Raw genomic sequence first — 57188 nt, 5'->3', positions numbered from 1 at the left:
GCAAGTCCGAAGTTGTGATGCCACATACCATACTTGTGATGGACATAGTGAACAGGCATTTTCATCCAAAAGCACTTCCTGGGGTTTTCGTGCTGCAATTGATGGGCATAGGCGGAGAAAGCAGCATAAACCAATCCTCCCAATAACCAACCGATTCCTGCTTCCCAGGAGTAGAAAAACATTAAGCCCATGACTATCAGGCTGCCTCTAACGTAGTCACGAAACTCCCATAGCACCCCCTGTCCTTCATTGCGACGGTGATGATCGCGGTGGCGATCGCCAATTCGCTGATTGACGTGCATTAAGCGGTGTAGCCAGTACTCAACCAAACTCGCCAACACAAAAGCTACGACAAAACAGGTGAATCCAACAACAGCGTCTTCTAAAACGGTCATCGCCTCTCTTTTCCTCAACACCAAGTTGTAATTTAAATATTAAGGGAGTCTAGCGTCTTCAGTCTGAAGTTAGGGGTGCTGAACGTTAAGCTGTAGATCTCCCTCTCCTCTGTTTCCTTGACTCTGCGCCTAGTGCGGTGTTTTACAACGGGTTTAATTAATGCCGTACCCAATGGATAATTTGAAACGCATAGTTATGGCGCGAGGAGTCGGTATAAGCTGCTCTAGACGGGTTTTGTCCCTCCTTGAAAGCGAGGAACATCCGATCGCCAGTCCTGATCAATTGGTGCTATCTGAACAAATCTGCTTTAATCGACAGCTATTGCTGAGTTGTGAGGGTGAGAGGCTTTAATGGCAAATTTTTTGCTACCAGTTTTGACAGCGATCGCACTTGCTGCCAAGGTAAATTTTGTAAGAAAAACGCATCAAACGGCGGCGGTGCAAGAGCGGTTTTTGCTCGACTTGTTGCGAGTGCAGCAAGATACGGAACTGGGGCAAAAGTATGGACTGAGGGAAATTAAAACCGTCGATCAATTTCGCGATCGCGTCCCTGTCCTCCCCTACAGTAGCTACGAACCCCTAACTGAGCAAATTTTCCAGGGCGAACCGAACGTTCTTACCGCTGATCCGGTGGTCTTCATCAACCTCACTAGCGGTTCAACGGGAGTGCGAAAGCTGATTCCCGTCACCAAACGCTTTCAGAACTCCTTAAAACGAGCCAACCTCACCAGTGTCGGCTTTCTAGCCTCAGCTTTAAAAGCGAGAAACCTCAAGTTTGGCAAATTGCTCGTCACCAACTCCGTGCAGTTGGTGGGACGCACTAAGAACGGGATTAATTACGGTCAAGCAAGTGTCGGCGTTCTCCGCATGGGTAAGTTCCTCTACCAGCAAGTGTTTGCCAATCCCTTTGAGACACTACTACCTAGTAATAGCCTCACACGTCACTACGTTTGCCTACTGTTTGCCTTGCGCGATCGCTCTACGCGGGGAATGACTGCCAACTTTCCTATGCTCCTGTTGCGAACTTGCAACTATTTAGAACATTACGCCGAAGATCTAATCCAGGATATCGACAAAGGCACAATCGCTAGTTGGCTAGAATTAGAACCGGAAGTCCGCACCCAGCTAGAAAAACAGTGGTCAGCTGACCCCAAGCGCGCTCACGAACTCCGCGAGATTGTTCAGTCCCATGGACGCCTCACCCCCAAACTTGCTTGGCAAGACTTATCTTTCGTTGCTGCTGCACGGGGAGGAACGTCTGACTTTTACTTCGAGCGCTTTCCCCTCTATTTTGGCGATACACCGATCTTTGGTGCTGTTTACTCCTCTGCCGAAGCCACCTTTAGTATTTACCCGGATGTCGATACCGATGGTAGCGTTTTGGCGGTTGAAAGTGGCTTCTTTGAATTTGTCCCCTGTGATCAATGGGATGCAGAACAGCCCAAAACCCTTCTGGCAACAGAAGTGAAGGTTGGGGAACGCTACCGATTGTTGACGACGAACTACAGCGGCTTCTACCGCTACGATATTGGCGATGTTGTGGAAGTTGTTGGGTTTTACAACACCGCACCCTTAATTGTTTTCCGCTATCGTTCGGGAGGGACGCTATCCGCTACGACGGAAAAGACAACGGAATACCACGCCACGCAAGTAATGCAATCCTTGCAGCAAGAATATGGGGGGCTGCTGGAGGATTTCTGTATCACCCTTTCTGAAAGTATTACTTCACCTTGCTACTTAATCAATATTGAGTTACTTCCAGGGAAAACATTGGAGAATCCCCAGGTATTTTTGGAGAGTTGCGATCGCCAACTCTGCCAAGCCAACGCCTCCTATGCCTTGAAGCGACCCAGCAAGTACGTTCCCGACCCCCGCCTCCGCATTCTTGCTCCCGGTAGCTTTGCCGTTCTCCGCCAACGCTATCTAGAAAAGGGAATTCCCGATTCTCAGCTAAAATTTCCTCATATCAGCCAAGATCGAGAGTTTTTAGCGGGTTTAAAAGTAGAGCAAGAAATTCACTTTCCTGATTGAAGTGTATCCTCCAATAGAGTGCGATCGCCTTCTGGCATAAGTAGTAACATCAAAATTTCCGAGTAGGTGGGGTTGAACAGCGTGAACCCAACACAGATAACAGGTATGGTGGGGTGTGAGATTTAGCGATCGCCAAATTCCACTCCTCGATCAATCAAGCGGATGTAGGACTTTTGTCAGTCAGTCGGAGGTTTATCCTTTATCTTCTGATCAACTGGATCAGGGGATAAAAACGCTGTCAAAACTTCGCAAGGTTCATCCTCTATCTCTTCGTAAGTTGAAGCGATAGTTGGCTGAGGCACGTTTCCATGCTCTTCTGTGCTGGCTTCTGTTCCAAGAGGTGCAAGTGAAGGAGCCGCAGCAATCAGTGTCTCAACCTGCCGACTCAGCCCCCTCACTTTCTCCTCTAGTAGTTTAAACTGCCATAACGGTACGCACTCTAATTCACCGTCAGTCTGAAAATACTCTCGCAGAATTGCTTCTACCGCCGTTGAAGTTGATTTAATCTCGTGTCCGTCTTGGTACTGCTGCAAATTATCTCGAATCTCCTGCGGAATGCAGACACTCACAAACAATTTTTCTGTTTCCATGATTCTCCTACTGCCATGATTTGTGGAGGTAGAGCCGATGAGGATGACCTAAGTAAGTAGGCGGGAATAAATCAAACTTTGTTTTACAAGGTAATATTTCTTTAAATGTTTCTTAGTCAGGGCTTAAGCGCCATTGTGAGGAATTTAACCCTCACGACAAACCTCTAATTACTTACATGTCCTACTTATTCAGATTCAAGTTGTTGAACTACCTAGTCCCTAATTCCCGGATTGTAGGGTGAGTAGTCAATAAAATCCCAACGCAAAGATGTTGCACTTGAAACTTCTAAAACTTGATGGACATCAAACCGGACAACACGCTCTGCTCCTACAAATCCTTTCCTTGCTTCTGCATCCCAAAGAATCTGCGCCTCCCCGGTTAATTGCAAGGTTTTACCCTGTTTAAAGTCAAGAAAAAGTATTCCTGTGCGCGGGTTGAGATGAATATTGCCCAGCGTATTAAACATATTGTTGCCCGCATAGTCTGGAAAAATCAGAGTCTGAGAATCTAATACCTGAACGAATCCTGGAAAACCACCCCGATGAGAGGCATCGGCACAAGCTGATTCAGGATGAAGACTGGTAATAAAGAAGGTGTCAGCTTGATTAATCCATTGAATCTGCACGGAGGTGAGGGCTTCAGCGGCTGTTGTTACAGGTGCTTGTGGTTTAGCCCCAGAAGTTTTGATGGAGCGTCTCTGAATATACTGAGGACAATTAAAATACACTTGCCGCAGGTCTAACACGATGCTGTTGTCAGGTGTCTGAACTGCATTCCCATTCAGCCGCAAACGGACACGAGAGGCTAAATCAATGACTATCACACCGCAGGGAGTTCCTTCCTTTAATGCGGCACTCAGGGGCGAATCTGGAATCGGGGTGGCATTGATCTGAACTCGCCGCTCTGTCGATGCTTGCAAAAAACCAGGGGAACCTGTGAGTAGTGAAGCCCAAACCTGACCAATTCCATCGACGGTACCCACCACTGCTAAACTTTGGGATTCCAGAAAACGTTTAGGAGCAAGCGTGAGCGTCGGGCGAACCATCCCATTGAGTTGCTCAGCTTCAAACTGCCTTCTGGCACGTAACTGAACAGCCTTCTCTCCGTCATGATATCCAGATGACATATTAATTTAACCGATGATGGTCTATCCCTCCAGTGCCTTGTTAGGCGATGACTGCCTCACCTTCTACTCGCTGCTCCTGAGTCAACAGCATTTGAGCATCCCAAAAAGCCATCCACAAATCACAGTAGCGATCGCAAAGAGCTGTTACTCTTTCATATTCAGTGGGCAAAAGAGACTGCATGAGAACATACCAAAGATCATCTTCATGGGTATCATCATCTGCTTTTGCTTGCATGTCGTCACTCGCGCCGTGATTGAGGTAATAGCCCTCTCCAGTTTCTACTCCAACAGCTTTAGCATTTTCTCGCAATGGAGCGCTAAAGAGAACAACTACCCGCTCACCAACAGCAAGCAACGCAACAACTGAATTAAAATCGCCGTAGGCATCTTCCAAGAACGTTCGGACACTATCCGCCTGCGGGCTTGGAGTATAAGCTGCTCGTTGATTAATACTGACCCCCAGACTATCGAGAACCCTTTCATATAAAGGATAATGGGCTTCTAGAGGATTGCCTCGATAGTAACCGCTTTGGTCTGTTCCAGGTTTAAATCCCACCTCATCTAGAGTGTTGAGGGTGAGCAGAAATCGAGCATACATCTTAGTTCCTGATGCTAATCTCTGTTCTACTTGCCGACTCTGTACTTGCGCCATCAGCAGGGCATCTGTAAAAATTTGCACAATGGCGTGGCGATAATCTAAGTGGATCTTCCGCATGGCATCTAGCCCAAAGGAAGCTTGATTTAATGCTTGAATCGCGGGGTGGTGAGTAATGGGATGTTGCTGTAAGCGATCGCGAAAGCGGACAACGAACTGTTGATTGTCTCTCCATAAATCGCTGGATACAGAGTCTTTGAGTAGATCTCTGGCAATTTGACGAGGATTGTTCAATTGAATCGCCATAACTTCTCCTAAAGATTCAAAAATCGGATTTCAACAATTTTCAAATTATTAAGTGGCTAATGAGGACGCTAAGATGCTGAATATTTGGAGCCAATTCAGCAATGGGTTCTATAGCGTAATCAATTGACTTAAAGATTGCTGTAATCCCAATGAACTGTGAAGTAGATTGCACAAGTACAGATCTGTCTTCTATCCGTCTTAACTGAGAAAGTCGCCTTGCAACATGGACGCAAACGATACCCAGACGTTAACGTAATTGAAATTACCAGCCAGTATGCAGGGCAAGGAATAACCTCAGGCTAAGAATCAATCTCTCTTTTGCGGACAGCACAAACATAATAGGACAGATCTGTATTGTCGTCAACTGATTAGAATCAGAGGTATAAATCAGACTTTCCCCGACAAAAACAATAATTTGTTAGAACAGAGCTGTATTTCAACTAACTCTTGTTGAGTCCACAAGTAGTATTAACATTCCCCTAGAATTTAGAGAATTGATATGGCAAAGCAGTCTCGTGAACATCTTGTCAATGTATCGCTCCAGCTATTTCACCAGTATGGTTTTCACGCTACGGGCATTGACAAAATCTTAGCTGAATCGGGTGTCGCTAAAAATACTCTTTACAGGCATTTCAGGTCAAAAGATGAACTTATTCTTGCGGGTCTGCGAAAGCATGATGAGAACTTTCGTAACTGGCTCATGCGGGAAGTCGATCGCTATGAGAGTCCTATTGAGCGTCTATTTGCCGTATTTGATATGTATGAGCAATGGTCTAGAAGTCCTGTTTTTTTTGGCTGTATTTTTATTAATGCTTCGGCTGAGTTTTCCGATCCCTACTCACCAATTCATGCTTTGTGTGCGGAACATAAACGCTTAGTAAAAATATATCTCCGGGACTTGGCAATAGCTGCGGATGTTGTAGATCCAGATAACCTAGCTGTCCAATGGATGATTCTCCTCGATGGTGCAACGACTTCTACTCAAGTGACGAATAACTCCTTAGCATTTCAACAAGCGAAGGCAGTGGCAAAGAATCTATTAGAGCCAATCAATGTTATTGCCTAAAAAAAGCTGCGGATACAGCGGTTTAGGAGGTTTTAAGTACTACCAAAAAATCACGGAACCGCTGTACAGCAGACTAACGGCAAAACTTCTCTACACAACGCACAAACATCTCTACCCCCATTCCCAACGCCGTTTCATCAAAATCAAAACGTGGATGGTGATGAGGATACGCCAAATCCTTCTGGGGATTAGCCGAACCCAAAAAGAAATAACACCCTGGTATTGCTTGCAGGAAAAATGCCATATCTTCTCCACCCATCGTTTGACATTCTGGCACCACTCCGGCAGGCGTTTCTACCACATCTACCGCTACCGAACGGACTAACTCCGCCATATTCCCATCATTAATGACAGGTGGATAAAGCCGCCAATAATCCAACTCATAACTAGCCCCTTGACTTTGACAAACACCAGCAATAATTTGCTCAATCCGCTTGCCAAAATAGCCTTCAAAATCGGGATTAAAATAGCGCACCGTGCCACTCATCCGGGCAGTATCGGCAATCACATTCAAAGCAGTTCCTGCTTGCAATTCCCCTACCGTGACTACCGCTGACTGAATCGGGTCAACATTGCGCCCAACAATGGTTTGCAAAGCATTGATCACCTGAGCACTGACAACAATCGAATCAACCGTTTGATGAGGCATTGCACCGTGTCCGCCTTTCCCTAAGATGGTGCAGCGGAAACACTCAACCGCGGCCATCAATGCCCCACTACGAACGCCGACAGTGCCAAGGGGGAGATTATTCCACAAGTGCAACCCAATGATTGCATCCACGTCCGGGTTTTTCAGTACCTCCTCGTCAATCATCGGCTGGGCACCCCCTGGCCCTTCTTCTGCCGGTTGGAAGATAATCTTTACTGTGCCAGCAAAGTCGCTGCGGTGTTGGTTGAGGTAGTAGGTCGTAGCAAGGGCGATCGCCGTATGCCCGTCATGACCACAAGCGTGCATCATCCCGTCATGCTGGGAACGATAAGGGACATCATTTTCTTCTTGAATCGGCAGGGCGTCCATATCGGCACGAATCGCTAATACAGGGCCAACGGTGTCGCCTTTAATCGTGGCAACAATCCCCGTCTTAGCAATTCCCGTTTGATGTTCGATGCCCCACTGAGTTAACTTTTGGGCAACAAACTCAGACGTTAGCAGTTCCTTAAATCCTAGTTCCGGGTGTTGATGGAGATGCCTGCGCCATTCGATAATTTGAGGCTGCAAGGTGCGAATTTCTGCTCTAATCTGTGTTAGGTCAACAGAAGATTGGTTGGGGACGGTAGAAACCATTTTTTTCTTTAATGGGGAATGAATATATGGGGGCAGATTTTATTGAAAAATTCGTCTACTGAAATTGAGCGGCTAAACCCATCCCTACTAGTCCTTCGAGATCTAAATCGGATGCAACTTGCGCGAGTTTAGCCACATCAGTCGGGTCGATCAGATGAGGGATAACCCCTAAAACCGGAACATGGGTTAATGATTGAATCAACTCAATCGGTGCCCAATTGGCAATGTCCTGATCCGGACAAGCATTAACGCAATTGAGGACAATCCCTTTTAGGTTAACTTTAGACTGGCGTGCCAGGGCAACATTCGCCACAGCTTGCCCGATCGCTCCTAACTTTACCGCCACCACCAAGACTGTTGGCAACTGCCAATCTCTAGCTAAATCTGCCACCGTTAGCTCTTGCGTTATAGGCGAACCCAAACCCCCCAAGGCTTCTACTAAAACAAAGTCTCGTTGCTGTTGTAAGGTATTGTAGGCTTGCCAGATTTTGGCTAAATCTACAACACGCCCCTCTTGTTGAGCCGCCAAAGGTGGTGCTAGCGGTGCGGCAAAGTAGAGTGGGGTGATCTCCTCTGGAGATTGATCAAGGGAAAATAGCTGCCCGTACAATTCGCGATCGCCAACTCCTGACTGAATCGGTTTCATCATCCCCAAACTTTGGCGGGAACGGTAAGTTTGCCAATAGGCGGCTAGAGCAGAGGTTAAAACCGTTTTGCCCGTTTCTGTATCGGTGCCAGTAATGAGTAGTACGTTCACTGGTTTGGTGGAATGGTATTGGTTGGACTTTGGACGCTAATAGCCATCGTAAAGTTTGTGCGGTCTTTGGCGATCACATCAATAAAATACTGACCGCTATCTAAGGGCAAGGGGCCTACAGAGGTAAGACCAGAAAGATCTTGCACAATCTGACCATTACCGGAGCGAAGATCGAAGGTGACATCCCCCTGTTGTACCGTAGCCATTAATTGCTCTCCCTCCCGAATATTCACAACGTAGCGCTTGATCCGCTGAGGGCCTGTTGCCCCCCTCGCTACCACCTGCCCACCAGCGGCTGACAATCTCAGCACTTCTGTATCAAAGGTTTGTGCTGGAGTTTCATCCGGTGTCGGTTCTGGTGTTGGTTCTGGTGGGTCAGTTAGGGTAAGATTCAGCCGATAGTCGCTCTCCGGTAATCCTCGGACAGTACGTAACTGAACGGTATAGTCCCCGCTAAAGGGAAGTGTACCTTCCCAGCGTTGCGCTCGTACCGCCTGTTCATCAACGGGATTTTGATCCGGCCCTAAGACAGTCATCAAGACGCCTTCTCCCCTCAATCCAGCACTGAGTCGTTGACCTTGTTCGCCACTAATGATGTAGTTGGCGGTGGTGTTGGCTCTCAGATTGCCCTCTTCCGTAACGGTAGTGCCAGGAAAGAGATTCAGTTGGCGACTGAAAGTCTGGGGCTGGGGACTGGGGGTGACTGTGGGGGTGGCGCTAGGAGTAATGGTAGGAGTTGTAGGAGTAGGAGAAGAGATGGGCGACGGTACAGCTTGCTGTCGAGCATTCATGATCGCACTGACCACTGCCCAAGAGCAAAGCCCTGCTAAGAGTGTCAAAACCAAACCCGCTCCGATTACTGCCCAGGGACTGTCCCAAATTGATGCAGTAGATGGTTCGCGAATCACGGGATCAGCTCGATTGGGGCTTCTAGAACCCGCAGCGACAGGTTCTGGGCGGTGTCCCACGGCTAGCGTTGGTAAGCTGGAGTTGGTGTCTGCTGGTCGTTGAACCGAGTCCGGCTTGGGAGTATTAGGAGTATTAGTATTAACCAGCGATTCAATGGCTTGAGTCGCTGCCCTTGCCGATTGGAAGCGATCGCCTGGTCGGTAGCTCAACATCTGATTTAAGATCCTGGCAAAGCGATCGCTGACATTTGCATAGTTGCGCCATTGCCAGAGCAACTGGGTATCATCAAATAAATCTTTCGGCTCTTGACCTGTCAGCAACACTAAAGCCGTCACGGCTAGGGCATACAAGTCACTACTGGCATAAGCCCGACCGCTTTGGATTTGTTCGCTCGGCGCATACCCCGGCTTTCCCACCGTCGTGACAGGAGTTACCGCATCCGGCTGCTGAAACCGAGTGGCTAATTCCTTCACCACCCCAAAATCGATCAGCACGGGCAAGCCATCTTTCTCTCGGACAATAATATTGTCCGGGGAAATATCGCGGTGAATAATGCCCTGAGTGTGAATGTGATCGAGTACGGGCAAAAGCTGCAACAAAAACTGTCGAACTTCGATTTCTGAGAAGAACTGACCTTGGAGTTTGCGCTGGTTGAGGATGTCCCGCAGAGTCTTTCCCTCCACATAGTCCTGCACCAAAAACAGCCGCCCATTTTCCTCAAAGGTCGCTCGAAACTGCGGCACTTGCGGATGCTGAATCTGATATAGGGTCGTTGCCTCGCGTTGAAACAGCTCCCTAGACTTCTCCACGGCGTAAGGAGTATTTTGTGCCGGAATTAGTTCCTTAAGCGCACAAAGCTCGTTAAAACGCCCCTGGTCTTCTGCCAGATAAGTACGAGCAAACCCGCCTTGACCTAAAATATTCAGCAAGCGGTAGCGATTCTGCAAAATAGTTCCAGAGGCGATCGGTGGTTGCATAGACTTGAGAAGCAACGTTGAGGAAAACGATAAAAAACGCCTTACCTAAATTTGATTCCTAGGGAATCCGTGGAAGACGCTGTTACTTCCTAAGCCTATCGTGAATGAAACAAAGCCGCCAACTCTCTACGTTTGGGGCAGTTAAGACGATTTATTTTTCGGAAAATGTGCAGGGTTTGCCATCCCGGAAACTTATCTTGTTGTTTTTTAACAGCAATATTTAGTTGCGCTCAGATAGATTTACTTCCTTAGATAGGGGAATTTTTTATTAAATATTATAGCAATATTATGGAGCAGGAGAGAGTTATTAATCCTCAATAATTCTCAGCAAAATCAGTGATATTGAGGATATCTCAGAGCTGTGCTAGCTATTCTTAGTTAGGCAGATGGATTAGATAGTTATTGCCTGATGTCTGATGAATACTAAGACAAAAGGCGGGGATTTTTCAAGAAAAGAAAAATTCTCTATTTCCTGTCTGCTGCAAGTCTGGCAGACCAGTGACAACAAGAACTCAGGCTTCTTGTTGTGCGGCGTTCTGGTTTGATGAGAGAAAGAGAAAGTGGCGATCGCCTCTCAAACAAAATTTACCGTTCCCAGGAAATTTACAGGGTTTCAATGGAGACACGGATAATGCACCTAATCCACCTCAATCGGCATAGAAAATCTTAATAAGCAGGGGGATACTGTCTGATGTTGTTGCTTTGGAATGACTTCCGCTGTTACCCTACCCCCGGCATAACTAACTCTCTGCTGAGAGCTACTCAGCAATATTACTTAGGCATTTCTTCCTTGTTAATTATGAAAATATTAAATTTAGGGTCGAGCGCCCACATCGACAACGCCGTTTTTTCAGCATCAGAACAATGAAATTGGTTTTGTCTCAGCCATTGTTTTCGTCAAAATGACAACCGCTGAAACTCACCTATAGCTATGACTATCAGTTTTATTCGTTCTCGCCGCTTAGTAAAAATACTGAGGTCGAAGTAGCAAGTTGATTTCATCAGTCAATGAATTCCCTGCTATCAGCACCAGCAATTGATAGACATATTGGCACTGCTTCAGAAGAGATTTCAAGCAACTTTATAACTACTAATGGTAAGATTGCGGTGAAACCAGCTTCGAGGGTCTGCCGTGATCCGTTCTGCAACGTTAACGCTTCAGCCAATACTGCCGCCAATTGCGGATAATAATCGTCTCCGACTATTTTCGGGTTCTGCTAACATTCCCCTTGCTCAAGAAGTAGCTCGCTACCTGGGCATGGACTTGGGACCAATGGTTCGCAAGCGGTTTGCCGATGGAGAACTTTATATCCAAATCCAAGAATCGATTCGGGGTTGTGATGTTTACCTCATTCAACCAACGTGTCAGCCCGTAAACGATCATTTGATGGAATTACTCATCATGATTGATGCCTGTCATCGGGCCTCCGCTCGTCAAATTACGGCAGTAATTCCATACTATGGCTATGCCAGAGCAGACCGGAAAACTGCTGGACGAGAGTCAATTACAGCCAAATTGGTTGCTAATTTAGTCACGGGAGCAGGGGCAAATCGTGTCATTGCAATGGATTTGCACTCCGCTCAAATTCAGGGATACTTTGATATCCCCTTTGACCATGTTTATGGTTCTCCTGTCTTACTAGACTACCTAGCAAGTAAGCAACTTTCTGACGTGGTGGTGGTTTCACCAGATGTGGGTGGAGTTGCCAGAGCCAGAGCCTTTGCCAAAAAGCTAGATGATGCGCCTTTGGCAATCATTGACAAACGTCGGCAAGCTCACAACGTCGCCGAAGTCATGAACGTTATTGGCGATGTCGCTGGTAAAACAGCGGTGTTAGTCGATGACATGATTGATACGGCGGGTACGATTGTAGAAGCCGCCAGAATTTTGCGGGAAGAAGGCGCACGGCAAGTTTACGCCTGCGCTACCCATGCGGTTTTCTCACCCCCAGCAATTGAGCGCTTATCCAGTGGATTATTTGAAGAAGTGATTGTCACCAACTCAATTCCCGTTCCCAAGGATGGCCACTTCCAGCAATTGACTGTGCTATCGGTGGCGAATTTATTGGGTGAAACAATCTGGCGTGTTCACGAAGATAGTTCTGTGAGCAGTATGTTCCGTTAGAACTGAATTTACTCAGGATCGAGGGGTACGCAAAGATGCGTGCCCTTTTTTTGTGGCTACCCTCCAACGACTAAACCTTGTGTTAAGGCTTTGCTTTGTCACTGAAATTAATTTGCAGGTTCACTTCTGGGGCTAGGGAACTGATGTAGTACAACAAGCCATAGATAAAGACAACAATACCTAGCATTTCTAACGCTTCTTCTACTGTGGTTGAAAGCGCATAGGCTAAACTCAGCCTGCCATAAGTTTCCCACACATACCCACCGATCATTTCCATTCCCAACGCCCCACCCAAGTAAAAGAGTGTTGCCATCAAAAATAGTCTTTGTACCTTTTTGGGGAGGTGCCAGAAAAATTTTAGGTAAGAATACAAGAAAATCAAGACAAGAATTCCTCCTACAATTACCCAGGTCTGATAAAAAATAGAAGGAATATTTAAAGACTCTCTTAGCGAGGGAATAATCAAGAGTTCATGAAGGCTAAAAGCTTCATCTAACGCTAGAAAAAAGAAGATATTGGCAAGAATTTTCCAGTAAGATGCGTAGCGATCGCGTGCAGTTTTCTTGATCTGTGTAATGGCTCGTAAAATTAGAGAGCAAAACAACAAGGTAAACGACGAGTACCAAGCCGGAAGATTTAATTCAGCATCCAAGTCAAATAATTCAACAAACCACTCTGAGGAGCCAAATGGATAGTTAAGGAAAATAAAGATTTCGGCAATAATTCCTGTAGTAGTGAAAAATAAGAGCAAAAAACTTAAAAATTTAGCCACTTTATACGGAGAGGCAGAAATTATAATCCTCATATTTTTATTTTTTAAAGTAGCAAATTAATTTCAAGGATATAATAACTTCCCTTCAAAAGGTACTAAATAAATGTGAGAAATGTTTCTGGAACAACTCTTAGCTCTCCCGATTTACAGCGAGGGATATCTACCCAAAGCGCGGGTTTTTCACGATCGCCTTCAATAAAGATCAATTCATCAAGCTGATAAAAATTTTGGTCGGCAAAGTCACATTGATAGAGCTGAATAATCTCATGATAAGGTTTGCCGTTGAAGGTAAATATACTCTCTAGGCAACTGAGATATTTGATATTAGTGAGTTCTGCTTGTATTTCTTCTTGAAACTCCCGCTTAAGGGCGTCGTAGCTGGTTTCTCCAAAGTCAACTCCGCCCCCCATGGCGCGATAAAAGGTTTGTTGTTTAACGAGGTCGTATCCTTGAGAAAGAAAGAGGCGATCGCCATCTGCGATCAGCCCTAGTGCTAGTATGCGGATTCGATTGGCTTTACCCATCTATGTATATGCGATCGCCTGATTTGAGCAAAAATTAACTCGGTTCAAAAAAGCGACTAAAAATCACTCAGCATCATAGAAGAGATACCGATTCTCATCGCCAACGGGCCAGTCTTCGTTTTCACCACCAATAACCAATTGCTCAATGTTCACATACTCTTTGGAGAGTTGCCTAAGAGCATTAATTAAAACATCAAGAGCGATCGCGTCGCTAGTTCCCAAGTCAAACCAACAACGTCCCCAAGTCCCTTCATACTCAAACTCGTGCTTGTTGTGCATCAACGCCATCAGGCTGTTTTCGGCAACTCTCTCGTCATAATCCATATAGTTGATATCTAACCCAATCTCTTGCACCTGGAGGTTTTCGGCATCAAATCCTCCCAACTTGCCCAAGAAAAACCAGGAGTTGAAAACTTCCTCAACGTATTCCTTCTCCATCACAGAAGGGACAGTGTTGAACTCTAGCCAAATCCATAAATCAAAAGGGTTGAACTCACGGAATACTACGCGCATTGCTGAATCGGTTCTCCAAGGGTCGCAATTATTTTATCGAAAACAGGAAAGTCCTGGCGTGCTTTTAGGACTGTCGATGCCGTGGTAAGGCAAGCTGATTGTACTCCCCGCTTGCTTGTATATCAGACTACAGATCCGCTAAGAAACAAAAGTTCTAATTAAGCGAGATTTGAGAAGGAGTTTTTAATGGCGATCGCCGCGATTACTGAGAAGCTTTTGGCTGCCAAAAAACAAAAGGGCATCACCTTTGCTGACTTAGAACAAACTGTCGGACGGGATGAGGTATGGATTGCTTCCGTGATTTACCGTCAAGCAAGTGCTTCCCCAGATGAGGCAAGTAAAATTGTCTCAGCCTTGGGGTTAGGGGAGGAATTTGCTGAACTTTTGACAGAATGCCCGCTAAAAGGTTCTTTAGACCCTGTAATTCCAACCGATCCCTTGATTTATCGGTTTTATGAAATCATGCAGGTTTACGGAATGCCAATGAAAGCGGTGATTCATGACAAATTTGGCGACGGGATTATGAGTGCAATTGACTTCACCCTAGATGTAGAGAAGGAAGAAGACCCCAAAGGCGATCGCGTTAAGGTCATTATGTGTGGTAAGTTCTTGCCCTATAAGAAATGGTAAATGAAGGATGAAGTGTGAAGTATGAAGGGTGAAGTATGTTCGGCGAAGCCGTTGCCGGAGGCGCTTGGTGAAGTATGAAGGGTGAAGTATGAAGTATGAAGGGTAAGAGGTTCTCCCCTGCTCCCCTGCTCCTCCGCTTCCCCACTGGCTGCTGCAAACTGATCAATCCTGCGACTCAGCCGAACGACGCTGATAGTCAGCGATCGCGCTGAATTCTTCTACTAAGTTGGCGTACAGACGTTTGTAAATGGGGAATAAATCGCCATAAGTCTTGCAGAGGCTGGCATCCGGTTGATGGCGTTGGGTGATGTGAATCATGTCCTCGACCTCCGTTAATTCTTTTATCGCCCCCACCGCATACATTGCCAGTATTGCTGCCCCAAAACTACTGGCTTCGTAGACTTCTGGAAGCAAAACTTCCTGTTCAAACACATCTGCCATCATTTGCCGCCACAACTCAGAACGGGCAAATCCGCCAGAAACTAAAATAGATTCGGTTTCGCCTGCTAGCTCTCGGAGGGCAGCATAAATGTTGTACATGCTGAAGACGATACCTTCTAAGACAGCGCGAATAAAATGCGATCGCGTGTGATGTTGCCCGATGCCAAAAAACACTCCTCGCGCATTCGCATCCCAATAGGGTGCCCGTTCGCCTGACAAAAACGGCAGACAAATCAAGCCTTCCGCTCCTGCTGACACCTGTGATGCCTCTCGAATCATCACCTCATAAGGGTCTAACCCCTCAAGTTTTGCTTGCTCAATTTCGCGATCGCTAAATCTATCGCGAAACCACCGCAGGACAATCCCACCATTATTACTCGCTCCCCCAATTGCCCAATACTTCTCTGTTAGAGGGTAGCAAAACGTCCGTCCTTGCGGATCAGTTAAGGGTGCATCAACAAGGCTGCGAATTGCTCCACTTGTCCCCACTGTGACAGCCACCTGATGGGGTTTTATTGCCCCGACACCCAAATTAGCAAGCACACCATCACTAGCACCAATTACAATCGGCGTGTCTGCGTTCAGTCCCATTGCTGCGGCATATTCAGACTTCATCCCCCGCAGAATATGGGTAGTTGGGACTAATTCGCTAAGTTGCTCGCGGCGAATTCCCGCCGTCGCTAGTGCTTTGGCATCCCAGTTGAGCTGTCTTAAATTAAACAGCCCTGTCACTGAGGCCATGGAATAGTCTACGACGTAGCGCTCAAACAACTGATAGAAAATGTATTCTTTAATCGAAATTAACTTTGCCGCTTTGTTCAGCATTTCCGGCTCATGTTCCCGTAACCACATCAGTTTGGTCAAAGGAGACATCGGATGGATGGGAGTCCCCGAACGTTGGTAAAGCTCCTGTCCGGTATTATCTTTTTTGAGCTGCTGGGCTTGCTCAATACTGCGATTGTCTGCCCAGATGATGGCATTCGTCAGCGCCTCTCCTTTCCCATCAACCGCTAGCAAGCTGTGCATGGCAGCACTAAAACCCACCGCCGCAATTTCCTGACTGGATACCCCGGCTTTTTCAATAGCATCACATACGGCAGCCAGAACAGCACCAAAGATTTTTTTGGGGTCTTGTTCTGCCCAAGAGGGCTTAGGCGAAATAATGTCATAGCCTTTATTTCCAATTCCCTTGGCTTCACCCTCTACGGAGAAAACGATCGCTTTAGTAGTAGTGGTGCCAACATCGACACCCATAAAGTAAGTTTTATTCATAGTTCATAATTCGTAACTAATCGTCTCTCCCTATCCCCCATCTCCTCAAATAGTACAAAGTGCGACGCCTAAAATCGCCATTATAATTAAGGCAATTTCGAGAGCGATCGCCTCAAAAGATTTTTCTCAGGTTCATAAATACTGGTCAAAAGCCATCTGCCCCCAATTCCTAACTGAACTGGAGGTAATGTATTTGAGCAAAAACCGCTCTAACGACTAATAACTCACCACTAAGGAGAATTCTCCCACTCGGAACTCAATTCACGATAATTAAACTGCACTGCACCAGGGTGACAACTTACACAGCTACCAACCTTTGTTGTTTGTGGGACGTCAACGCGGGGATGCAGAGCTTTGAAAAAGCGAGATTCACTCATTCGATAAGGAACAGATTCATTTTCCTTACCGGGACGAGAGAATGTTCGTAAGTAGTCCCACATCACTAAAAGAGATGGGCCAGTTAGAGGCTTAAGCTGCTTACCGTAGTGCTGATTTTGCTCTTGCAGTAACCGACGCCAAGTCTCAGTGGGAAACACTTCCGGTGGGATAGCAACGTGACAGCTTGCACAATTTTCCAGATAAAGTTCTTTACCAAGTTGGTAGCGACTGGGAACCACATCAATTGTGCCAATCGTTGTTGACGGAACTTGAGCAAATAGTCCTGAGTCAGATTCAGGAGATAAATTTTGGTTTAAGTAAGTCTGGTTTTTCTTGGGTTCTATTTCCAAGGACTCAGCAGCACTAAAAGCCCCCTCAGCAAAACTGTCTTCCCACTCAGAACTCAAAACTGGTAACTCCGGACTTCCTTTGGGTGCATCTAGGCTCAATGCCAAACCACATCCCAAGCAAAGACTCCACAGCAAAATGAATAGCAGCAAAACCATAGGGGATTTCCCGCGTTTTTGCCGCCGAACTCTTGACCTCACACGCTTTGACATACTTAACTGAAAACTCTAAGGAATTGGCACCGAGCGTAGTAGTCGCTCAACAATTGTTTTGGCACGACGCCCGCCTGTGGGAATTAGACGATGGCAAAGGACATGAGGTGCCAGAAACTTGACATCATCAGGAATTGTATACTCACGACCCTCCAAAAAGGCTAGTGCTTGAGCACTCCGTTGCAAAGCAACGGCACCGCGAGGGCTGACTCCTAACGTTACTTCTTCATCAGCACGAGAAGCTCGCACTAAGTTGAGGATGTATTGTTGCAAAGCCGTTTCTACCTTGACCTGAGCGCAAAGACGGCGCAGTTCCAATACGTCTTCTAAAGATATACAAGGACTCAACTCCTCAAACATCATGCCACTTTGATGTCGTTGCAGCATCTGGAGTTCTTCTGTTTCTGTGGGATAACCCAAACTCAAGGACAGCATGAATCTATCCATCTGCGCTTCCGGCAAGGGAAATGTCCCCTGATACTCGATGGGGTTTTGCGTGGCAATGACAAAAAATGGGAAGGGTACGCGGCGAGGGGTGCCATCTACCGTTACCTGATGTTCCTCCATCACTTCCAGCAAGGCAGACTGAGTGCGGGGAGTGGCACGGTTGATTTCGTCTGTCAGCAGGATATTAGCAAAGACGGGGCCAGGGAGAAATTCAAACTCGCGGCTGTTGGGATTCCAAATGTTGGTACCTGTGATATCTGAAGGTAACAAATCCGGGGTGCATTGGATGCGCTGATATCGCCCATCAATCGAGCGCGCCAAGGATTTTGCCAAAAGGGTTTTACCAACGCCAGGGACATCTTCTAATAAGGCGTGTCCACCGGATAGCAGTGCCACAATCACTAGGCGGATAGCATCAGCTTTACCGACAATCGCCTGACCTAAATTTTCGGTCAGTTGCTCAATTCGTTGTCTCATTTTAGATTAGCCCCCAGTCTCTAAAATAACTCTTGCCGTGTCGCAATCTGCCTGAATTTGGGCTTTAAGTTCGTCTAGGGAAGCAAATTTTTGTTCCGGTCGCAAAAACTTTTCCAAGCTCACTGTTAAGGTCTGTCCATATAGATCGCCTGACCAATCTAACAAGTGAACCTCTATCGTGTAACCGACTCCATTGATGGTTGGACGTTGTCCAATGTTCATCACAGCCGGATGAGCGGCAGATAAGGTCAAGCTAGAAGAGGCTTCCACGGCGTAAACGCCTTGTCTGGGAAGAAATTTTTCTGGAGGTAGTTGTAAGTTAGCCGTGGGAAATCCAATCGTTCTACCTAGTTGCTGTCCGGAACTAACAGTTCCCGTTAGGGTGTAGGGGCGACCCAGCAAGCGATTGGCATCCTCTACTTTGCCTTCTTGGAGGGCGGTGCGAATATCGGAACTGCTGATGCGATCGCCTTGACAGGTTTCCAGCCCCACAATCGTTACATCAATACCATAAGCCGCCGCGATCGCCTGCAAATCTTCTGACGTTCCGGCTCGTCTTCGCCCAAAGCAAAAATCCTTCCCGACGCTCACCCGCGTTGCCCGTAGCTGCTCTACTAAAATATTCACTACAAACTGCTGGGGACTCAACTCTGCTAATTCCCGGTCAAAGGGCAACAACACTAACTGCTCGACCCCTAAAACTTCTAGCTGCTTTACCTTCTCTGCCAAAGGCGTCAGGACTAACTGCCGTTGACCAGAAAAGAACTCACGGGGATGAGGATTAAACGTGACAACTGTTGAATAACTAGATTCTGTTTCCCCAGCCGTTGTCTTGACAAAATCTGGCGATTTGTTGGGCAACCCTAACTCTGGGGAGGGTGAAGGTGTAGCGATCGTCTGCGAAACTCCACGGCTCTTTAAGATAGGCTGAATTACCTGTTGATGCCCGCGATGAATACCATCAAAATTTCCTAGGGCAACAGCAGTTGGAGTTAAAGCAGTGGCTGGAGAAGAAGTAACCCACACGCTTTACATTTTTACATAATTTGGCAATTTGTCATGGGTCAGTTGTTAGGGATTCCTGGCTAATGGTTAAGCTCATCAATCCCCAAGTCACCTTTACGCAAACGCCTCGGCAATGGTGGCGGCTTCAGATGTAGCGACTGAAGCGGGTACTAACTGAATTGATAAACCTTCCCGCGCCATGATCGTGTCAGTAAACTCCTGTGCGGCTTGTTCTCCAATGTGATCTAGAAAGTCATCATTATGGAGTGGGTCGTGATGGAAAATCACCAATTTTTTCACCTTGGCAGCTTTTGCCACCTTAACGGCTTCTTGCCAGGTGGAATGACCCCAACCCTTCTTACTTGATGCGGGAGAGTGGTACTCCTCATCGGTGTAGGTAGCATCGTAAATCAGCACATCTGCTCTATCAGCTAAACGCAGGACATTTTCATCTAGCCTATCTGAGAAATGTTCTGTATCGGTAATGTAGGCGGCAGCAGCGTCTTGCCAGCTCACCCGGTAACCTACAGCTTCACCGGGATGGTTTAGCAAGGCGTTTTCAATCGTTACATCGCCAAATTGGACTTTTTCTCCGATTTCTAGGTCGTTAAACTGCAAATCTGCTCCCATAACTTGTAGCGGCACAGGAAAATTTGGATGCAGCATTTGGTCATTTAATCGTTGCTTGACCGTGGCACCATTAGGAGCAACAGTGCCATAGATATGAAAACAATTCCCTTTTATAAAGGCAGGGACAAAGAACGGAAAGCCTTGAATGTGGTCCCAATGAGAGTGGGTGAAAAACATATAAGCTTCTACTGGCATTTGTGACAGTAGAGATTGCCCTAAGACTCTCAAACCTGTTCCACCATCAAAGATGAGGCGTTTGCCACCAACTCGCATTTCTACACAAGGTGTATTTCCTCCGTAGCGGACAGTTTCTGGCCCCGGACAGGCGATACTACCTCGAACGCCCCAAAAATGAATTGTGAATAGGTTTTGCTTGCTAGACATGAGTCTTCCCCGCAGACTTTCTTGAATAGTCCATCAGTAAAGTTTTCGGTGGGCGTTGATGTCGGCTTTATTTTCTGCGCTCAAGAAAAAATTCATCAGTAGTAATTCGGTAGATGAAGCGGCAGTTAGAACCACCGTCTTGAGCTTTTTACCCACTGTAGACGAAAGTTGAACAAACTGACTAACTCCCCAGAAAAAATGATAGAAAAGATAACCAGCCGCTCCTAACTGCACATTACCCATATTTACAGATTTATTAACTTTCAGCAGATAGTAAAAAGGAAGCAGCACTTCTTTTAGGAATGCCTTCCTTAATCAAAATTACTTCCTCTAGCCTGCATTTGGCGACAAGGACTTTTGGGGAAGCCGATTGGCTAAAAATATCAGTAAAGCTCTTTAAAATCAGTTACTTGGCACAACATAAGAGTGTGATTTCGCTCACAGCTAAGTGGATAAGCCGATGAAGGGGAAGTAGAGAAGCACAATCGAGATCAGCAGTGTGGGGGTGATCGGGAGTTGGGAAGAGAAAAATCACCCGTACAAACTTGCTATTAGTAGATAACAACTGATCCGTAACTAATTACGTTGACGTTCTAAAATCAAAGAAACATTACTTAATAATTTTGACCTATGCAACCTAATGTTGAGATATATACCTGGAGTCGCTGCCCTTTCTGTGTCCGTGCAAAGGCGCTACTGAAGCAAAAGCAGGTGGAATTTACCGAATACTGTATTGACGGCGATGAGACAGCACGAGCTGAAATGGCCCAACGGGCACATGGAGGTCGCTCACTACCGCAAATCTTTATTGATGACTATCATGTCGGCGGATGCGATGACCTTCATGACTTGGAGGCGAGGGGGAAGTTAGACAACCTGCTGCAAGGTGAAGCTGCCCATTAATACTGTTAATATTCAGGTGCTGGTATGCTGAACGACGGCAAGAAAGAATTTCTCTTTCCAAGCGCGATCGCTACTCCCGTCTGAAACCGTTCAATTCAGCGAAACTTTCTTCTTGCGTTCAATTGCGTGACTTATAAGGAATTCCAGCGTGAAATTTGCTTTTATTATTGACCCAATATCAAAGCTCGATCCTGGTCACGATACAAGTGTAGCGTTGATGGAAGCTGCCCAAGCACTGGGTCATGAAGTTTGGACGACTCAAGTTGAGGAGTTAAGTGTTGTCAACAGTCAAGCCTGGGCGCTTCTAGAGCCAGTGCAGTTGCAGCCAGCAGAATTGGTAGACGGACGTTGGGTGGTATCCCAGCAGTGGTATAGCATCTCTCAAGCTGCCTTTCGTCCCTTAGAAGACATGGACGCCGTCTTCATGCGGACTGACCCGCCCGTGACGATTCCTTACCTCTACGCCACCTACATCCTGGACTACATCAACCCGGAAAAGACACTGGTAGTTAACACTCCTTCCGGGTTACGGATGGCGAATGAGAAGATGTACGCCCTGCAATTTCAGGACGTGATTCCGGAAACGATCGTTAGCCGGGATAAGGCAGTCATCAAAAAATTCGTAGAAAAGCAGGGAGCCGCCGTTCTCAAGCCCTTGGGAGGGAAAGCGGGAGAGGGAATTTTGTTTTTAGAAGCAGGCGATCGCAACTTTAATTCTCTCATCGAAGTTAGCACCCAACGTGGTCGCGAACCTGTAATGATTCAGACCTACCTCCCCGCTGCCAAAGAAGGTGATAAGCGCATCATCCTGCTCAATGGAGAAGCAATTGGAGCCGTCAATCGCATTCCCACAGGCAGCGAGTTTCGCGGCAACATGGCAGTAGGTGGCAGAGTCGCCCCAACCGAAATTACCGAACAAGACCGGAAAATATGCGATCGCCTCGCCTCCCAACTCAGAAAAGATGGCTTGTACTTCGTCGGCATTGATGTCATCGGCGGCTACCTGACAGAAGTAAATGTCACTAGTCCTACAGGCATCCGTGAAATTGACCGTCTGAGTAACATCCGCGTGGGTAAGCAGGTCATTGAATGGGTGGAGAGGAAGGAGGAAGTATGAAGGGTGAAGTATGAAGGCTTCGGCCGTGAGCTCAGCCGAACGGGTGAAGTATGAAGGGTGAAGTTATCCGCTGCTTTCCTGCTCCTCTGCTCCTCTGCTCCCCTGCTCCCCTGCTCCCCTGCTCCCCTGCTCCCCTGCTCCCCTGCTCCCCTGCTCTCCCTGCTCTCCCTGCTTCCAATCTCCTGCGCCCGCATCTCCTCACCTCTCCTACTCAGGACTTAGGACTTTCTTAAAACGATAGAATAGGGAAGTTAACGTTACTTAACATTGACCGTAACTATGCAGGTAACTTCAACTGCCGCGACTGCCCCTATCCCCGGTACTTATTGGCAGTGGCGGGGTCAATCTATTTATTACGTAAAAGCAGGCGATCGCACCCCGGAACGCCCACCCTTGTTATTGATTCACGGCTTTGGCGCATCCACAGACCACTGGCGTAAAAACATCGCCGAACTTCAGAATGAGTTTGAAGTATGGGCAATTGACTTATTGGGATTTGGGCGTTCTGCTAAACCCGACTGGCAGTATGGCGGTGACCTATGGCGCGACCAGTTGTACGACTTCATCACGGAAGTAATTGGTCAGCCGACTGTGCTAGCGGGCAACTCCCTAGGAGGTTACTCCGCCTTATGCGTAGCTGCCCAGCGTCCTGATGCGGTGGCTGGCTTAGTCTTGCTCAACAGTGCGGGACCCTTTACCGATGCAAAGGTGCCAAATCAACAGCCCAATCCTCTACAAAAACTTGTCAGTGACCTCAGCCGTTCAATTTTGCTGCAACCTTGGGCAAGCTTTTTGTTGTTTCAGTATCTGCGGCAACGCTGGGTGATTCGGAATACCCTTGAGAAGGTTTATTTCGACCAACGCGCCATCACTGACCAACTAGTAGAAGAAATCTATCTTCCTTCTTGTGATGCGGGTGCTGCAACAGTATTTGCCTCCGTTTTCAAAACGCCTCAAGGTGAAAAAATTGATGTCTTGCTAAAGAAACTGACTTGTCCCCTACTGCTACTTTGGGGAGAAGCTGACCCTTGGATGAATGCCAAAGAACGCGGGGCAAAGTTTCGTCAGTACTATCCTCAACTAACAGAACATTATCTCCAGGCGGGTCATTGTCCTCACGATGAGGTGCCAGAACAGGTAAATGCTGCTCTCCGGGAGTGGGTGTTAAAGGAAGTGCTGAGTCCTAATTAAGGGTACTGAGGTTAGGGAAATGGGGAGAACCAATAACCTCTTCATGCTTATTCTCATCAGAATGTCCTATGGGCTTGAAAAGAAATTCGGAATAATTTAAAGAGTGAGCTGAGTTGAAGGTAAATCTTCAACGAACGCAGTGATGGGGGGTACAGGCTTTTATTTGTCCTCTATTAGTCATTGCCTGAGCTTTAAACTCTAACCTAAGGCACAGAAGGTAAGAGCTAACGAGTGATTGCTCAGAACCGAATCTTCTGTTAAAAAGAGTTAAGAAAGTTCGGTGGATTTACAACTTTATGTTAGGTGGCTTTACAAGTTTGAAAGAAAATCCCGGTACGGATTGGGGCGAACGGATGCTCAATACCGTTGCCAGCCAAACCATTCGCCACCTGTTCACCCGGAGCGATTCAGTGGATGTGGTTGTTCGCTGCTACCCTTCTAGCAAGTTGTTGCAAGGCAGTATCGACAGCTTCAAAGTCAGTGGCACTGGCTTGGTGATTCGTCGGGAGTTCAGGGCGGAGGAAATGTCCTTTGAAACTGATGCTGTCTCCATCGATTTTAGTTCTGTTTTGAAGGGTAAGATTCGTCTCAAGCAGCCAACTCAGGCGATCGCGCAAGTCACCCTTACAGAAAATGATATCAACGACGCCTTCAAAGCAGAGTTGGTGAGAAAACGCCTAGAAAATCTCTCCAATCCTGAGTTAACTGAACTTTCTGGCGGGGAGCCGATTTCCTTTACAGACGTGCATGTCAACCTGCTACCCAACAACCAGGTTAAGATGCAAGCCAAAGCCGAGCTTCCCGAACAGGGTTTGGTGCCCCTGAGTATGACTTGCACTCTAGACGTTGAGCGTCGGCGGCGGATACGGTTTAACAACCCCCAGTTTCAGCCTGAGGAAATTCCCGAATCTGTGCAAGCCGTTTCTCGAACTTTGACGACGGCGCTAGCTGAAATTTTGGATAATATGGTCGATCTGGATCGCTTTAATCTAGATGGTGTCACCCTACGGATTAATCGCCTGGAAACCCAAGGAGAAAAGTTAATCTTTAGTGGTTATGCCCAGATTGAACGCATTCCAGAAAATCCATAAGCCAACTTTCCCCTTATGTCACTCAGGGAATTCCTGTCTTTGGGTGGAGTGGTCATGTGGCCACTGTTCGGGTTTTCACTAATCGCGATCGCCCTAATTTTAGAGCGCAGCTTCTTTTGGCTGCAACTCATCCGCCGCCAAGACCCTATGGTGCGAGAAACCCTCGCCCTCTATCGCCACGACCCCAATGCTGCCTTTGTGAAACTTGAGCAGAACGCTGACTTACCAATGGCACGGATTTTTCTTGCCGCCCTAGAGCAGCCGAAGGCAACACCAGAGGATTTTCGTCTTGCCTTAGAAAGTGCCGCTCAATCCGAGCTACCTTTTTTGCGGCGCTTCAACACAATATTTGAAACTATCATCAGCACTTCCCCCCTATTAGGACTTTTAGGAACAATTTTGGGATTAATTAACACCTTTGCTGCCCTGAGACTGGGAGATATCGGCGGTACCAACACCGTAGGTGTCACGGGCGGCATTAGTGAAGCCTTAATCTCCACTGCCGCAGGCTTATGCGTTGCGATCGCCACCCTGCTCTTTGCCAACACCTTTCGGGGACTATATCGGCATCAACTGGCACTCATTCAAAGGTATGGCGGTCAGTTAGAACTCCTCTATCGCTATCACTACGAGCGAGGCGGACTGCCTCTATGGGATCAAGCACAAGGTTAAACAAAGTTTATTAGTGCAGCGGAGCGAAGCCCAGGGTGAAGGGTGAAATTAACAAAGGGGATGAGAGAAATAGCGAGTCCTCCTCATCTCTCCTACTCCCCTGTTCCTAACACCCGATCAAGGACGCCGAATAGTGGCAGAAACACCTTGTTGTTTCAGTTGGTTCACTAATGTTTGAGCTTCCGACTCCCTGAGGAACGCACCCATCTGAATTTTGGTTCCTCCGGAGAAGTTCCGCACGTAGGCATCAGGAACAACTGTCCTTGCCTGCTGCAACGAAGGAACACCGCTATAGTTGACTAGCACGTAATAGAGTTTGTCTCCTGGCTCTGGAGGGCTTTCTGGCACAATTGACGATTCAGGAGGGGGAGCTGGAGCAGTTTGTTGTGGCTGTACAGGAGAGGGATTTATAGCTTGACGTGGTGGAGCGGCACCAGGGTTTGGGACTGGGATAACGCTGGGTACAGCAACTGGCGGAGCAAGTTGTGGCTGTAGGGACGGTGGTAACAGTGCTGAAGTTAGGCTATCCAAGGGCCCGGTAGTCGCCGCTCCAGGAGCTTGAGAAGGAGCAAGGGAGGTGGCGGGAGGGCTGGTAAGCGTGGAATTGTTCTGTAATGGTGGTGTACTAGGGCTAGCTTCCAGACTGCTGAGGTTATTCAAATTCAAATCTACAAATTCCTCAGACGCCAAATTTGGCCCTTCTATGGGGACACTACTCCCCGTAGCTTCACTGGCGGTTTCTGAGTTAGAGCCTCGATTGAAACCCAAGTAACTGAGATTGGACGGATCGAGCAAGATGTAGCCGAGGGTAGCACTAGATAAGAGCAATAGCAGCATTGAGCCAACCCCCAAAGGAGTCAGCAGATTGTCAATAAAGCTACTTTGGGGGCGGGAAGCCGCTTCTTCTTCTGCCAGACTGCGTAGGAGTTCTTCTGATGACTCCAGGTAGTCCTCTGGCTGCTCCGGGGTAGCACTAGGATAAACTAACTCGCCACCCAGGTTTTCTTGCTCTGGAGGTGATGTGAGTGGTTCTGTGCTTTCGGTCTTGACGACGGTGTTGTCCAGTTCAGGCAGATTTAAGGATGAGTGAGAGTGAGCCTGATTAGAGGGAAGGCTTGGTTCTATAGTCCTGGGAGAAGTTTCTGTCTCTGGTGTTTGATTCACCCTTGCTTGCGCTGAAGCCAGTAACTCCTCAGCCTCTGCTCTCCCCAAAGGTATTGGTGGGGGAGCTGCCTTTTCTCCCTGATTTAGCGCCATCAGTTCAATTGAGTGACGAGCTGGCTGACGCCCGAAGTCGCGATTAGCCATGGTTGGGCGTCCGGCTCGTTGCCGTCGGTATCGCACTAGCTCGTCTTCCAAGTTCACATCTAGACTGCTGAGAGCAGCCTGTAAGGTGGGGTGAATTGATGGAGTTTCCAAGGAGCGAGTTAAAGACTCACCAGAGGCACTTTTAGTCATGACTGGACTCAATATGTGAGTTTTTCGATTCTAATGCTATAGGAGAAATTTAACTAGCTGTTTTACAGAGAGTTTAGCAGTATGGATAGGGATAGATGTTGGTTGTTGTATGTCTTTTAATTCTCTCAATCATGTTTTAGGTGCGATTGAAAATCAGGCTGGGTGGGAGCAAACTCGACAGTTTCGACATCTACAACAATGTTGGGCTGATGTAGTTGGACTACCCGTGGCACAACATACTCGCGTGCAATCAATGTCGCGCGGCGTGTTATGGGTGGCGACTTCAAGCTCAGTCTGGGTTAGCAATCTGACGTTACAACGTCATTTGATTTTGAAGAAGTTGAATGCCCGATTAACTACTCCGCTGACTGATGTTCGCTTTTCTACGGCTCAGTGGCATAAGGACACTGGCAAAACGGCTGCTTTTATGTCGCCGCTTGCAGGGGTGGGGCAAGATCATCCCAGCTATGTGGTAACGCCATCTTCTGGGGCTTCAACCCCACCCATATCAAAGCTAAAAGATCCAGGAGCGGCTTTTCGGCATTGGGCGGAAGAACTCCAGAAGCGATCGCATTCCTTACCCCTTTGTCCGCAGTGTCAATGCCCAACTCCTTCAGGAGAACTAGCTCGCTGGGATGTGTGCGCCCTCTGTGCAACTAAACGCTGGAAAAACTAAAAATGATTTTTTCAACTAACTTGATTTTTTTTAACTAAAGCGAGAGTTAGCACTTTCATCTCCATTAAGTAGACAAAATTTTGTATCTAGCGCTACAAGTTGGCTTAGCGTTTCTCTTGATCCCCGTTCAGTTTGACCAAAAAGCCGCTTATTTCCTGAGAAGGGCAGATGTTATGTATTTTTTCTTTACACAAAATGTATCTGTGCATAACGCAAAAATAAAGACAATCTAAAGAATGCTTTGTGCCGGGGATCGCTATAACCTATACAGGCTATTTGATTGCTAGCTTTAAGGGCCAGAAATGGTAGGGAGGAGAATTAGAAGGAAGATTAAAAAACAAATTGTTCCTGAATAAAACTCCGATGAAAACATCAAATTTTCTCACCTCTGCCTGCCGCTTGTGCCGTTATTACAAGCCAGAGGGACGACGTGGAGGTATGTGCCAACAACTTGGTGCGCCAGTTCGGGGCAGTTGGAATGCTTGTAAGTTGGCGCTCCCAGCCTTTGCACCGTCTTGGGAAACAATTGAAGAAGTTTTGGTTTGGCAAAATGAAAAGTTGAAGTTAAGCAAAACATTTACGACAACCGATTTAGATAGATCCCATGTAGAGCGTGTAGTTAGAAAGAATTCTTTGACCACTGAAAATCAGTCGGCTGATGCAATATTGGTGTAAATTTCTAGCTAATGACTGGCTCGTTGGACTTTCAGGTTTCATCCTGGTCTACCTGACTAAATGTATGAAGTCATCCCGTGAGTGAATAGATCTCCGCTTCCAGTCAAGTTTGGCGATCGCCAGCAAGAGAAATTAGTGTCTATAGCACTTTGGTTTTTATTCAGTAAGGTCTGAGCTTTAAGAAAAGAACGATTCCCCAGACTGTTGGATTAATGACCTAATATAATTGCCAATCGCATCTTTCTTAGGAAGATGCGATTTTTAAATGGGGACTATTTAGGAGGCATAGCGTTAAGGGAGCCAGGGGTACTGACGAAAATCAGGCGATCGCTTTTCTAAAAACGCCTGCTTCCCTTCCGCGCCTTCCTCCGTCATGTAGTAAAGCAACGTGGCATTTCCAGCTAGTTCCTGCAAACCCGCTTGTCCGTCACAATCAGCATTAAAGGCAGCTTTTAAGCAACGAATGGCGATCGGGCTTTTTTCCAGGATTTCCCTTGCCCATTGAACGCCCTCGGCTTCTAGCTGTTCGACAGGGACAACACAGTTCACTAGCCCCATCGCCTCTGCTTGCGCTGCCGTGTATTGGCGGCAGAGGAACCAGATTTCCCGCGCCTTTTTTTGACCGACAACCCGCGCCAAGTAGCTAGCACCAAAACCACCATCGAAGCTGCCCACTTTCGGCCCCGTCTGACCGAAGATAGCATTGTCAGCCGCGATCGTTAGGTCACACAGCAGGTGCAGAACATGTCCTCCACCAATCGCGTATCCAGCAACGAGGGCAATCACCACCTTTGGCATTGAGCGAATCAGGCGCTGTAAGTCCAAGACATTCAATCGAGGAACGCCATCATCTCCGACGTATCCTGCCTTACCGCGCACACTTTGGTCGCCACCTGAACAAAATGCGTATTTCCCATCTGTATGAGGGCCAACCCCTGTAAATAGGATGACGCCGATGCTTTGGTCTTCGCGAGCATCGCAGAAGGCATCGTAGAGTTCAAAAACCGTTTTAGGGCGGAAGGCATTGCGCTTATGGGGGCGGTTGATAGCAATCTTCGCGATGCCGTCGTTTTTGTGATACAGGATGTCTTCGTAGGTCTTGGCAGTTTGCCATTCAACTTCCATGAGGGTAACGAGTCCGAATTATGCTTTGTACATTGGTCTTTAGCCTTAAAAATCCTAACCTTTTGTCTGTGGTTCCTGGTTCCTATTCCCTAGCTATAACGAATCACTATCTTGGGAAGCGGGAAGAGAGTTCAAAGCTCGAAGTAATAAACCTCTGGAGAGGCGAACCGCTGTTTTCCCCTAAATAGATGTATAGCAGTCGCCATACAAGTTATGACACTCCTGATTGCCCAAAGGTAAGTGAGTGCTGAATCTTCAACTCACCGACTCAGCACTTTGCTATACCTTCCTCAATTGAATCCGGCTCCCCTGCCCCCACCTTCACTAATCCCCAATCCCAACTGATACGCTGAAAACATCAACAAGATTATTTGGTTAAGTAAGAAGCGTGTTTTTCAGCGTTGTCATTCCGACTTACAATCGCCTGCCGATTCTGCAAAAGTGTCTAAGAGCCTTAGAACGCCAGCACCTCACTGATGACAAAGTGAGTGGCTACGAAGTTGTCTTAGTGGATGATGGCTCTACCGATGGCACTTTGGAATGGCTAGAGTCCCACAAAAGCGAGTTTCCCCATGTGCGATCGCATTCTCAAGACCACAAAGGGCCAGCCGCTGCCCGGAATCTTGGTGTTGAACGGGCACAGGGCGACACAATTATTTTTATCGATAGCGATCTGATTGTCACCGAGCAGTTTCTCCAGTCCCATGGGGATGTGTTGGTGAAGGGAGAAAAGGAACTCTCTTGCGATCGCCTCTTTACCTATGGGCGCGTCATCAATACCTGCAACTTCGATCACCCAACCACTGAACCCTACAAAGTAACAGACTTTTCCGCTGCCTACTTTGCGACCGGGAATGTAGCGATCGCGCGAAAATGGCTCCTAAAAGCCGGACTCTTCGACACCCGCTTTCAACTCTACGGCTGGGAAGACTTAGAACTTGGCGTCCGCCTCAAACAACTAGGCTTAACCTTGATAAAATGCCCGGATGCTGTCGGCTACCATTGGCATCCACCCTTTACCTTAGAGCAGATCCCCAAGCTCATTGATCAAGAAATTCAACGGGGACGTATGGGCGTCTTGTTCTATCAAAAACATCCCACCTTCGACGTGCGGATGATGATTCAGATGACCTTACTGCACCGCCTCCTCTGGGGTATCCTGTCCGGTGGCGGACGCCTCAACGAGCGCACTATGGCTCCCCTCTTACAGTGGCTGATTAATCAAGGTAAGCCTCAGCTAGCGTTAGAAATTGCCCGCATCTTCCTCAACTGGTACAACGTCCAAGGCGTTTATGCGGCCTATGCTGAAGCCAAACAGAAAATCTAGAATTTAGTCAGGGGAACTATCAATAGCAATTGGAATTTCAATGTGAAACTCTGTTCCTTTTCCGGGTTCTGACAGACAGCGGAGAATTCCGCCGTGCTTTTCTACTACAATTTGGTGGCTGATAGAGAGTCCCAAACCTGTTCCTTTACCAATGGACTTGGTTGTAAAGAATGGGTCAAATACCTGATTATAGATAGCCTCTGGAATACCATCCCCGTTATCGACAATTTTTATACAGACATGAGGGGAATCAGGGGTGTCTGTTTGAACAACATCCGTTTGAATCCGAATCATCAATTTTTTATCTGTCGTTTTTCCAGCAACGGCTAAATCTTCTAACGCATCAATGCCGTTGCTCAAAATATTCATAAAAACTTGATTAAGTTGTCCAGGGAAGCATTCGACAGTAGGGATATCGCCATAGTCTTTGATCAGCTCTATCTCTACTGGGCGCTCGTTGGTTGCCTTAAGCCGATGCTGCAAAATGAGGATGGTGCTATCGATGCCTTTGTGGATATCGACAGGTTTCTTTTCCGCTTCATCTAATCGGGAAAAGTTCCGCAGTGAGAGGACAATTTGATGGATGCGGTCAGTTCCCACTTTCATGGAATTAAGGATTTTGGGCAAGTCTTTAATGAGGAAATCTAGTTCGATAGCTTCGGCTTGCCGTTGGATGGGAATAGCAGGTGGGGAGTAATGTTGTTGATATAAAGAGAGGACGCTGAGTAATTCTTCAACATAGCGGCTGATGTAGGGAAGGTTGCCGTGGATAAAGTTGACAGGGTTGTTGATTTCATGGGCAACTCCTGCGACTAGTTGCCCTAAACCAGACATTTTTTCAGTTTGGACGAGTTGGGCTTGAGTTTGCTGCAACTCCTTTAGAGTCTGGCGAAGCTGCTCATTTTTCTGGTGTAGTGTCTGTTGGATCTTCCGACGTACGTTAGCAGTGCTTTGTAACTTTGCCACATATAGGCGGAGTTCTAGCTGGCTGACCACCTGGCGGCTGAGAGCCTCTAGGGCTTTGATCTGGTCGGGTCTAAGTTGGCGAGGAATATGGTCAATCGTGCAGAGAGTTCCCAGCGCTAGACCATCCGGCGTTACCAGGGGCGCACCAGCATAAAAGCGGATGCTGGGGTTAGCCGTTACTAAGGGATTTTTGGCAAAGCGCTCGTCTTCTAGAGTATTGGGGACAACTAGAGGTGTATCGGGTTGCAAAATTGCATGGGCGCAAAACGCTAAATCTCTGGGAGTTTCTGAAGCATCTAAGCCAATTTTTGACTTAAACCACTGGCGATGATCATCCACCAGGCTGATTAAAGCAATAGGAGTGCCACAGATGTGCGCTGCCAGGGCGGTTAAGTCGTCGAAGGCTTTTTCAGCCTCAGTATCGAGGATTTGGTACTGTTCTAGGGCTTTCAGCCTGTCTGCCTCATTAGGCGGCAAGGGTGGGATTTTCAAGGCATTTGTCTACGTAACTTTAATCATTATCGCTCTAGCATGGGCTGAGCTGAGGGCAGGGTCAATGTTTTATAGCTATGTTTTATAGCTATTTATATATTTAGGAGCAAATTGCAGTTCAGGCGTCGGTGAGTGCTTACCTATACTCTTAAGAATTGGGGAGGAGAGTAGTGCATGATTCGTTTTGAGGCTGGATTGGTCTACCTCAAAAAAGCTAATTAGGTGAAACTAAAAGTAAGCATAGCTAACAGGACTCACCAACTCAGTACTAGTAGACTTTCAAAACAGTTGTGCAGCAGTTAATCATAAGCGAGGCAAGATATTGAAAGTTTTAGAACAAGCTACTGTTGCGGCACGACAAGGAAATTGGTCATTGCTCAATCAGTGCCTGCAACAATTACCTTTAGGGAATGCGGCGGTCTCACCTCTAACGGACAGCGATCTAGAGCAGGCGCTAAATTTGGCGTTGAGCGTGCTGGATGCTGGGGATTTTCAGGAGCGTTGGGATGTGGCGAAGGTGTTTCCCAAGCTGGGAAAGGTAGCGATCGCTCCCTTGATCGAATTGTTGGAAGATGAAGAGGCAGAGTTGGAAGCTCGCTGGTTTGCGGGTCGTATCTTAGGCAATTTTGACGATGCTAGCGTTGTGACGCGGTTGGTGAATGTACTGCATACCTCAACAGATAGCGAATTAACCGCTATGGCAGCTACAGCCCTAGCTAACTTTGGCACCCGTGCGATTGAGGGATTAACGCCGCTTTTGGAAAAACCAGAATCCAGAGTGTTAGCGGTGCGATCGCTTTCTCAAATTCGCCACTCCCAAACCATCCCCCCCTTACTGGGTGTCGTGGATGATCCAGATATTACCGTGCGGCTAACGGCGATTGAATCCTTGAGCAGCTTCCATGACTCCCGGATTCCCCCCTTACTTCTCAAGGCTCTCAAAGACTCCTCCGCCGCCGTGCGAAAGGAAGCTGTAACAGGGTTGGGATTACGCGCCGATTTGCAAGAGGAACTAGACTTGCTCAACGGCATCAAACCACTGCTGTACGACTTCAATGCTGAAGTTTGTGCCGCCGCTGCGATCGCCTTGGGACGTCTAGGCACATCAGAAGCGACAGCGGCGCTGTTTGCCGTGCTGAAGTCCCCCGCCACACCGATGCCCTTACAGATCGCCTTTATTCGCGCCTTAGCCTGGGTAGAAACTGCCCAAACATTAGAGTATCTGCAACAAGTCCTCTCCTGGTCATTGGAAGAACCTGCTTTAGAAATTATTGGGGTTTTGGGACGCCTAGACTCACCTACCCTCAAGCCCAAAGCAGCTCAAATTCTCATCGACTTTTTTAACTCCCAACACCCTATTGCCAAACTCACAGCGGTTAAACAAGCCTTGGCGCTGGCGTGGGGAGAACTGGGAGAATTAGAGGCGACTAATGCCTTGATTACACAGTTGGCAGAACCAACCACTAGTGTAAGACTGCACGCGATCGCTGCCTTGAAAAAGTTAGACGCCTATCCAAAACTCCAGCAACTTGCCTCCGACAACAACCTAGCACCGGAACTCAAACAAGGTGTAGCGATCGCCCTGGCTGAATGGTCAGTCAAATGAGTATTCAGCTAACCCCAAAGCTAAGTATAAATCTGTAAGATTATTTATTTAAAAGCTGATCATTTAGAGATTGCAACGGTAGCGTTACCGTAAATGTTGTACCGACTCCTAGCTCGCTTTCTACAGTAATATTGCCACCGTGGAGTTCTACTGACTGTTTAACAACCGCTAACCCTAATCCTGTTCCCTGGATATTCTTGGCATTGCTAGCGCGATAGAAGGCTTCAAACAGTGATGCTTGAGCTTCTAGGGGGATACCTATACCGCGATCGCGAATTTGAAAGACAGCATTGGCATCCTGATAGCTCACTTCAAAATCAATGGTACTAGATTGCGGAGAATATTTGACCGCATTGGATAATAGATTGGTGATAATGTGCCGCAGTATCTTTTTATCTAATTGAGGCAGTTTATCTGGCTCACCGGGAATCATATATTCACAGTGATTGACAAAGGTAAACTTGTGCTTTTCTCCCATACTCAGTTGTATTTCTGCTACTAATTCTTTACAAAAGCTAGCAATATCAATAGGGACAGGATTAAGACCAACTTTGCCAAACTCTGCCTTACCAATGAGCAGCACATCATTTAATAACTCTGTCATTTTTCTCACCGCTTCTTTGATGCGAGAGTAAAATTCAGCTCTTTTCTGATTTGACCATTGATCACTGTAACGCTCAAGGATTTGCGTGGATGCTAAAATCACATTCAACGGCGTCCTAATCTCATGGGAAACCATGGAAACAAAACGAGATTTGAGTTCAATCAGTTCTCTTTCTTTTTTGAGATTAGTGATAACTTCTACTTCAGCTTGTTTGCGCTTGTTGATATCTCGTAAGTTAACAACAACTTCGCTAAATCCGTGATCGACAAAGTTACTCTTGGACTCTAGGTAAAGCCAATTTCCATCTTTGTGACGAAACCGATACTCTGAAATTTGCGTATTTCCGGGTTCAGTAAAGCCTATTTGAAACGCATTCAAAGCAGCTTCTAGGTCGCTCGGATGTACAAAATCAAAGTGATTTTTTCCTTTTATGTCTTCAGGATTAAAGCCTAAAATTTGTTGAACTGAGGGGCTGGTGTAGCGAATCTTTCCATCTTTTTCTAAGAGTGCAATGATGTCAGAAGAGTTTTGGATTAGCGAAGTTAATCGAGCTTCGCTTTTAGTCAGTGCTGATTCAGTTCGCTGGCGTTCAGCAATTTCGCTTTGTAGTTGTCCATTGGTGGCTTGGAGTTGGAGAGATAACTGACGCGATCGCAACAAAATTTCCACCCGCGCCTGCAACTCCACTTTCTCAATCGGAGTGGTAATCAACTCATCAATGCTTTGCCACAAGTGCCGAGATACCATCCCCACCTCCTGGCTAGAAGTCACCAGCAGAAACGGCAGCAGCACGGGTTGTTCCGCCTGCTTTCTACTTTGCACCCACTGCCACAGTCGGTCAAGGGTAGGGCCATCCAAAATGCACAAATCAAAACCTTTGTCAAATTGTTGCTGAATTTTTCCGGTAAAGATTTTCTCCACTGGCTCTACAGCCGTGCCAGACTGCGGGAAAAATACCTCATAGTGAATGGACAACCATTCCGACAGCAAACGGCAGTTCTCTCTGTGAGATAGCAAAATTAAGATGCGTTTCATCCTTGCTCATCGTCTTTCCGAGAGGTATCTATCCACTCTGGAGTACCCTTGAGAATACCTCGCAACCTTGTCAGTGGCTGACCTACTTTCACTCCATAGCGGGTAATATCCATTTCTCGCAGAGTCTTTTCAAAGCTAGACAGACGCTTTTTTAGGACTCCAATCGCCTTTCGCAGCTCTCCTTTGATTTCTAAGTAGCGGAGGAAAATGATATTGTCTGCCATGTAGCTAATGCCAATTTCGGTCGCTTGGAAATCTCCCGTGATGTGTCCCATCTCGTTGACCAAAATAACTGTAACTCCCATATTTTGCAGGTACTTGCAGAGGGCGTGTAAGTGAGTAACAACATCTTCGCCCCGCAGTGAGAGTTGGTAACCAGAAATGCTGTCAATCATCACGATCTTTGCCGCGTTTTCCTCTACCTCTTGACGGACTAGGCTGGCAAACTCATCGGGGGTGAAGTGCAAAGGCTCGACTGGTATAACTGCCAAAGTGCCACGCTCAATCATTACCGAGACGGGGATATTAACTGATTCACTGCGGTGCAAAAGCGTATCTTCTGACTCTTCAAAGGCATAAATAACAGAGCGTTCGCCTCTACCCGCCGCTTCTTTCATGAACTGGGTACCTAAGGTTGTCTTACCCACCCCAGTTGGGCCGGTGAGAATCGTAACGGTTCCTCGCTCTAACCCACCATGAAGCAGTTCATCCAATTCAGGAACACCGGAGGAGAGGGACTTAACGGTGAACTGCTGCTTGTGGACTTCCGGTTGCAGACGGGGAAATATCTTCATCCCCTTATCCGTCAGGCGCATTGAGTGGCATCCCTTCCGAAAATCTGAACCCCGAAACTTAGAAACGCTAATCGATCTCCCTATAGGGGCGTATTCTAAAGTAATTACGCCATCGCTCATAAACTGCAAATCGTCATCAGGAGAGGTTTCGCTACATTCGGAGGTAAACAGAACAGTTGCCCCCGATTCTAAAAGAAAGCGCAAAAACGACAGTACTTGCTTGCGAAACTGGAAGGAGTCGCTAGAGAGGTAGCGAAACTGCGTCATGGCATCGAGGAAGACTCGTTGGGGTTTGAGGGCTTCTACCTGCTGAATAATTTGCTGTGTTGTCGGCTCTCGTTCTACTTCTGCCGGAGAAAAAATATCATAGGTCTGGACTTCCGTAAAAAACACGGAGGTGGGACTCAAATCAAGAAAGGTAATACTGTTGCCATCAAGACCAAGGGCTTCGGCATTGGTGCTAATTTGTTCGGCGGGTTCTCCTAGGGTAATGTAGAGCAACTTTTCGCCTATTTTTGCACCAGCGTCGAGAAAATGTAGTCCCAGGGTTGTTTTACCCGTACCAGGCTGACCTCGCACTAAATAAGTTCTTTGTGGGACAAGACCCCCATGAAGAATTTCGTCTAACCCTTTGATCCCCGTCGAGAGACGGTATTGAGACATTGTCTGTTTTCCTTTCTTATCAAGCATTCTTAAAACGGTATCTCACTTTGATCCAGGATGAAATCGCTGATTCGCCTAAGTCTCTCTACTCAGCACTCAGGAGCGATAGAGAAATGCTGTATCAAGTTCTACCAAATTTTCAACGCAGATCCGTTATGGTCAAAGGCATTAGATGAAAATGTAATGTAATTTACATAACCATGCGGATTGAGCAGTTGCAAGCATTTCTGGCGATCGCCCAAACGGGTAGCTTTGGACAGGCGGCGCAAAAATGTCAGGTAACTCAGTCCACGATTAGCCGTCAAATTCAGTCTTTAGAAGCGGATTTGGGTGTGTCTCTGCTGCACCGTGCTGGGGTTGCCAAGCTGACGTTGGGGGGAGAACGCTTGTTACCTCATGCCCTGAAGATTTGCCAGGAGTGGACAAATGCTACCCAAGAGTTAGCAGATTTACTCGCAGGTAAGCAACCAGAACTGTGTGTGGCGGCGATTCACTCCGTCTGCGCTTACTATTTACCCCCGATGTTACAGGAGTTTTGCCGCCAGCACCCCGATTTGCAGTTACGGGTGACGGCATTGGGTAGCGATCGCGCTTTGAAGGTGTTGAAAGACGGTTTAGTCGATGTAGCGATTGTGATGAATAATCGCCTGCTCACCATTAGCTCAGAAATGGTAGTGGATGTCCTCTACGACGAACCGGTTGAAGTATTAATGGCGGCAAACCATCCCCTGGCTCAGTACAAACAGGTGCCGTGGTCAGAACTGGTGAAATATCCGCAAGTTGTGTTTAAAGATGGCTACGGGATGCAACGTCTGGTACAAGAGCACTTCGCCCGTCAGGGAGCCGCCTTAAAAATTGCGATGGAATTGAACACCCTTGATGCCTTCCGGGGGGTTGTGCGCCAAGGGGAATTAGTTGCCCTCTTACCTCAATCGGCTTTAATTGAGGCGCTAAGTGACTCGACTCTAGCCATAAGAGCGATCGCCTCCACCCCAGATACTGATTTCGACCTAACGCGCCAGGTTGTCCTCGTCACTACCCAAGACCGCCTGCAAATTCCTCCGATTCGGCATTTTTGTCAATTAGTCAAGGCGCTTAAAATCCCCACGGCTAGCTCTTTGCAGGAGCAGTCATTCGTTGATCAGGGTTCCTTGTTAATAGCACCAATCACCAGTTCCTGTTAACTTAATTTCATCCTTCATCCTTCACACTTCATCCTTAACATCGCTAATGGTTAATAGCACCAATCACCAGTTCCTGTTAATTTAATTTCATCCTTCATCCTTCACACTTCATCCTTAACTATGAGCGTTGCCTTCAGGGAATTACTAAAAAAAGTGGGTAGTGGTGTCCACACGGGCAAAAATTTGACTCGTGAAGAAGCAGCCGCCGCAACTCGGATGATGTTGCGACAAGAAGCCACTCCGGCGCAAATTGGTGCTTTTATGATTGCCCATCGCATTAAGCGTCCGACACCTGAAGAGTTAGCGGGAATGTTGGATGCTTACGATCAGTTGGGGCCAAAATTGCCAGTGAAGGATGAAAATAGCCTGCCTGTAACAGTTTTTGGGATACCCTATGATGGGCGATCGCGAACAGCTCCGATCATCCCTATTACGGCGTTGATCTTGGCAACGGTTGGCGTCCTCGTCGTGATGCACGGTGGCGATCGTATGCCTACCAAGTACGGCATCCCCCTGATTGAGATTTGGCAGGGATTGGGCGTTGACTTTTCTGCTCTTTCCCTTGCCCAAACCCAGCAATTGTTTGAGAAAACTGGCGTAGGTTTTGTCTATATTCCCCAACACTTTCCGTTAGCTAACGATTTAGTTCCTTACCGCGACCAAATTGGCAAACGCCCTCCTACCGCCACCTTGGAGTTAGTCTGGTCGCCTTGTGCAGGAAATGTTCATCTAGTCGCGGGCTACGTCCATCCGCCCACAGAAACCCGGTTTAGAGAAACTTTGGAGTTGCGCGGGGCGAGTAATTTTACTTTGGTGAAGGGGTTAGAGGGGAGTTGCGACTTGCCACGAGAACGAACAGCAATTATTACCGTGAGCCAATTTGAGACGAATGCAGGTTTTGAACGCCTGCTATTGCATCCCCGCGATTATGGTTTTGATGGCAAGGATGTACCATTTGAGTCGGCTAACGAACTCATTGCCGGGATGCAGGAGGTATTGCAAGGCAAACCCTCAGAGTTGATGAGCAGTGCCATCTGGAATGGGGGGTTTTACCTCTGGCGGTGTGGGGTTTGTCCAGATTTTCCCACCGGTTTAGCCAAAGCGGAAGCGCTGTTAACGGCTGGTGATGTTGCCCGAAAACTACAGGAGATTGTTGACATTCAGCACTATAAATAGAAATAGATCAGGTTCTGAAGTATTAAATCAAACGATAGTAATAAGAAGAAACCGTGAGACAACAGTGTCCCACGGCATCGGTGTAGTGTGAGGAGTTTTAACTCTATTCCTATTTAAAGAGACTTGAGCCTCGAAGCGATCGCTGGTAACAATTTTTGTAACCTAATTTTCTGAAAGAGTCGTGCGATCGCCAAGCCGACTTATCCAGCAGATCGCTCCCTTTTTAAACTAGGTTTGTATCACTTGAACTTAAGCCCCATGGCACTGATTTAAGAAAATTCATCACAAGCGATCAAACCTTGTGCAGGGGGTCTGGGGGAGGCACTCATCCCAATCGTGGGGGGATTAGGGGGAAGCCCCCCCAAGCTGGGTTTTTCTCAAGAACAACTATTTGCCGCTTAAGTCAGTGCCATTCAACTTAAACCTGTAAGCCTTGGGCTAACTCACAAAACCCTTCCCCTGCCGCTGCTGTGGTGAGATAGGCAGGCTGATACCTCAGTTCCTCGGCATATTCTAAGACATTGGCAACACCGACAGAATTGGGAAACAGTTGCGGGTTGAAGAGACTAGCATCGTTGGGACTGTCGCCAACAGTGAGGACTTGCGCTGGCGCGTATTGCGGAAAGTAATCGTGCAGGACTTGTAGTAGTCCTGAGGCTTTATCCTGAAGGGCGGGTTTGATGTGGCACTGGACAGAACTGTAGGTAAATCCCCAACCTAACTGCTGACACAATTTGTCTAAATGTTGCAGTTGGGCAAGAGTGAGATAGCGATTATCAAACGTCCAATCTGTAAGGCGAAAGCGGTTATCTGCCGACTCTTGAATATGAGGAAATTCTGACTGGAGATGCCCAAAGGCGGCGGCGAGGGCTTGCCGATGTTTAAGGAAGTCGGGAACAGCGCTTAAGAGGATGGGTTCCTCACAATTAATAGGATAGAAAAGACCGCCGTTTTCAGCGATCGCCCCAGCAACGGGTAAATAACTCACCAGTCCACTCACCCAACCTGCCGAACGACCTGTAACAATTAGCACAGGCAGTACCCTTTGCAACGCTTCTAGGGATTGGAGTAAAGTTGCTGTAAACTTTCCCTGGGTGGTCAGGGTACCATCCATATCAGTAGCAATTAAACGAATATTTTTAAATCTCTTGTCAGCGATCGCCTGATGAAGAGGTAAGAAAGCCATAAATTGGTGTTTATTGGGTTATCAAAACGCAGCATATGTCTTCTATGGCACCAGATCAGCGGAACTACTACTACCTTTTGGAAGCCGAACGGACTGGTCTTCATAAGCCAGTTCTGGCAGCCCTTTACCAAGCCCACTCTTCCCCCCCTCTCAAGGATGGGGAAACGGGTTTAGGAGTTGTGCCTGCCAATCGAGTTATGAGAGAGCAGCTGGATACTTTTCCTGAGCAAGTTCAGTATGCAGCCAATGCCATTCGCAGTTTAGCGGACAATCTCATCGCTCAGGGATGGACATCTGAGGATTTGTGGAATGCTCAGCAGGGTCGCTACGCGGACAAGTTTCTTCAACGCATTGCGGAGGGATATAATCCTCCAGCCAGCGAACCCATGACCGCCCGTTTAGAGCCAACAAACTTTGATACGCTGAGGCAAGCTTATTTAGTAGACCTGGAAACTGATTTTGCCGCGTCAGCCTTACCGCAAAATCTGGGTTATTTAGACCGAGCGCTACTGACTTTGGCGGAGCGCATCCCTACTTACTATACGGGGCTAGCACATCAACGGGATGCGGTACTTGAAGCGGTGCGGATTTGGCGTCAGCTTGATACCCGCTCATCGGCGATCGGCTCATTGATCCCCACCGCCAATTTGCCTACCACCCTCACCGATGAGTCTCAGTTGGATATCCCCTTAAAGCAGTTTGTCCAGAGAGTTTCAATTAACTATTCAGGCTCTCCTTATCAGCGGGAGGGACTGCTGCGCCTGGCGCAGTTGTGGCGTCAACTAGAGACACGAGAAGAGGCGATCGCCAGCCTGGAAACGAATACCTCTCCGGCTGAAAACCTCTCAATCATTGACCCGGCTCTCATTGCCTTTATCCAACGTATTCCTGAGTATTACAAAGGAGAAGGCAACCAACGCAATGCCCTAACTGAAGGATTTCGACTCTGGCGGCAGCTAGACTCTCGCGCCACTGCCCTCTCTACCCTGGGTATTAATCCTGAACTTCTGACAAGTAGTACCACTAATCCCACAACCCTGGCAAATCTTGCCGCCCAGCTCGATCGAGAATTACTCTCTTTCGTTCGGCGTCTCCCAGGAGCCTATCAAGAAACCGATCTGCAACGGGAAGCCTTGATCCGTCTCGTTCAAATTTGGCGCAACTTACCGACGAGAAACCAGGCAATTCAAACGTTAATAGAAGACCGCAAACGCCTCGATCAATCCGGACGTAATACGATTGATGTTGCCCCAAGACCAGAGCCGATTGTCATTCCCAAACGTCCAGCTCGTTGGACACCCAACAACATTCAGCTTTCGCTCTCCATCATCCCTAATGGTAGCTTTACCTGGGCAGAAGCGACCTATGGTGGCACCCGGATGCCCCGAAGTCAAGCCACGGTAGATGCGATGATTCGGATTGCCACAATGGCACAACAGGCGCGCGATCGCATTGGTCGTCCGTTTATCGTTACCAGTTGGTATCGCCCACCCGCCATTAACCGTTCCGTCGGTGGAGCCATAAATAGCCGTCACATCGTTGGCGATGCCATTGATTTTATTGTCGAAGGTCTAACGGGCAACCAACTTTACTGGTCTCTTGACCCCTGGTGGCCCGGTGGTTTAGGTCGTTATATTAAATTTCCCAACTTGTGTCACATTGACAGCCGTAACTACCGGGCACGGTGGCGCAATTAGAATTTATTCAGCGATCGCCTAGTGACCGTGCTTTGTCTGCGAGCGGTAGATCCCCCCAAACCCCAACCCGGTCAGTAGTTGTCTGTTGTTTCTAAAAACTGGGAATTGGCGTTAGCTACGTTAGAAGCGTCTTGGCGACTGGGGATGGGGGATAAACTATTGCTCATCAGCGATGAACAACAGTCACAGGCTACTGACTAATAACTTAAGTTGCCGGGATAATAATTCAATTATTTCCCTAATCAAGGGCATTCTAAAAATAGTTATGTAGTTCCAGCCAGTAGTAACCATGTCTACTTTTTCCTTTCCCAGAGAACCAATATTGGCTCAAGCCCCTGCAAAGTCGCCTACCGTTGCTCCGGCACAGCCGTCACCCTCGCCTGTCACTGTTGCCGGGTCTGGATCTCAGCCCGCTGGAATATGGATGTTGACTTCAGTCGGGCTGCTTTTACTGCTAGTGGGTTTAGCCGCGTACGGCAAGTTACAACTAGACAAACAGACGAAAGCCCTCAAGTTTGAGCAGTTTAAAACCAAAGACCTCCAGAAAAAGCTGAAGCTGGCGCTAGAGACGATCAAGAAAATGGAGCGAAATCCAGACTTGGTTCACTCCCGCGAGTTCAACTTGGATTACCTCAGAATGCGAATGGATGAAGAGGTGTTTCACTTTGCGATCGTCAACCAAATTAAGATCAGGGTTAAGCAACTCATTAGTGTGGCGCTTCGTCCAAATCAAGCTGCTCAAGCCGCAATTGGTATTGCTTCGACAGCGGGGCGTCAAGTTGATGAAATATTTGACGTCATATATGAAACGGAAAGTGGTGGTAAGCGCATCAAACGGGTACTTTTCCGGATTCAGATCAGATTAATGAAACTGCCTACCCAATCAACTTCCGCTACTATTAGCCAAATTATTGATTGTATTGAAACTTTCCTCAGTCCCGCTGAAGACCATGATAGCTGGCAACCGACAATTCAAGGTCGTATTGTCGTTATCAACTGGGATCAAAAAGCGAAGCCGACTCCTTTGCTAGTGCTGGAACAATCCAGTGAAGGTGTCAACGTAACGTTGAAAACAAAGCGAGCAGTTTAACGGCAGGAAAGTACAACTACTCAGGGTGCAACTATTAAACTTTATCAACTCCTCTGTGAATACTTTTCCTCATCTTTGTAGGGGCAAAAGAGATAGAGAAACTGTTCTTTGATCGGCAGTTCTCATCTAGTTAAGCGCTTATATCTACTATCTGCTCAAATTAGGAGTGGTCAATAAAGCTGTTACTCTGTTTGGGCTTGACGTTAACTACGATTTTTGTTAATGAGTGCAGTCTTTAAGTAAAGTTGACTCTCAGGGAATGGTTGAAGCGCGATCGCCCTTAAAAAGAGTATGGTTTTTAGCGCTCTTGGCTATCCAACCAGCTCTCCAAATCTGCCACCGCCGAAAAATCCAACAGCGCCTCCGCTAAATTCTCCATCTGAGTCAGCGATAACTGAGAAATACGCTCCTGCAACTCCGGCTCAACTGCACCAACTTGCCGCGTCAGTTGCCGCCTAATCAGCGCTAACTGTCCCTCTTGTCTTCCCTCCTGTCTTCCCCGTTGTAGCCCTTGCTCCATCCAACTTGTGACAATTTCCATAACCACCTCCTGTTCCTGTGGTTCTATGCTACTGATTTCCACTTGGAAACGTTGCTCCTCCTCTGCATTGAGACGCAAATATGTATCGATGAACCCAGAAATTAACTGCATCCGTGCCGGATTGAGGCGCAAGGTTGCTAGTAGCCGCAGACATTCCAGCTTCACTCTAGGACGTTCTTCGGTGGCAATGTTCATCTTTGCCATCAGTGCACTGGCGACGGGATTCGGCTGACGTAGATAATCTCGCCAATTCAGGCGATTGAGCTGAATCACCTGATAGTGGAACTCCAGAACCACTTGGTCAGGAAATTCCACTCGGTGAACGTCGGGTTCTGGGCGTCGAGGAGTATCAAAAGAAAATAGAGCGATGGGATATACGGGTAGGGCAAATTTTTCGTAGAGACGTGCAAAGTAGCGAAACATCCGCCATCCGAAGTCAGATTGAGGACTCGCTTGGTTTTCGACGTGAATCAGAAAGAAGGAGTCTTGTGCTCTAAATCTAGCTTTCACGAGCAAATCGGCTTCATACTGCTCACCCGCCGTCACATCAGTAAAGAGTTCTTTATCAATAAATTCCAGAGAGTCTGCTTGGAGATAAGTAAGAACTTCGGGAAAAAAGAGTTCTAAAAATTCCACAAAAAAGGTAGTGATTAGCTCTTTAAATAGGCGATCGTGGTCTGTCATGTTAATTTTATATTTCCATAAATTTTCTGATATCTAAAACACAAATACTGCTTTTACTTATAAGCAACATAGCTAATCTATTAATAAATAATTACAACCTATCTAACGCGGAATTTAGGGAAAACAAAACTACGTTAAAACAGTTATTAACCCCTTTTGATCTCACGACTCAATCTTTTATTTCAATTTTTTAATTACTAATCACAGAGGTTACTAGAATGCGATCGCTCGTTAATGTTACAACGACGAGATTACTCCTTCTTGTCAGAACGAGCATCGAAAACGGCTAGATGCAAAATTCCATCTCCCTGGTTCACTAAAGGATTTTGCGTGTAACCGATAACTACACCATTACAGGGAGCATAGGTGTTGAAGGTGCTTTCACCAAAGGCATCAGAAATAACGCCTAAGAGCTGTTTTTTTTCTACTTGTTGACCTAAAGTAACCTTCAGATGAAAAATGCCACTGCGCCGCGCCCGTATCCACTTACTTTCTTTGACTTCCATCGGTGGCGCAGCAGGGGGCGTTAACCCCAACTGCACCATTCCCAGGTGATTCATCACTTGCAATATGCCTTTTACACCGATGGCGATCGCATAATCATCAAACCTCAGTGCTTCTCCCCCTTCATACAACAGTACAGGGATGCCTCGCTGAGTTGCGGCTTGCCGTAGGGAACCATCGCGGGTGGTGGCATGAATCAGCATCGGCGCACCGAACGCCTTAGCACAGCGATAGGTTTCTGCATCTTGTAAATTTGCACGCACTTGCGGCAGATTCGTGCGGTGATGGGAAGCCGTATGCAGATCAATGCCGTGGGTGCAACGGCTGACGACTTCTCGCATAAATAAGTGCGCCAAGCGGGATGCCAAGGAACCACGGGGAGAACCAGGAAACGAGCGGTTGAGATCCCGTCTATCCGGCAAGTAGCGGGACTGCTCGATAAAGCCGAAAACATTGACAATGGGGACAGCGATCAAGCTACCGTACAATTGCTCCGGCTTAACTTGTTCTAAAACTTGGCGAATAATCTCCACACCATTGATTTCATCACCGTGGATGGCAGCACTAAGCCACAGCTTGGGCCCCGTTTGCAAGCCATTAATGATAGTGACAGGTAACGAGAGCATCGTTTGTGTCGGCAGACGCCCTACGGGAAGTTCTAAGCACTTGCGTTCCCCTGGTGCGATCGCCACACCCGCCATCCGAATCACTGCTGGTATCTCAACACCATCGAGATTTAATTCCTGACTACTCAATTTCTTCTATTAGCAACCGTTGAGTAAGTATAGATATCCTAATTTTTAAACGGTTTTCCCTGACGACTCACAAAATTAATACTGAATGCGATCGCGCGTTTTTCCTAAAGTGGCGTTTTTTTCTAAAAATTCAATAATTCTTGCTGCCACATCTACCCCCGCTGCCTTTTCAATCCCCTCTAGTCCCGGTGAAGAATTTACCTCCATCACCACCGAACCATGATTTGAGCGTAGCAAATCTACCCCAGCTACTCTCAGCCCCATTGCTTTTGCTGCCCGTATCGCTGTACTTCGCTCCTCTGGCGTCAACTTGATTTTCTCCGCTGTTCCGCCTCGGTGCAGGTTTGAGCGGAATTCTCCTGGTGCGCTTTGCCGTTTCATTGATGCCACAACCTTATCACCAATCACAAAGCAGCGAATATCCATACCTGCGGCTTCTTTGATATATTCCTGCACCAAAATATTTGCATCCAAACCGCGAAAGGCTTCAATTACCGACTTCGCTGCTTGGTGAGTTTCTGCCAGCACCACCCCAATTCCTTGGGTTCCCTCCAGCAGCTTAATCACTAACGGCGCACCGCCAACCAGTTCGATTAAGCCGTCAATATCTTGTGTTGAATGGGCAAAGCCCGTCACAGGTAAACCAATGCCTTCACGGGAGAGGATTTGCAAGCAGCGCAACTTATCGCGAGAGCGAGAAATTGCCTGCGATTCGTTAGCACTGAAGACTCCCATGACCTCAAACTGTCGTACCACTGCCGTTCCGTAGAACGTTTTTGACGCCCCAATCCGAGGAATGACCGCATCAAAATTTTCCAACGGTTTTCCCTGATACATCACCATTGGCTTATGAGAGGTGATGTTCATATAACAGCGCACATAATCAACCACCCGAATCTGGTGTCCTCGTTCTTCTCCAGCCTCTTTTAGACGACGAGTGGAGTACAGTGATGCATCCTGGGATAAAATTGCGATTTTCATCGTTATTTGTGACTTATCTGCTTAATTTTAGGGTTCTCAGCCGAACCATACAAAAAGGAGCAACCTGCATCTACTAAAAAGCGACGACGTACCGCCTGCCGTCCCAGCAACATCCGAAAGCCCATGACATCGCGATTTGTTAAAGTCAATTCAATGGGAAACACGTACTCTCCTAGGGTTACAGGAGTCTGAATAACGGGTCGCACTGTGGCTTGTCCGCCGGAATTCCGAACGGATCGTTGATCGAGAAGTTCGGCTTCCGCCAGAACAGTGTGGTAGGTGTCCTGTTGGTAGGGATGAACTTTGAAGCGTACCATCATCTTCCCCTCACGCTCAAACCTTTCCACATCGAAAGCATGTAAAGCAGAAGAACGTGCCCCCGTGTCAATTTTTGCCTTAACGTTTATAATTCCCAACTCCGGCAAAGAAAGCCGTTCTCGCCAGCCGATTAAAGGCAATTCCTGCTGTTTCATAAAACGGTTAGAGAGTGGTTTGCCGTTCTCTTCACTCAAAGCAAGGGTAGGTGAGCCTGTTTTTTACTGGCAACCTATCCCCATTCATGGAATAGGGGCACAGCATACCATGCCCCTACAAGTCCTATGCTTATAGCTGATTACGATACAGGTAACTTGTACTGTCCGACAATCCGCTTGGCGTACTCTGGAACATGCGCCTCCAACTTCTCTGGATGGTGGCGCTTCATGTATAAATAGTTGCGAGTGAAGTGCGAGTCAATCGAGAAGCGGGCATACTCCAATCCTTTGGGGCCAATCTGTTCAATCACCACACCCATCATCTTCGCCGCCCACATTGGCAGAGTGACGCCTTTGTCGTAAGCGGGAATGCTTTGCTGCACAGCATTGCGTCTGTCTCCCTTCGACATTACAGGCTGCGTTTCTAGCTGTTCTTGCACCAAGTCCAGCATTTCTTGCCCCGTGTCGTTGCGAACTACAATCCATTGCCAGCCAAAGGGTGCGCCCATATAACCCACCACTAAGTCTGCCAAGGAATTTACATAGTCAAAACAACTCATGCAGGAAGGCGCAAAGACATCCTTAAGTTGATTCGTCTTCAATCCAAAAAACGGTACCATTTCAATCGAGCCATCTTCATGCTTGAAGTGAACCCGGAAGTCTTGCATAAACTCGTAATGCACCACTGTTTCTGGGGAACGGCTGGTGGTTTCCAAAAACTTCTGCAATCCCGCACGGGTAACGTTATCTACGCAGGGCGTGCCTAAAACATAAAGCTTTTCTAAGCCCAGTTCCTTCTCGACTGCGCGCAATGCCTGAATCTGGCAACCAACGCCGATAACCAGTAGCCGCTTCATCCCAGATTTCTCGATTTCCTCCAACACCGATAAATTAGGCGAAAGCGTTGGTTTATTCACCCGTGCTGCCAGAATCTCCTCTGGTGTCCGCGCAATAATCGGCATCGGTTGAAATCGGTCTTCCTTGGTGTTTTGAACGCAGACAACGCCTTCCACCAAGCCTCGATTGAGCATTTCAATGGCAATGCTGCTGACAATCCCCGTCCACTGCGCCCCCTCAATCGGCTGAGTTTTTCGCGCCGCCATCATATCTTGATGAACGCCAAAGTACCAATCATCTTGGTTATCTAAATCGCGGCTGCGTCCGTGGGCTTCTTCTTCCAATTCGGCAATCTGCTGGTTTAAGAAAGCACACGCTTCCTTGACATAATGGATGTAGTATGTATCACACAAGCCGCACTCGCTGCATAGTTCCTTAGCAGGGCGACGGCTACCTGTTTTCAGGGCTTTGGCTTTTTGATGAGGGAAAACCGAGGTCATGTAAAGGGATGTTTATTAATGGATGAAGCAATAACTGTCAGAGTAAAGCAGGAGTGAGGCTTTAAGCTACCAAACATTAAGCGATTGTAACTGACGGAAGCTGAGATCCCCGACTTCTCTAAGAAGTCGGGGATCTGAACCGTGGTTTGAATAAGCTCCATGTATCAGTCGCCCATTGCTTCAGATTAAGATGCGATCGCGCTTATCCCTCATTTAACCATTACGCTTCAGGACGGACATCCAAACAACCTTCGATGTAATTCACCTCCGGCAGTTTACCCGCCAACATGGCATTCACTCGCTCTCCTTTAGTAACAAACTTGAGACGTAAGTTTTTGTCTCTATTGCTTTTCGGGATAAACGTCAGGAAATGACCATCTTCTGAATACGGAAGTCTGCTTACTTGTAGGTTGCCGCCATACAGTGACTGAACTGACTCTTCAGTATCTGGAATCTTTGCCCCGCTGACCGTGGTAATATCGTCTGTCTCAATCTCCACCCTAGCGATTCGACCGTTCGTCACCATGAAAACAACGCCCTCTGGTTCTCCAGCTAGTTTGTAGTAGTCGCAGATGCGATTGGGATTGGGATTGGACGACACGAGTTTAATTCCCGCCGCCTGTGATGCTTGCTCAACCGTCATTCCGATATTCACAGGACCAATACCATTAATAGCAAGTTGCGAGTTTCTGTTGAGTTTCGGCTGAGTGCTGACTGAACCCAAACATCTGTTGTCACCGCTTGCATCTGCCAAACAGTTGCCATTTTTGTTCAAAAGAACTACAGATTTAATGGTGGAAAACTGCTTGAGGGTTGTTTCGATAGCGCTTTGGGCGCGAGCATCATCACCAATGCCCGCAGATAGCACATCCCGACAAAATTGCAGTCTAGCGACACCCTGATTGATCGAGAGAGTAAAGTCTTTGCCACAGTTAGAATTTCCCCTTAACTGAAGCGCTGTAGTTACACCATTTTGTTTCTCTCTACTCGTGGGGCCAGCAATCAGTTGTTCAATGGCAAAGCTGGCAACACCTTCGCTTGAGGTGGTTCGCCATACGGGTTTGACAGCGGTGAAATCTTCTGCACTCTCAGGACTTTTCGGAAAGAATACCTTCACGTTTTTGAGAGTTGCTTTAGCGGGGGCTGAGGGTTTTTGAGCGACCTGTCTTGTTGGACGACTGGCGGAGTTTGAGGAATTTTGCGCCACTCTTGCGGGACGCTCTTCTAGCGAATCGGTTTGCTGGGAGTCATAAGGGAGTTCTCTGTCTTCAAACTCTGTGGAGGAATCTGTTGTGTCTGCTGATTGTTCTATTTCTTCCTGAGAGAAATCTGAGGAGTTGGGCGTGTCTGCCACTGATCCCACGCAAGCACTGAGTCCCAAAATGCTCAGTAGTAGGAAGCCAGATAGTAAAGCCGAGCGATGGTTCTTCTGCATGTTTCTTTGATGATTAGATAACCCACATCTCCATGCTTAGCTGGAAGGGAACACATATGTGGGCGTGTGTCAATGCTGCTATCAACATCAACAGGAGCAGATGGTTTTCCTGACGGGTTGAACAAAAGATTCAATGGTTTAGCATCCCTCTTAGAAACCCTAGTGCTTTACCAAGGGTTGGGCAAAAGCAGGGGCGACATCAGGAAAGCTACCATAGCAAAGGCAAAGGCACTTATTGCTTCGCTAGTCTCCTCACCTAATTTCAATCTCCTGAGCGCCTTGAACTACTATTCTCAACACCCCAACGCCTTCTCAAGTAATTACCTCAACGACCTGCGAGGAGAGATTCTGGCGTGTTCTTATCTGGCAATCAACAACCTCAACCGTGACTTCGTTGGCACTAAAGGGTTTTCTGTGGTGTTTCAACGTTCAGAACTTGGGGAAGTAGAACGGCGGTTTCCCTTCTTCAAGCCCTATTTAGACCAAGCGTTACAACCCACCTGTAATGCTTTCTACCTCAACCCCCTGCTACTCAAAGAAGGCTCCCGCGTCGATCCTCATATCGATCGCTCTTTGCGGTCTTACTGCAAAACGGTTGAGCCTCCCGTGGTAGTTAGCGTTCTTTATGTGCAGGTACCGTCCAATCTGCAAGGGGGAGAGTTGGTGCTGCGCCGGAACAAACGGCAAGTTGGGCAGATTAAGCCACAAGCCAATACACTGCTGTATTTTCAGGGCGACCTCACCCATGCGGTTAATGCGGTTAAGACCACTGGGACTCGTTTAAGTTTGGTTTGCGAACAATACAGCCTGAGCGAAGCAGAACTGCAAGATATTCCAGCGTTCACAATAGAGTCTAGGGCAGTGAAGGCTCACCGGAAGTAACAAAGGCGATCGCTCTTACTGCGCCCCAATCAGGTCTTTGAGATGAAGCTGGATCTTGATATCCACTAACTGATTCTCGATTGGCAAGCGATCGCCTGAAATCCACGCTTCTGTCGGTCGGAACTGATAAATTCTGCGAGGTGAGTCCAACAGATAGTCCTCAACGGTTCTGTGCAGTTGCTTCCCAGCCCGATTAAACAGCAGTTTCATTATCGACGCTACTTGCTCTGGCTTTACCTCTGATGCCGTTCCGTAAAAATAGAGTCCTTTCCCTGTCCCCTCTTTAACATGGGAATTGAAAATGGCGATCGCGACTCGTCCATTGTTGTGATCAATGTTTTGTGAATGTTTAGCTGCTACTGCTGATGACCAATAGAGGTTCCAGTTGTGATCGGGGACGAAAAAAACGGGGGATACCCAAGGAAAACCTTCTGACGAGCAGGTGGATAATGTGCAGTAGAGGGTATTTTCAATAATTTGACGGGCGTTTTCGATGACTTCTGGGTTGTTTGAGTCGATTGTGTTGACCCATCCATTTTCAGCAGCGGCTGGTTCCATCGGCTCCAACTTCTAGGCTAATTTGCCATTATTCTACCTAGACGGCAAATCTTAATACTCTTCAATTTGGCAGTGTAGTGAAAGCGCACCGCCACGACACGCAGCAAGGTTGAGCATAGGTTGGGTTGGCTTCTGGGAAGCAGGCGACGTGTAGTGCGATCGCGCCCCTCACCCTAATCAATTAGACATCTTTAAGCACAGGGCATAGGCTCTAGTTGATAGTAATGTTTCCCTGCTCTCTTGATGCTCTGCACTTGATCGGCAAGATCTTTTCGCGCGACCTTTCAAATGCAGAGCAAAGACCTAATTTAGAACTGTTGTGCTCGTTCTATTGTTGACTTGCTCCCTCAGATTGTTGCTGACGGCGTTGACGCCATTGCTGGCGAGATTCCTGAAGTTGTTGCTGTTGCTCAGGAGTCAGCACTGCTTGCATCTGAGTCTTGGCGTTCTGCCAAATCTCTTGCATCCTTGACTGTTGCTCTGGGGTTAGATTCAGGTTTGGTCTTTGCCGTTGCTCTTTAGCAAGGCGCATTTGTTCCTGTTGCTCCGGGGTGAGAATGGAATTCATTTGCTGACGCGTAGACTCCTGAATTTGCCGCATTTGCGCCTGTTGAGCATCCGTCAAATTTAGTTGACCGAATTTCATTCTCGCTCCACCGACGCCGCTAGGATTAGCAACAGCCGCTTGGTTCAAAACGGGAATCATTGGGGAAGCAGCAAGCATCAATGCGATCGCCCCTGGCAATAAGAACAAAGATTTCTTCTTCATAACTGTGAAAGTTTCAGGTTGTGAGTGTGCAGCAACAACGCATTTGAATTGTTGTACTACCTTAGACTAGGCAGGGATGAGGATGGTTCAGTCTTGATTCAAACCGATCGTGTTGATTGACTGGAAAAACTCCTACACCCCTTGATTTATAGGTTGGTATATCGAGATATGCGAAATATGTAAAATCGTTGAAAGTATTGTCTGCGTTGGGCTTCACGATTTTCAGCCCCGCCGACCCGCAAAGATTTATCAGTCAACCGACACGACCTGTGTCCTGCTTAGTTTTTATTTCTGCTTTACCCAAGTGCGAGTAAATCCCAGGCGATCGTCCCACGTCCTAAGTTGAGTTAGCACAAACAACCTAATCTCGCCATTCCAAAATGTGGAGCTGATGATTCTGTCTAAGGATGGACGGAAGTGAAAATGTGATTTGTTTATGGTTATATGAGCTGAAGTACACAATTTTTAAGATTGTCCTTATTTTCAGCGTTCACTCAAGCAAATTTAGAAAAGATTTAAGGCATCGCAATATGACCGCAGCTTTGAGTCCCGATCGTGAGATCAAAGGGATATCAAAAAAATTGTCGTCTGTTTTTCCCTTGACTAATTTCCTCAAAGTAGAACAACAACTCATTCAACGGCTAGCTCGTGAAGATTTAGAGCGGCAGGTAAATCCTTCCTCTGAGTTAGCAAGCAGTCTTGAAGTGACGAGCGCTAATGCTCTGAGGAGAGCTTACACAGCAGATGATGTAGATGCGGCTCACTTATTTTTGCAACGCATTCTTTACCTGATTAATCGGCTCAACCTGTTCCGGTACGAAGGGTTGCGCCATCATACAAACGAGCGATCCTCTTATTTGCAGTGGGTACGCGATCGCCTTAAATCTGTTTGGCAAGAGTGAGAACTAATACTGGGTTGCAACCAGGAAAAACGGGTAGGCGATCGTGCCGATGCAGCCATCATTCGCGCCCTCAAATAGGTAGAGCAATCCTATTGATTTAGCATCATTTGAAAGATTCTCTAGGGGGTATTGCAGCCAACCTCCTCCACATTAAATGCACACGGTGAAATTTATCTCATGAAAGAAGCATTATTATCCTCGAACACAGTCGTTCAACCCTATTCACCTAATGAAGTTTTCTCCTGTCCAGAAGAATCTCAGTTTTATTCTCAGTGTCTGGAAAGAATGGTGCTAAATCACTGCACCCGTTTTGATTCCGTCGTCGAATTTGGTGCCGGAGATGGTAGTCCAGTAATTAATTGTTTACTTAAAATTAAATTTAAGGGCTTTGTTCAAGGTTATGAATTAAATTCTGCGGCTTGTGAAATAGGGAGTTCTAGGATTGAGCAATATCGGCTTAACCATCAATACACCATTCACAATAAGTGTTTCTTCAAGAACTTTTCCTCTAATGCCAATTATCTAATTGCCAACCCACCTTACCTTCCTGCACCCGATGACGAGCTATATATGCCTTCCTTGCATGGTGGTGCGGATGGAGCAAGCATTACTAAACAGCTTCTCTCATTAGATTGCGAGAATGTTTTGTTGATGATTTCGGCATACTCTAATCCAGTTGAAACTATTGATTACGCGATCGCTCAGGATTATCAGGTTATTGACTTTCTGATTTCTCCCCTGAAGTTTGGTTACTACAGCTGCGAACCGAAAGTTAGACAGACTATTGCCAAGCTACAAAAAAATCGTCAAGCCTTCTATTCGCAAAATATTTACTTTCTGGCAGGTGTCTTATTTAAAAAGAAAAATAGTTCTAATACAGATTTATCATCAGAATTACTAAAAGTAATGACGGCGCTGTAACAACTTCAAGGTGTAATTTACCTCGTCTACAGTTTTCTAGATAACATCCAGAAACCTTTCAAGCTCTATGCCTTAACGCAATGCTGCAATTAGAATAGACGCCTCATTCCTATGGCTCTATTCTAATTACCTAGCGTTCTCTAACGTGTCAATAGCAGTAATGATTGGCATACTCTATTTACTAAACCTTGCTTTTAGCATAACTCGTTGACCTAATTATTTTGGTGATCGTTGATACTATTAGTATCTTAAAAAAGATCATCTTTTAGGTTTTTATGAAGAAGCAGAAAAATCAATTCAGCCACCTGACGGCAATAGAAAGAATTCATCTGTCGTTTCCTGCACAGTTCTTGTTGAGCCAGAACTTACTTCAAGGTAAAATATTAGACTTTGGTTGCGGCTTCGGTAATGATGTCAAGTTGTTGCGACAGAAAGGTTTTGATATTGCGGGATATGACCCTCATTATTTCCCAGAATACCCTCATGGCAAGTTCGATACGATAATTTGCTTTTATGTTCTAAATGTTTTATTTTCTGAAGAGCAAGCTAATGTTCTTATGGAAGTTTCCCATCTCTTAAAGCCAGGGGGCAAGGCTTATTATGCAGTCAGAAGAGATCTTAAAAAAGAAGGTTTTCGAGAACACTACGTTTATAAAAAACCTACCTATCAATGTATTGTAAGACTGCCTTTCAAGCCAATTCATTTAGAGGAGTATTGTGAAATTTATGAATATGTTCATTACAATCATCAAAGAAATTCATCTAATAAATGTATATTTTGCAATCCGCATAAAAATTTAACTTTACTAACCGAGTCAGCGACAGCTTATGCGATATTTGATGGCTACCCTCTGAGTAAAGGTCATGTTTTAGTTTTACCAAAACGTCATATTGCTAATTATTTTGAGCTGCCATTTAAAGAACAATCCGCTTGCTGGTTTATGGCTAACAAGGTGCAAGAAATTTTGAGTAAAGAATTTCAGCCTGACGGTTTTAATGTGGGAATGAATATCAATAGGGTTGCAGGTCAAACGATGATGCACGCGAATATTCATATTATTCCTCGCTACCAAGGTGATACCGTCGGGGCTAAGGGCGGAATGAGACAGGTGATTCCTAAAAAGAAAAGTTAGGGATGAATCATCAAGTCAAAACAAACCTCAGGCTGTTGGCGATCGCGTTAATACCAGTCAAGTAATCAGCCAAAGACGGCACCGTGCGCCCCCAGGATAACTTGGTGGCATTCGTGTGATTGTGGGATGCTTATCTTCGTTGGTGAGATTAGCCGCCTGACGAATTTTTGATGTGTCGTTTATCTGCCGATCGATTGCAGATTGCTGACACAAATATTCTCATCACTGCATTCTATCGATTGTCCGGTACTGAACTGCTTCAGCAACATGGTGAGTTTTTAGGTGCTCATCTCCGGCTAAATCAGCAATAGTGCGGGCAACTTTTAAAATGCGATCGCTTGCCCTTGCCGACAGCCCTAGCTTCCGAATAGCGGCTTCTAATAAACTACGACTGGCATCATCTAATAAACACCATTCTAGGAGGTGACGGCTTTGTAACTGGGCATTGCAACTGATACTTGGTTCTGCCTGAAAACGATGACAAGCGCGATCGCGTGCGGCTTGGACTCTTTCCCGGACTATTGCTGATTCTTCTCCCTGGGGTTGTCGCGTAATTTCTTCTGGCTTAAGACGATTTACCGCCACTTGCAAATCAACTCTGTCCATCAAGGGGCCAGAAAGCTTTGCCCAGTATTGCTCTCGCTGTCGGGGAGAACAAGTGCAGGCTTGGATAGTGTCGCCGTAGTAACCACAGGGGCAGGGATTAGTACTTGCCACTAGGGTAAACTGAGCCGGGAACATCACCGACTGGCGAGTCCGGGAAATCGTCACATGACCATCTTCTAAAGGCTGACGCAAAAATTCCAGCACATCTCGCTTAAATTCCGTCAGTTCATCTAAGAAAAGGACACCCCGGTGAGATAGAGAGATTTCTCCAGGACGGGGAAAGCTCCCTCCACCCACCAAAGAGGGGCCAGAAGCCGAGTGATGAGGGCTACGAAAGGGGCGATCGCTTACCAAGGAACCTCGCTCTTTCAGTAACCCAGCCACGGAATGGATTTGCGTCACTTCCAAGGCTTCCGAGAACGATAAAGGTGGCAAGATACCAGATAAACGTCTAGCGAGCATCGTCTTCCCGCTTCCGGGAGGCCCGACAAAAATTAAATTATGTCCCCCCGCCGCCGCAATTTCCAATGCCCGACGAGCATGTTGCTGCCCCTTTACATCTTTTAAATCTGGCCCTGTATATCGAGACCGAGACAACTCCTTTAACCGATCAATTTGAAACGGTTTGTAACGCTCCGGCTGATTCAAAAAGTCAGCCACCTGTTCAAGATGTTTGAATCCATAGACCGCTAAATCTTGCACTACGGCGGCTTCCCGTGCATTATCAGCCGGAACCACTAACCCTGTAATTCCTAGGCGTTGAGCCGCAGCAGCAATGGGGAGAATACCCGCGATCGCCCGCAAACTACCATCTAAGGAAACCTCCCCCAAAAACAGATAATCGCCCAATAACTGAGCGCTCACTTGTTCCGATGCCGCCAAAATTCCTACACTAATGGGCAAATCAAAACTTGGCCCTTCCTTACGCAAGTCAGCAGGGGTGAGGTTGATCACAATCTTCCGCATCGGAAAAGCAAAGCCAGCATTTTTCAGCGCCGCCTTTACCCGTTCTCGCGATTCCTGCACCGCCGCATCCGGCAAACCTACTACTACGATTCCTGGTAAGCCCCCAGACACATCAACTTCGACACCAACCTTGACCGCATCAATACCAACAATCGAGGCACTCCAAATCCTGGCAAGCATATCACCCTAAGCCTGAGACTGCTCGCCAGTATAGTGCTTGCCTTCTTAGTAGCTAATCCGGAGAATTACTGTATTGAGTCCTCTTGAGCACGTCTAACCCTTAAAATTGCTCGTAGCAAATCAGTAACAATAAGGACTGTATGAGTGAGACGATTTTTAGCAAAATTATCCGCAAGGAAATTCCTGCTGACATTGTTTACGAAGATGACTTAGCCCTTGCCTTCAAAGACATCAATCCCCAAGCCCCCGTTCACATCCTGGTCATTCCCAAAAAGACCATTGTGCAACTAGCAACGGCTGAGTCAGACGACCACGCAGTATTAGGTCATCTCCTCCTAACCGCTAAACGAGTTGCCGAGGAAGCGGGACTGAGTAATGGCTACCGTGTTGTGATTAACAACGGTGCTGATGGTGGACAAACCGTTGACCACCTTCACTTACACATTTTGGGAGGCCGTTCTCTACAATGGCCCCCCGGTTAGGAATTAGGTCGAAATGTTAAGATTCTTCAAATAACTTTACAAAACACCTGAAGAACGTTAATGTAACTGTAGGCGGCAAGAAACTGCTGCCGAACAAAAACCAAATCATTGCAATTATCTCAACCATGACAACCACACTACAAAGACGCGAAAGC

55 protein-coding genes (1 of these 55 running past the window's edge) are annotated in these 57188 nt (G+C 47.1%); 23 read left to right on the top strand and 32 right to left on the bottom strand.

The genetic code is table 11. From position 1 onward, the window contains the following. Window positions 1–395, bottom strand: the 5' portion of a protein-coding gene (locus AC5JR3_RS06630; RefSeq protein ID WP_495844235.1) for a sterol desaturase family protein. The gene continues 109 nt to the left of window position 1, outside the view; only the first 395 of its 504 coding nucleotides appear in the window; the start codon lies at window positions 393–395; its stop codon lies beyond the left edge, outside the window. 351 nt (window positions 396–746) lie between these two features. Between AC5JR3_RS06630 and AC5JR3_RS06625 the strand changes: the two genes are divergently transcribed. Next, window positions 747–2426 (top strand): GH3 auxin-responsive promoter family protein, encoded by a 1680-nt coding sequence (locus tag AC5JR3_RS06625; RefSeq protein WP_495844234.1) that lies wholly within the window; start codon window positions 747–749, stop codon window positions 2424–2426. A gap of 176 nt (window positions 2427–2602) precedes the next feature. Here AC5JR3_RS06625 and AC5JR3_RS06620 read toward each other — a convergent pair whose 3' ends face one another. The 3 genes from AC5JR3_RS06620 to AC5JR3_RS06610 all read right to left on the bottom strand — a co-directional run bounded on the left by AC5JR3_RS06620 (window position 2603) and on the right by AC5JR3_RS06610 (window position 5044). Beyond that, window positions 2603–3016 carry a hypothetical protein gene (locus tag AC5JR3_RS06620; protein WP_495844232.1) on the bottom strand — a complete coding sequence of 138 codons (414 nt, stop codon included), beginning with the start codon at window positions 3014–3016 and terminating at the stop codon, window positions 2603–2605. 212 nt (window positions 3017–3228) lie between these two features. Then, complete coding sequence (locus AC5JR3_RS06615) at window positions 3229–4143, bottom strand: pyridoxamine 5'-phosphate oxidase family protein (RefSeq protein ID WP_495844230.1); 915 nt, start codon at window positions 4141–4143, stop codon at window positions 3229–3231. A 40-nt stretch (window positions 4144–4183) separates the two neighbouring features. Further along, window positions 4184–5044: a hypothetical protein gene (locus AC5JR3_RS06610; protein ID WP_495844229.1), complete on the bottom strand. Its 861-nt coding sequence runs from the start codon at window positions 5042–5044 to the stop codon at window positions 4184–4186. 499 nt (window positions 5045–5543) lie between these two features. Here AC5JR3_RS06610 and AC5JR3_RS06605 point away from each other — a divergent pair, with 499 nt between their 5' ends. Next, on the top strand, window positions 5544–6110 hold the full coding sequence (locus AC5JR3_RS06605) for a TetR/AcrR family transcriptional regulator (RefSeq protein WP_495844227.1): 567 nt from the start codon (window positions 5544–5546) through the stop codon (window positions 6108–6110). Between the two features lie 73 nt (window positions 6111–6183). On the opposite strand, the gene AC5JR3_RS06600 is transcribed toward AC5JR3_RS06605, so the two are convergent. From AC5JR3_RS06600 to AC5JR3_RS06590, 3 genes are read right to left on the bottom strand one after another with little or no spacing between them, the layout of a single operon-like run. Next, a complete protein-coding gene (locus tag AC5JR3_RS06600) occupies window positions 6184–7395 on the bottom strand; it encodes a M20 metallopeptidase family protein (protein WP_495844225.1) in 1212 nt (403 codons plus the stop codon). Between the two features lie 55 nt (window positions 7396–7450). After that, complete coding sequence (gene bioD, locus AC5JR3_RS06595; protein ID WP_495844223.1) at window positions 7451–8152, bottom strand: dethiobiotin synthase; 702 nt, start codon at window positions 8150–8152, stop codon at window positions 7451–7453. Then, window positions 8149–10038, bottom strand: a complete 1890-nt coding sequence (locus AC5JR3_RS06590) for a protein kinase domain-containing protein (RefSeq protein ID WP_495844221.1) — start codon at window positions 10036–10038, stop codon at window positions 8149–8151. The genes bioD and AC5JR3_RS06590 overlap by 4 nt, the downstream gene beginning before the upstream one ends. 498 nt (window positions 10039–10536) lie before the next feature. Between AC5JR3_RS06590 and AC5JR3_RS06585 the strand changes: the two genes are divergently transcribed. Continuing rightward, the gene (locus AC5JR3_RS06585) at window positions 10537–10698 is read left to right on the top strand and encodes a hypothetical protein (RefSeq protein ID WP_495844219.1); all 162 of its coding nucleotides are present in this window, start codon (window positions 10537–10539) and stop codon (window positions 10696–10698) included. 472 nt (window positions 10699–11170) lie between these two features. Next, entirely contained in the window at window positions 11171–12163 is a 993-nt protein-coding gene (locus AC5JR3_RS06580; RefSeq protein ID WP_495844217.1) for a ribose-phosphate pyrophosphokinase, read from the top strand. Window positions 12164–12245: 82 nt separating this feature from the next. On the opposite strand, the gene AC5JR3_RS06575 is transcribed toward AC5JR3_RS06580, so the two are convergent. The 3 genes from AC5JR3_RS06575 to AC5JR3_RS06565 form a co-directional block, all read right to left on the bottom strand. Beyond that, complete coding sequence (locus AC5JR3_RS06575; RefSeq protein WP_495844215.1) at window positions 12246–12968, bottom strand: DUF8692 domain-containing protein; 723 nt, start codon at window positions 12966–12968, stop codon at window positions 12246–12248. 62 nt (window positions 12969–13030) lie between these two features. Next, window positions 13031–13459, bottom strand: coding sequence for an NUDIX hydrolase (locus AC5JR3_RS06570; RefSeq protein WP_495844214.1), 429 nt, complete (start codon window positions 13457–13459; stop codon window positions 13031–13033). Between the two features lie 63 nt (window positions 13460–13522). Continuing rightward, entirely contained in the window at window positions 13523–13972 is a 450-nt protein-coding gene (locus AC5JR3_RS06565; RefSeq protein ID WP_495844212.1) for a DUF3531 family protein, read from the bottom strand. A 186-nt stretch (window positions 13973–14158) separates the two neighbouring features. On the opposite strand from AC5JR3_RS06565, the gene cynS reads away from it, so the two are divergent. After that, window positions 14159–14602, top strand: a complete 444-nt coding sequence (gene cynS / locus AC5JR3_RS06560; protein ID WP_495844209.1) for a cyanase — start codon at window positions 14159–14161, stop codon at window positions 14600–14602. Window positions 14603–14764: 162 nt separating this feature from the next. On the opposite strand, the gene AC5JR3_RS06555 is transcribed toward cynS, so the two are convergent. The 6 genes from AC5JR3_RS06555 to AC5JR3_RS06530 form a co-directional block, all read right to left on the bottom strand. Further along, the gene (locus AC5JR3_RS06555) at window positions 14765–16315 is read right to left on the bottom strand and encodes a gluconokinase (RefSeq protein ID WP_495844207.1); all 1551 of its coding nucleotides are present in this window, start codon (window positions 16313–16315) and stop codon (window positions 14765–14767) included. A 230-nt stretch (window positions 16316–16545) separates the two neighbouring features. Beyond that, window positions 16546–17199, bottom strand: a complete 654-nt coding sequence (locus AC5JR3_RS06550) for a cytochrome C (protein ID WP_495844205.1) — start codon at window positions 17197–17199, stop codon at window positions 16546–16548. A 69-nt stretch (window positions 17200–17268) separates the two neighbouring features. Further along, complete coding sequence (locus AC5JR3_RS06545) at window positions 17269–18177, bottom strand: AAA family ATPase (protein WP_495844203.1); 909 nt, start codon at window positions 18175–18177, stop codon at window positions 17269–17271. 6 nt (window positions 18178–18183) lie between these two features. After that, window positions 18184–19203 (bottom strand): bifunctional riboflavin kinase/FAD synthetase, encoded by a 1020-nt coding sequence (locus AC5JR3_RS06540; RefSeq protein WP_495844201.1) that lies wholly within the window; start codon window positions 19201–19203, stop codon window positions 18184–18186. A gap of 93 nt (window positions 19204–19296) precedes the next feature. Next, window positions 19297–20196: an MBL fold metallo-hydrolase gene (locus tag AC5JR3_RS06535; protein WP_495844198.1), complete on the bottom strand. Its 900-nt coding sequence runs from the start codon at window positions 20194–20196 to the stop codon at window positions 19297–19299. A gap of 33 nt (window positions 20197–20229) precedes the next feature. Then, complete coding sequence (locus tag AC5JR3_RS06530; protein ID WP_495844196.1) at window positions 20230–20487, bottom strand: hypothetical protein; 258 nt, start codon at window positions 20485–20487, stop codon at window positions 20230–20232. Between the two features lie 339 nt (window positions 20488–20826). On the opposite strand from AC5JR3_RS06530, the gene grxC reads away from it, so the two are divergent. The 5 genes from grxC to AC5JR3_RS06505 all read left to right on the top strand — a co-directional run bounded on the left by grxC (window position 20827) and on the right by AC5JR3_RS06505 (window position 25170). Further along, on the top strand, window positions 20827–21099 hold the full coding sequence (gene grxC / locus AC5JR3_RS06525) for a glutaredoxin 3 (protein WP_495844194.1): 273 nt from the start codon (window positions 20827–20829) through the stop codon (window positions 21097–21099). 148 nt (window positions 21100–21247) lie between these two features. After that, window positions 21248–22216, top strand: a complete 969-nt coding sequence (gshB, locus tag AC5JR3_RS06520) for a glutathione synthase (RefSeq protein ID WP_495844192.1) — start codon at window positions 21248–21250, stop codon at window positions 22214–22216. A 279-nt stretch (window positions 22217–22495) separates the two neighbouring features. Then, window positions 22496–23407 (top strand): alpha/beta fold hydrolase, encoded by a 912-nt coding sequence (locus AC5JR3_RS06515; RefSeq protein WP_495844190.1) that lies wholly within the window; start codon window positions 22496–22498, stop codon window positions 23405–23407. 296 nt (window positions 23408–23703) lie between these two features. After that, window positions 23704–24498 (top strand): LmeA family phospholipid-binding protein, encoded by a 795-nt coding sequence (locus AC5JR3_RS06510; RefSeq protein ID WP_495844188.1) that lies wholly within the window; start codon window positions 23704–23706, stop codon window positions 24496–24498. Between the two features lie 54 nt (window positions 24499–24552). Next, complete coding sequence (locus tag AC5JR3_RS06505; protein ID WP_495844186.1) at window positions 24553–25170, top strand: MotA/TolQ/ExbB proton channel family protein; 618 nt, start codon at window positions 24553–24555, stop codon at window positions 25168–25170. A gap of 117 nt (window positions 25171–25287) precedes the next feature. Here AC5JR3_RS06505 and AC5JR3_RS06500 read toward each other — a convergent pair whose 3' ends face one another. Next, on the bottom strand, window positions 25288–26628 hold the full coding sequence (locus tag AC5JR3_RS06500) for a hypothetical protein (protein WP_495844184.1): 1341 nt from the start codon (window positions 26626–26628) through the stop codon (window positions 25288–25290). A 109-nt stretch (window positions 26629–26737) separates the two neighbouring features. Here AC5JR3_RS06500 and AC5JR3_RS06495 point away from each other — a divergent pair, with 109 nt between their 5' ends. Both AC5JR3_RS06495 and AC5JR3_RS06490 read left to right on the top strand, forming a co-directional pair. Further along, a complete protein-coding gene (locus tag AC5JR3_RS06495) occupies window positions 26738–27304 on the top strand; it encodes a DciA family protein (protein ID WP_495844182.1) in 567 nt (188 codons plus the stop codon). A 363-nt stretch (window positions 27305–27667) separates the two neighbouring features. Continuing rightward, the gene (locus AC5JR3_RS06490; protein ID WP_495844180.1) at window positions 27668–27979 is read left to right on the top strand and encodes a hypothetical protein; all 312 of its coding nucleotides are present in this window, start codon (window positions 27668–27670) and stop codon (window positions 27977–27979) included. Between the two features lie 291 nt (window positions 27980–28270). On the opposite strand, the gene menB is transcribed toward AC5JR3_RS06490, so the two are convergent. Further along, the gene (menB, locus tag AC5JR3_RS06485) at window positions 28271–29104 is read right to left on the bottom strand and encodes a 1,4-dihydroxy-2-naphthoyl-CoA synthase (protein WP_495844178.1); all 834 of its coding nucleotides are present in this window, start codon (window positions 29102–29104) and stop codon (window positions 28271–28273) included. A gap of 388 nt (window positions 29105–29492) precedes the next feature. Here menB and AC5JR3_RS06480 point away from each other — a divergent pair, with 388 nt between their 5' ends. Continuing rightward, complete coding sequence (locus AC5JR3_RS06480; RefSeq protein WP_495844176.1) at window positions 29493–30431, top strand: glycosyltransferase family 2 protein; 939 nt, start codon at window positions 29493–29495, stop codon at window positions 30429–30431. A 3-nt stretch (window positions 30432–30434) separates the two neighbouring features. Here AC5JR3_RS06480 and AC5JR3_RS06475 read toward each other — a convergent pair whose 3' ends face one another. Further along, window positions 30435–31889, bottom strand: a complete 1455-nt coding sequence (locus tag AC5JR3_RS06475; RefSeq protein WP_495844174.1) for an ATP-binding protein — start codon at window positions 31887–31889, stop codon at window positions 30435–30437. 322 nt (window positions 31890–32211) lie between these two features. Here AC5JR3_RS06475 and AC5JR3_RS06470 point away from each other — a divergent pair, with 322 nt between their 5' ends. After that, a complete protein-coding gene (locus AC5JR3_RS06470) occupies window positions 32212–33495 on the top strand; it encodes a HEAT repeat domain-containing protein (RefSeq protein WP_495844172.1) in 1284 nt (427 codons plus the stop codon). A 40-nt stretch (window positions 33496–33535) separates the two neighbouring features. On the opposite strand, the gene AC5JR3_RS06465 is transcribed toward AC5JR3_RS06470, so the two are convergent. Beyond that, on the bottom strand, window positions 33536–35134 hold the full coding sequence (locus tag AC5JR3_RS06465) for an ATP-binding protein (RefSeq protein ID WP_495844170.1): 1599 nt from the start codon (window positions 35132–35134) through the stop codon (window positions 33536–33538). Beyond that, complete coding sequence (locus AC5JR3_RS06460) at window positions 35131–36591, bottom strand: ATPase domain-containing protein (protein ID WP_495844168.1); 1461 nt, start codon at window positions 36589–36591, stop codon at window positions 35131–35133. The genes AC5JR3_RS06465 and AC5JR3_RS06460 overlap by 4 nt, the downstream gene beginning before the upstream one ends. Before the next feature lie 200 nt (window positions 36592–36791). On the opposite strand from AC5JR3_RS06460, the gene AC5JR3_RS06455 reads away from it, so the two are divergent. Together AC5JR3_RS06455 and AC5JR3_RS06450 are read left to right on the top strand one after the other, a co-directional pair. Next, a complete protein-coding gene (locus AC5JR3_RS06455; RefSeq protein ID WP_495844166.1) occupies window positions 36792–37775 on the top strand; it encodes a LysR family transcriptional regulator in 984 nt (327 codons plus the stop codon). Window positions 37776–37895: 120 nt separating this feature from the next. After that, entirely contained in the window at window positions 37896–38951 is a 1056-nt protein-coding gene (locus AC5JR3_RS06450) for an anthranilate phosphoribosyltransferase family protein (protein WP_495844164.1), read from the top strand. Window positions 38952–39369: 418 nt separating this feature from the next. Here AC5JR3_RS06450 and AC5JR3_RS06445 read toward each other — a convergent pair whose 3' ends face one another. Beyond that, a complete protein-coding gene (locus AC5JR3_RS06445; RefSeq protein WP_495844162.1) occupies window positions 39370–40137 on the bottom strand; it encodes an HAD family hydrolase in 768 nt (255 codons plus the stop codon). A 35-nt stretch (window positions 40138–40172) separates the two neighbouring features. Here AC5JR3_RS06445 and AC5JR3_RS06440 point away from each other — a divergent pair, with 35 nt between their 5' ends. Together AC5JR3_RS06440 and AC5JR3_RS06435 are read left to right on the top strand one after the other, a co-directional pair. Further along, window positions 40173–41834: a D-Ala-D-Ala carboxypeptidase family metallohydrolase gene (locus tag AC5JR3_RS06440; protein WP_495844160.1), complete on the top strand. Its 1662-nt coding sequence runs from the start codon at window positions 40173–40175 to the stop codon at window positions 41832–41834. Window positions 41835–42123: 289 nt separating this feature from the next. Next, window positions 42124–42924 (top strand): hypothetical protein, encoded by an 801-nt coding sequence (locus AC5JR3_RS06435; protein ID WP_495844158.1) that lies wholly within the window; start codon window positions 42124–42126, stop codon window positions 42922–42924. Between the two features lie 298 nt (window positions 42925–43222). Here the strand turns inward: AC5JR3_RS06435 and AC5JR3_RS06430 are convergent, their stop codons facing one another. The 6 genes from AC5JR3_RS06430 to AC5JR3_RS06405 all read right to left on the bottom strand — a co-directional run bounded on the left by AC5JR3_RS06430 (window position 43223) and on the right by AC5JR3_RS06405 (window position 49634). Beyond that, the gene (locus tag AC5JR3_RS06430) at window positions 43223–44149 is read right to left on the bottom strand and encodes an Rpn family recombination-promoting nuclease/putative transposase (RefSeq protein WP_495844156.1); all 927 of its coding nucleotides are present in this window, start codon (window positions 44147–44149) and stop codon (window positions 43223–43225) included. Window positions 44150–44400: 251 nt separating this feature from the next. After that, entirely contained in the window at window positions 44401–45354 is a 954-nt protein-coding gene (locus AC5JR3_RS06425) for a succinylglutamate desuccinylase/aspartoacylase family protein (protein ID WP_495844257.1), read from the bottom strand. A gap of 129 nt (window positions 45355–45483) precedes the next feature. Next, complete coding sequence (rimK, locus tag AC5JR3_RS06420; protein WP_495844154.1) at window positions 45484–46389, bottom strand: 30S ribosomal protein S6--L-glutamate ligase; 906 nt, start codon at window positions 46387–46389, stop codon at window positions 45484–45486. 2 nt (window positions 46390–46391) lie between these two features. Further along, window positions 46392–46862 carry an ATP-dependent zinc protease family protein gene (locus tag AC5JR3_RS06415; protein ID WP_495844152.1) on the bottom strand — a complete coding sequence of 157 codons (471 nt, stop codon included), beginning with the start codon at window positions 46860–46862 and terminating at the stop codon, window positions 46392–46394. A 140-nt stretch (window positions 46863–47002) separates the two neighbouring features. After that, window positions 47003–48199: a Coenzyme F420 hydrogenase/dehydrogenase, beta subunit C-terminal domain gene (locus AC5JR3_RS06410; protein WP_495844150.1), complete on the bottom strand. Its 1197-nt coding sequence runs from the start codon at window positions 48197–48199 to the stop codon at window positions 47003–47005. A 220-nt stretch (window positions 48200–48419) separates the two neighbouring features. Then, window positions 48420–49634, bottom strand: a complete 1215-nt coding sequence (locus tag AC5JR3_RS06405) for a GerMN domain-containing protein (protein WP_495844148.1) — start codon at window positions 49632–49634, stop codon at window positions 48420–48422. Between the two features lie 279 nt (window positions 49635–49913). Here AC5JR3_RS06405 and AC5JR3_RS06400 point away from each other — a divergent pair, with 279 nt between their 5' ends. Then, window positions 49914–50516: a 2OG-Fe(II) oxygenase gene (locus AC5JR3_RS06400; RefSeq protein ID WP_495844255.1), complete on the top strand. Its 603-nt coding sequence runs from the start codon at window positions 49914–49916 to the stop codon at window positions 50514–50516. Between the two features lie 15 nt (window positions 50517–50531). On the opposite strand, the gene AC5JR3_RS06395 is transcribed toward AC5JR3_RS06400, so the two are convergent. Both AC5JR3_RS06395 and AC5JR3_RS06390 read right to left on the bottom strand, forming a co-directional pair. Further along, window positions 50532–51074: a pyridoxamine 5'-phosphate oxidase family protein gene (locus AC5JR3_RS06395; protein WP_495844146.1), complete on the bottom strand. Its 543-nt coding sequence runs from the start codon at window positions 51072–51074 to the stop codon at window positions 50532–50534. A 328-nt stretch (window positions 51075–51402) separates the two neighbouring features. Beyond that, on the bottom strand, window positions 51403–51843 hold the full coding sequence (locus tag AC5JR3_RS06390; protein WP_495844144.1) for a Spy/CpxP family protein refolding chaperone: 441 nt from the start codon (window positions 51841–51843) through the stop codon (window positions 51403–51405). 530 nt (window positions 51844–52373) lie between these two features. On the opposite strand from AC5JR3_RS06390, the gene AC5JR3_RS06385 reads away from it, so the two are divergent. From AC5JR3_RS06385 to AC5JR3_RS06375, 3 genes are all read left to right on the top strand, one after another. Continuing rightward, window positions 52374–52745, top strand: a complete 372-nt coding sequence (locus AC5JR3_RS06385) for a hypothetical protein (RefSeq protein ID WP_495844142.1) — start codon at window positions 52374–52376, stop codon at window positions 52743–52745. Window positions 52746–52922: 177 nt separating this feature from the next. Continuing rightward, window positions 52923–53666 (top strand): class I SAM-dependent methyltransferase, encoded by a 744-nt coding sequence (locus AC5JR3_RS06380; RefSeq protein WP_495844140.1) that lies wholly within the window; start codon window positions 52923–52925, stop codon window positions 53664–53666. 275 nt (window positions 53667–53941) lie between these two features. Next, entirely contained in the window at window positions 53942–54799 is an 858-nt protein-coding gene (locus AC5JR3_RS06375; protein ID WP_495844138.1) for an HIT domain-containing protein, read from the top strand. 57 nt (window positions 54800–54856) lie between these two features. On the opposite strand, the gene AC5JR3_RS06370 is transcribed toward AC5JR3_RS06375, so the two are convergent. Continuing rightward, on the bottom strand, window positions 54857–55012 hold the full coding sequence (locus AC5JR3_RS06370; RefSeq protein ID WP_495844136.1) for a hypothetical protein: 156 nt from the start codon (window positions 55010–55012) through the stop codon (window positions 54857–54859). 9 nt (window positions 55013–55021) lie between these two features. Further along, the gene (locus AC5JR3_RS06365; RefSeq protein ID WP_495844134.1) at window positions 55022–56551 is read right to left on the bottom strand and encodes a YifB family Mg chelatase-like AAA ATPase; all 1530 of its coding nucleotides are present in this window, start codon (window positions 56549–56551) and stop codon (window positions 55022–55024) included. Window positions 56552–56691: 140 nt separating this feature from the next. Here AC5JR3_RS06365 and AC5JR3_RS06360 point away from each other — a divergent pair, with 140 nt between their 5' ends. Further along, a complete protein-coding gene (locus AC5JR3_RS06360) occupies window positions 56692–57033 on the top strand; it encodes a histidine triad nucleotide-binding protein (RefSeq protein WP_495844132.1) in 342 nt (113 codons plus the stop codon). Window positions 57034–57188: the final 155 nt, after the last annotated feature.

Source organism: Kastovskya adunca (assembly GCF_059505785.1).
Note: the sequence above shows the minus strand (reverse complement) of the source record. Positions and strands in the feature narration are given on the sequence as shown.

Excerpts from the sequence above, each read along its gene's own strand:
- AC5JR3_RS06625 (WP_495844234.1), top strand. The coding sequence starts at position 747 with ATGGCAAATTTTTTGCTACCAGTTTTGACAGCGATCGCACTTGCTGCC.
- AC5JR3_RS06620 (WP_495844232.1), bottom strand. The coding sequence starts at position 3,016 with ATGGAAACAGAAAAATTGTTTGTGAGTGTCTGCATTCCGCAGGAGATT.
- AC5JR3_RS06615 (WP_495844230.1), bottom strand. The coding sequence starts at position 4,143 with ATGTCATCTGGATATCATGACGGAGAGAAGGCTGTTCAGTTACGTGCC.
- AC5JR3_RS06610 (WP_495844229.1), bottom strand. The coding sequence starts at position 5,044 with ATGGCGATTCAATTGAACAATCCTCGTCAAATTGCCAGAGATCTACTC.
- AC5JR3_RS06605 (WP_495844227.1), top strand. The coding sequence starts at position 5,544 with ATGGCAAAGCAGTCTCGTGAACATCTTGTCAATGTATCGCTCCAGCTA.
- AC5JR3_RS06600 (WP_495844225.1), bottom strand. The coding sequence starts at position 7,395 with ATGGTTTCTACCGTCCCCAACCAATCTTCTGTTGACCTAACACAGATT.
- AC5JR3_RS06590 (WP_495844221.1), bottom strand. The coding sequence starts at position 10,038 with ATGCAACCACCGATCGCCTCTGGAACTATTTTGCAGAATCGCTACCGC.
- AC5JR3_RS06575 (WP_495844215.1), bottom strand. The coding sequence starts at position 12,968 with ATGAGGATTATAATTTCTGCCTCTCCGTATAAAGTGGCTAAATTTTTA.
- AC5JR3_RS06570 (WP_495844214.1), bottom strand. The coding sequence starts at position 13,459 with ATGGGTAAAGCCAATCGAATCCGCATACTAGCACTAGGGCTGATCGCA.
- AC5JR3_RS06565 (WP_495844212.1), bottom strand. The coding sequence starts at position 13,972 with ATGCGCGTAGTATTCCGTGAGTTCAACCCTTTTGATTTATGGATTTGG.
- cynS (WP_495844209.1), top strand. The coding sequence starts at position 14,159 with ATGGCGATCGCCGCGATTACTGAGAAGCTTTTGGCTGCCAAAAAACAA.
- AC5JR3_RS06555 (WP_495844207.1), bottom strand. The coding sequence starts at position 16,315 with ATGAATAAAACTTACTTTATGGGTGTCGATGTTGGCACCACTACTACT.
- AC5JR3_RS06550 (WP_495844205.1), bottom strand. The coding sequence starts at position 17,199 with ATGGTTTTGCTGCTATTCATTTTGCTGTGGAGTCTTTGCTTGGGATGT.
- AC5JR3_RS06545 (WP_495844203.1), bottom strand. The coding sequence starts at position 18,177 with ATGAGACAACGAATTGAGCAACTGACCGAAAATTTAGGTCAGGCGATT.
- AC5JR3_RS06535 (WP_495844198.1), bottom strand. The coding sequence starts at position 20,196 with ATGTCTAGCAAGCAAAACCTATTCACAATTCATTTTTGGGGCGTTCGA.
- grxC (WP_495844194.1), top strand. The coding sequence starts at position 20,827 with ATGCAACCTAATGTTGAGATATATACCTGGAGTCGCTGCCCTTTCTGT.
- AC5JR3_RS06515 (WP_495844190.1), top strand. The coding sequence starts at position 22,496 with ATGCAGGTAACTTCAACTGCCGCGACTGCCCCTATCCCCGGTACTTAT.
- AC5JR3_RS06510 (WP_495844188.1), top strand. The coding sequence starts at position 23,704 with ATGTTAGGTGGCTTTACAAGTTTGAAAGAAAATCCCGGTACGGATTGG.
- AC5JR3_RS06505 (WP_495844186.1), top strand. The coding sequence starts at position 24,553 with ATGTGGCCACTGTTCGGGTTTTCACTAATCGCGATCGCCCTAATTTTA.
- AC5JR3_RS06500 (WP_495844184.1), bottom strand. The coding sequence starts at position 26,628 with ATGACTAAAAGTGCCTCTGGTGAGTCTTTAACTCGCTCCTTGGAAACT.
- AC5JR3_RS06495 (WP_495844182.1), top strand. The coding sequence starts at position 26,738 with ATGTCTTTTAATTCTCTCAATCATGTTTTAGGTGCGATTGAAAATCAG.
- AC5JR3_RS06490 (WP_495844180.1), top strand. The coding sequence starts at position 27,668 with ATGAAAACATCAAATTTTCTCACCTCTGCCTGCCGCTTGTGCCGTTAT.
- menB (WP_495844178.1), bottom strand. The coding sequence starts at position 29,104 with ATGGAAGTTGAATGGCAAACTGCCAAGACCTACGAAGACATCCTGTAT.
- AC5JR3_RS06465 (WP_495844170.1), bottom strand. The coding sequence starts at position 35,134 with ATGAAACGCATCTTAATTTTGCTATCTCACAGAGAGAACTGCCGTTTG.
- AC5JR3_RS06460 (WP_495844168.1), bottom strand. The coding sequence starts at position 36,591 with ATGTCTCAATACCGTCTCTCGACGGGGATCAAAGGGTTAGACGAAATT.
- AC5JR3_RS06455 (WP_495844166.1), top strand. The coding sequence starts at position 36,792 with ATGCGGATTGAGCAGTTGCAAGCATTTCTGGCGATCGCCCAAACGGGT.
- AC5JR3_RS06450 (WP_495844164.1), top strand. The coding sequence starts at position 37,896 with ATGAGCGTTGCCTTCAGGGAATTACTAAAAAAAGTGGGTAGTGGTGTC.
- AC5JR3_RS06445 (WP_495844162.1), bottom strand. The coding sequence starts at position 40,137 with ATGGCTTTCTTACCTCTTCATCAGGCGATCGCTGACAAGAGATTTAAA.
- AC5JR3_RS06440 (WP_495844160.1), top strand. The coding sequence starts at position 40,173 with ATGTCTTCTATGGCACCAGATCAGCGGAACTACTACTACCTTTTGGAA.
- AC5JR3_RS06435 (WP_495844158.1), top strand. The coding sequence starts at position 42,124 with ATGTCTACTTTTTCCTTTCCCAGAGAACCAATATTGGCTCAAGCCCCT.
- AC5JR3_RS06430 (WP_495844156.1), bottom strand. The coding sequence starts at position 44,149 with ATGACAGACCACGATCGCCTATTTAAAGAGCTAATCACTACCTTTTTT.
- AC5JR3_RS06425 (WP_495844257.1), bottom strand. The coding sequence starts at position 45,354 with ATGGCGGGTGTGGCGATCGCACCAGGGGAACGCAAGTGCTTAGAACTT.
- rimK (WP_495844154.1), bottom strand. The coding sequence starts at position 46,389 with ATGAAAATCGCAATTTTATCCCAGGATGCATCACTGTACTCCACTCGT.
- AC5JR3_RS06415 (WP_495844152.1), bottom strand. The coding sequence starts at position 46,862 with ATGAAACAGCAGGAATTGCCTTTAATCGGCTGGCGAGAACGGCTTTCT.
- AC5JR3_RS06410 (WP_495844150.1), bottom strand. The coding sequence starts at position 48,199 with ATGACCTCGGTTTTCCCTCATCAAAAAGCCAAAGCCCTGAAAACAGGT.
- AC5JR3_RS06405 (WP_495844148.1), bottom strand. The coding sequence starts at position 49,634 with ATGCAGAAGAACCATCGCTCGGCTTTACTATCTGGCTTCCTACTACTG.
- AC5JR3_RS06395 (WP_495844146.1), bottom strand. The coding sequence starts at position 51,074 with ATGGAACCAGCCGCTGCTGAAAATGGATGGGTCAACACAATCGACTCA.
- AC5JR3_RS06390 (WP_495844144.1), bottom strand. The coding sequence starts at position 51,843 with ATGAAGAAGAAATCTTTGTTCTTATTGCCAGGGGCGATCGCATTGATG.
- AC5JR3_RS06385 (WP_495844142.1), top strand. The coding sequence starts at position 52,374 with ATGACCGCAGCTTTGAGTCCCGATCGTGAGATCAAAGGGATATCAAAA.
- AC5JR3_RS06380 (WP_495844140.1), top strand. The coding sequence starts at position 52,923 with ATGAAAGAAGCATTATTATCCTCGAACACAGTCGTTCAACCCTATTCA.
- AC5JR3_RS06375 (WP_495844138.1), top strand. The coding sequence starts at position 53,942 with ATGAAGAAGCAGAAAAATCAATTCAGCCACCTGACGGCAATAGAAAGA.
- AC5JR3_RS06365 (WP_495844134.1), bottom strand. The coding sequence starts at position 56,551 with ATGCTTGCCAGGATTTGGAGTGCCTCGATTGTTGGTATTGATGCGGTC.
- AC5JR3_RS06360 (WP_495844132.1), top strand. The coding sequence starts at position 56,692 with ATGAGTGAGACGATTTTTAGCAAAATTATCCGCAAGGAAATTCCTGCT.